The organism is Zobellia sp. B3R18 (assembly GCF_018860715.1).
GTDB lineage: Bacteria > Bacteroidota > Bacteroidia > Flavobacteriales > Flavobacteriaceae > Zobellia > Zobellia russellii.
In genome coordinates, this window is record NZ_JAHKQG010000002.1 from 115,343 (window position 1) to 173,013 (window position 57,671).

The 57,671-nt window shown below is 39.7% G+C and carries 49 protein-coding genes and 2 riboswitches (1 of these 51 cut by a window edge); of the genes, 19 read left to right on the forward strand and 30 right to left on the reverse strand.

From position 1 onward, the window contains the following. Nucleotides 1-36: 36 nt before the first annotated feature. The 15 genes from KO513_RS00525 to KO513_RS00595 form a co-directional block, all read right to left on the reverse strand. Nucleotides 37-1,308, reverse strand: coding sequence for a serine hydrolase domain-containing protein (locus KO513_RS00525; protein ID WP_215911827.1), 1,272 nt, complete (start codon nucleotides 1,306-1,308; stop codon nucleotides 37-39). 85 nt (nucleotides 1,309-1,393) lie between these two features. Next, nucleotides 1,394-2,212, reverse strand: coding sequence for a head GIN domain-containing protein (locus KO513_RS00530; RefSeq protein ID WP_215911828.1), 819 nt, complete (start codon nucleotides 2,210-2,212; stop codon nucleotides 1,394-1,396). A 13-nt stretch (nucleotides 2,213-2,225) separates the two neighbouring features. Next, complete coding sequence (locus KO513_RS00535; protein WP_252735628.1) at nucleotides 2,226-3,290, reverse strand: acyloxyacyl hydrolase; 1,065 nt, start codon at nucleotides 3,288-3,290, stop codon at nucleotides 2,226-2,228. Nucleotides 3,291-3,392: 102 nt separating this feature from the next. Beyond that, nucleotides 3,393-4,346, reverse strand: a complete 954-nt coding sequence (metF, locus tag KO513_RS00540; protein ID WP_215441186.1) for a methylenetetrahydrofolate reductase [NAD(P)H] — start codon at nucleotides 4,344-4,346, stop codon at nucleotides 3,393-3,395. Nucleotides 4,347-4,488: 142 nt separating this feature from the next. Next, nucleotides 4,489-4,740: a hypothetical protein gene (locus tag KO513_RS00545; RefSeq protein WP_252735629.1), complete on the reverse strand. Its 252-nt coding sequence runs from the start codon at nucleotides 4,738-4,740 to the stop codon at nucleotides 4,489-4,491. Further along, on the reverse strand, nucleotides 4,733-7,468 hold the full coding sequence (gene metH, locus KO513_RS00550) for a methionine synthase (RefSeq protein WP_215911830.1): 2,736 nt from the start codon (nucleotides 7,466-7,468) through the stop codon (nucleotides 4,733-4,735). Before metH ends, KO513_RS00545 begins: the two co-directional genes overlap by 8 nt. A gap of 44 nt (nucleotides 7,469-7,512) precedes the next feature. Further along, complete coding sequence (locus KO513_RS00555; protein WP_215441182.1) at nucleotides 7,513-8,511, reverse strand: homocysteine S-methyltransferase family protein; 999 nt, start codon at nucleotides 8,509-8,511, stop codon at nucleotides 7,513-7,515. Nucleotides 8,512-8,643: 132 nt separating this feature from the next. Further along, nucleotides 8,644-8,751, reverse strand: a riboswitch (SAM riboswitch). A gap of 155 nt (nucleotides 8,752-8,906) precedes the next feature. Then, nucleotides 8,907-9,968 carry an NAD(P)/FAD-dependent oxidoreductase gene (locus tag KO513_RS00560; RefSeq protein WP_215911831.1) on the reverse strand — a complete coding sequence of 354 codons (1,062 nt, stop codon included), beginning with the start codon at nucleotides 9,966-9,968 and terminating at the stop codon, nucleotides 8,907-8,909. 5 nt (nucleotides 9,969-9,973) lie between these two features. Beyond that, the gene (gene cobA / locus KO513_RS00565; RefSeq protein WP_215911832.1) at nucleotides 9,974-10,768 is read right to left on the reverse strand and encodes a uroporphyrinogen-III C-methyltransferase; all 795 of its coding nucleotides are present in this window, start codon (nucleotides 10,766-10,768) and stop codon (nucleotides 9,974-9,976) included. A gap of 2 nt (nucleotides 10,769-10,770) precedes the next feature. After that, on the reverse strand, nucleotides 10,771-12,861 hold the full coding sequence (locus tag KO513_RS00570) for a HEPN domain-containing protein (RefSeq protein ID WP_215911833.1): 2,091 nt from the start codon (nucleotides 12,859-12,861) through the stop codon (nucleotides 10,771-10,773). 120 nt (nucleotides 12,862-12,981) lie between these two features. Further along, nucleotides 12,982-14,229, reverse strand: a complete 1,248-nt coding sequence (locus KO513_RS00575) for a sulfate adenylyltransferase subunit 1 (RefSeq protein WP_155597687.1) — start codon at nucleotides 14,227-14,229, stop codon at nucleotides 12,982-12,984. 57 nt (nucleotides 14,230-14,286) lie between these two features. Next, the gene (gene cysD, locus KO513_RS00580) at nucleotides 14,287-15,189 is read right to left on the reverse strand and encodes a sulfate adenylyltransferase subunit CysD (RefSeq protein ID WP_155597688.1); all 903 of its coding nucleotides are present in this window, start codon (nucleotides 15,187-15,189) and stop codon (nucleotides 14,287-14,289) included. Nucleotides 15,190-15,261: 72 nt separating this feature from the next. Next, entirely contained in the window at nucleotides 15,262-15,885 is a 624-nt protein-coding gene (locus KO513_RS00585; RefSeq protein ID WP_215911834.1) for a phosphoadenosine phosphosulfate reductase domain-containing protein, read from the reverse strand. 7 nt (nucleotides 15,886-15,892) lie between these two features. After that, nucleotides 15,893-16,156, reverse strand: a complete 264-nt coding sequence (locus KO513_RS00590) for a DUF2061 domain-containing protein (RefSeq protein ID WP_215441174.1) — start codon at nucleotides 16,154-16,156, stop codon at nucleotides 15,893-15,895. 179 nt (nucleotides 16,157-16,335) lie between these two features. After that, nucleotides 16,336-16,746 carry an RrF2 family transcriptional regulator gene (locus KO513_RS00595; protein ID WP_215441173.1) on the reverse strand — a complete coding sequence of 137 codons (411 nt, stop codon included), beginning with the start codon at nucleotides 16,744-16,746 and terminating at the stop codon, nucleotides 16,336-16,338. A gap of 278 nt (nucleotides 16,747-17,024) precedes the next feature. On the opposite strand from KO513_RS00595, the gene KO513_RS00600 reads away from it, so the two are divergent. From KO513_RS00600 to KO513_RS00630, 7 genes are all read left to right on the forward strand, one after another. Next, nucleotides 17,025-17,441, forward strand: coding sequence for a hypothetical protein (locus tag KO513_RS00600; protein ID WP_215911835.1), 417 nt, complete (start codon nucleotides 17,025-17,027; stop codon nucleotides 17,439-17,441). A 190-nt stretch (nucleotides 17,442-17,631) separates the two neighbouring features. Next, nucleotides 17,632-18,288, forward strand: a complete 657-nt coding sequence (locus KO513_RS00605) for a hypothetical protein (protein ID WP_215911836.1) — start codon at nucleotides 17,632-17,634, stop codon at nucleotides 18,286-18,288. A gap of 135 nt (nucleotides 18,289-18,423) precedes the next feature. Beyond that, nucleotides 18,424-19,005, forward strand: a complete 582-nt coding sequence (locus KO513_RS00610) for a Crp/Fnr family transcriptional regulator (protein WP_215911837.1) — start codon at nucleotides 18,424-18,426, stop codon at nucleotides 19,003-19,005. A gap of 86 nt (nucleotides 19,006-19,091) precedes the next feature. Next, entirely contained in the window at nucleotides 19,092-19,982 is an 891-nt protein-coding gene (locus KO513_RS00615; RefSeq protein ID WP_215911838.1) for an MBL fold metallo-hydrolase, read from the forward strand. Between the two features lie 68 nt (nucleotides 19,983-20,050). Beyond that, the gene (locus tag KO513_RS00620) at nucleotides 20,051-20,443 is read left to right on the forward strand and encodes a nuclear transport factor 2 family protein (protein ID WP_215441166.1); all 393 of its coding nucleotides are present in this window, start codon (nucleotides 20,051-20,053) and stop codon (nucleotides 20,441-20,443) included. A 284-nt stretch (nucleotides 20,444-20,727) separates the two neighbouring features. Beyond that, nucleotides 20,728-23,469 carry a T9SS type A sorting domain-containing protein gene (locus KO513_RS00625; RefSeq protein ID WP_215911839.1) on the forward strand — a complete coding sequence of 914 codons (2,742 nt, stop codon included), beginning with the start codon at nucleotides 20,728-20,730 and terminating at the stop codon, nucleotides 23,467-23,469. Beyond that, the gene (locus KO513_RS00630) at nucleotides 23,466-24,179 is read left to right on the forward strand and encodes a fibronectin type III domain-containing protein (RefSeq protein WP_215911840.1); all 714 of its coding nucleotides are present in this window, start codon (nucleotides 23,466-23,468) and stop codon (nucleotides 24,177-24,179) included. The genes KO513_RS00625 and KO513_RS00630 overlap by 4 nt, the downstream gene beginning before the upstream one ends. A gap of 72 nt (nucleotides 24,180-24,251) precedes the next feature. Here the strand turns inward: KO513_RS00630 and KO513_RS00635 are convergent, their stop codons facing one another. The 6 genes from KO513_RS00635 to KO513_RS00660 form a co-directional block, all read right to left on the reverse strand. Further along, nucleotides 24,252-25,421 (reverse strand): trans-sulfuration enzyme family protein, encoded by a 1,170-nt coding sequence (locus KO513_RS00635; RefSeq protein ID WP_371735186.1) that lies wholly within the window; start codon nucleotides 25,419-25,421, stop codon nucleotides 24,252-24,254. Nucleotides 25,422-25,458: 37 nt separating this feature from the next. Continuing rightward, nucleotides 25,459-28,845 carry a bifunctional aspartate kinase/homoserine dehydrogenase I gene (thrA, locus tag KO513_RS00640; protein WP_215911842.1) on the reverse strand — a complete coding sequence of 1,129 codons (3,387 nt, stop codon included), beginning with the start codon at nucleotides 28,843-28,845 and terminating at the stop codon, nucleotides 25,459-25,461. A gap of 74 nt (nucleotides 28,846-28,919) precedes the next feature. Continuing rightward, complete coding sequence (locus KO513_RS00645; protein ID WP_215911843.1) at nucleotides 28,920-30,194, reverse strand: O-acetylhomoserine aminocarboxypropyltransferase/cysteine synthase family protein; 1,275 nt, start codon at nucleotides 30,192-30,194, stop codon at nucleotides 28,920-28,922. Nucleotides 30,195-30,319: 125 nt separating this feature from the next. Next, a riboswitch (SAM riboswitch) is annotated at nucleotides 30,320-30,431 on the reverse strand. Between the two features lie 76 nt (nucleotides 30,432-30,507). After that, on the reverse strand, nucleotides 30,508-31,764 hold the full coding sequence (gene metK, locus KO513_RS00650) for a methionine adenosyltransferase (RefSeq protein ID WP_215911844.1): 1,257 nt from the start codon (nucleotides 31,762-31,764) through the stop codon (nucleotides 30,508-30,510). Nucleotides 31,765-32,063: 299 nt separating this feature from the next. Beyond that, nucleotides 32,064-34,742: a carboxypeptidase-like regulatory domain-containing protein gene (locus KO513_RS00655; protein WP_215911845.1), complete on the reverse strand. Its 2,679-nt coding sequence runs from the start codon at nucleotides 34,740-34,742 to the stop codon at nucleotides 32,064-32,066. 51 nt (nucleotides 34,743-34,793) lie between these two features. Beyond that, nucleotides 34,794-35,651 carry a GLPGLI family protein gene (locus KO513_RS00660; protein WP_215911846.1) on the reverse strand — a complete coding sequence of 286 codons (858 nt, stop codon included), beginning with the start codon at nucleotides 35,649-35,651 and terminating at the stop codon, nucleotides 34,794-34,796. A 198-nt stretch (nucleotides 35,652-35,849) separates the two neighbouring features. On the opposite strand from KO513_RS00660, the gene KO513_RS00665 reads away from it, so the two are divergent. Then, entirely contained in the window at nucleotides 35,850-36,464 is a 615-nt protein-coding gene (locus tag KO513_RS00665; RefSeq protein ID WP_215441155.1) for a deoxynucleoside kinase, read from the forward strand. Here the strand turns inward: KO513_RS00665 and KO513_RS00670 are convergent. Next, nucleotides 36,461-37,477 carry an App1 family protein gene (locus KO513_RS00670; protein ID WP_215911847.1) on the reverse strand — a complete coding sequence of 339 codons (1,017 nt, stop codon included), beginning with the start codon at nucleotides 37,475-37,477 and terminating at the stop codon, nucleotides 36,461-36,463. The two genes, KO513_RS00665 and KO513_RS00670, sit on opposite strands and share 4 nt — an antisense overlap. A 189-nt stretch (nucleotides 37,478-37,666) precedes the next feature. On the opposite strand from KO513_RS00670, the gene KO513_RS00675 reads away from it, so the two are divergent. After that, a complete protein-coding gene (locus KO513_RS00675; RefSeq protein WP_215911848.1) occupies nucleotides 37,667-38,371 on the forward strand; it encodes an energy transducer TonB in 705 nt (234 codons plus the stop codon). A 58-nt stretch (nucleotides 38,372-38,429) separates the two neighbouring features. On the opposite strand, the gene KO513_RS00680 is transcribed toward KO513_RS00675, so the two are convergent. The 4 genes from KO513_RS00680 to KO513_RS00695 all read right to left on the reverse strand — a co-directional run bounded on the left by KO513_RS00680 (nucleotide 38,430) and on the right by KO513_RS00695 (nucleotide 45,348). Beyond that, on the reverse strand, nucleotides 38,430-40,805 hold the full coding sequence (locus KO513_RS00680) for a sodium-translocating pyrophosphatase (RefSeq protein WP_215911849.1): 2,376 nt from the start codon (nucleotides 40,803-40,805) through the stop codon (nucleotides 38,430-38,432). 108 nt (nucleotides 40,806-40,913) lie between these two features. Then, nucleotides 40,914-41,441: an inorganic diphosphatase gene (locus KO513_RS00685; RefSeq protein ID WP_215441147.1), complete on the reverse strand. Its 528-nt coding sequence runs from the start codon at nucleotides 41,439-41,441 to the stop codon at nucleotides 40,914-40,916. Between the two features lie 207 nt (nucleotides 41,442-41,648). Then, nucleotides 41,649-44,150, reverse strand: coding sequence for a DUF5686 family protein (locus tag KO513_RS00690; RefSeq protein ID WP_215911850.1), 2,502 nt, complete (start codon nucleotides 44,148-44,150; stop codon nucleotides 41,649-41,651). A 220-nt stretch (nucleotides 44,151-44,370) separates the two neighbouring features. After that, nucleotides 44,371-45,348 (reverse strand): pyruvate dehydrogenase complex E1 component subunit beta, encoded by a 978-nt coding sequence (locus KO513_RS00695; RefSeq protein WP_215441143.1) that lies wholly within the window; start codon nucleotides 45,346-45,348, stop codon nucleotides 44,371-44,373. Nucleotides 45,349-45,522: 174 nt separating this feature from the next. Between KO513_RS00695 and KO513_RS00700 the strand changes: the two genes are divergently transcribed. From KO513_RS00700 to KO513_RS00735, 8 genes are all read left to right on the forward strand, one after another. After that, the gene (locus KO513_RS00700; protein ID WP_215911851.1) at nucleotides 45,523-46,263 is read left to right on the forward strand and encodes an electron transfer flavoprotein subunit beta/FixA family protein; all 741 of its coding nucleotides are present in this window, start codon (nucleotides 45,523-45,525) and stop codon (nucleotides 46,261-46,263) included. Nucleotides 46,264-46,353: 90 nt separating this feature from the next. Then, the gene (locus KO513_RS00705; protein ID WP_215911852.1) at nucleotides 46,354-47,322 is read left to right on the forward strand and encodes an electron transfer flavoprotein subunit alpha/FixB family protein; all 969 of its coding nucleotides are present in this window, start codon (nucleotides 46,354-46,356) and stop codon (nucleotides 47,320-47,322) included. A gap of 85 nt (nucleotides 47,323-47,407) precedes the next feature. Further along, nucleotides 47,408-48,037 (forward strand): bifunctional nuclease family protein, encoded by a 630-nt coding sequence (locus tag KO513_RS00710; RefSeq protein ID WP_215911853.1) that lies wholly within the window; start codon nucleotides 47,408-47,410, stop codon nucleotides 48,035-48,037. Nucleotides 48,038-48,055: 18 nt separating this feature from the next. Next, nucleotides 48,056-49,504 (forward strand): NupC/NupG family nucleoside CNT transporter, encoded by a 1,449-nt coding sequence (locus KO513_RS00715; RefSeq protein ID WP_215911854.1) that lies wholly within the window; start codon nucleotides 48,056-48,058, stop codon nucleotides 49,502-49,504. A 106-nt stretch (nucleotides 49,505-49,610) separates the two neighbouring features. Further along, nucleotides 49,611-50,435, forward strand: a complete 825-nt coding sequence (locus tag KO513_RS00720; protein WP_215911855.1) for a thymidylate synthase — start codon at nucleotides 49,611-49,613, stop codon at nucleotides 50,433-50,435. Nucleotides 50,436-50,509: 74 nt separating this feature from the next. Beyond that, a complete protein-coding gene (egtB, locus tag KO513_RS00725) occupies nucleotides 50,510-51,670 on the forward strand; it encodes an ergothioneine biosynthesis protein EgtB (RefSeq protein WP_215911856.1) in 1,161 nt (386 codons plus the stop codon). Nucleotides 51,671-51,721: 51 nt separating this feature from the next. Beyond that, nucleotides 51,722-52,693, forward strand: a complete 972-nt coding sequence (egtD, locus tag KO513_RS00730; protein ID WP_215911857.1) for an L-histidine N(alpha)-methyltransferase — start codon at nucleotides 51,722-51,724, stop codon at nucleotides 52,691-52,693. Nucleotides 52,694-52,758: 65 nt separating this feature from the next. Then, a complete protein-coding gene (locus tag KO513_RS00735) occupies nucleotides 52,759-53,040 on the forward strand; it encodes a DUF427 domain-containing protein (protein WP_215441130.1) in 282 nt (93 codons plus the stop codon). A 115-nt stretch (nucleotides 53,041-53,155) separates the two neighbouring features. On the opposite strand, the gene KO513_RS00740 is transcribed toward KO513_RS00735, so the two are convergent. Next, nucleotides 53,156-53,455: an isoamylase early set domain-containing protein gene (locus tag KO513_RS00740; RefSeq protein ID WP_215441129.1), complete on the reverse strand. Its 300-nt coding sequence runs from the start codon at nucleotides 53,453-53,455 to the stop codon at nucleotides 53,156-53,158. Nucleotides 53,456-53,624: 169 nt separating this feature from the next. After that, nucleotides 53,625-54,713, reverse strand: a complete 1,089-nt coding sequence (locus KO513_RS00745; RefSeq protein ID WP_215911858.1) for an aminotransferase class V-fold PLP-dependent enzyme — start codon at nucleotides 54,711-54,713, stop codon at nucleotides 53,625-53,627. Nucleotides 54,714-54,771: 58 nt separating this feature from the next. Here KO513_RS00745 and KO513_RS00750 point away from each other — a divergent pair, with 58 nt between their 5' ends. Then, nucleotides 54,772-55,161: a 2TM domain-containing protein gene (locus KO513_RS00750; RefSeq protein ID WP_215911859.1), complete on the forward strand. Its 390-nt coding sequence runs from the start codon at nucleotides 54,772-54,774 to the stop codon at nucleotides 55,159-55,161. After that, entirely contained in the window at nucleotides 55,158-55,655 is a 498-nt protein-coding gene (locus KO513_RS00755) for a dihydrofolate reductase (RefSeq protein ID WP_215911860.1), read from the forward strand. Before KO513_RS00750 ends, KO513_RS00755 begins: the two co-directional genes overlap by 4 nt. Here the strand turns inward: KO513_RS00755 and murI are convergent. Together murI and pafA are read right to left on the reverse strand one after the other, a co-directional pair. Continuing rightward, the gene (gene murI, locus KO513_RS00760) at nucleotides 55,644-56,432 is read right to left on the reverse strand and encodes a glutamate racemase (RefSeq protein ID WP_215911861.1); all 789 of its coding nucleotides are present in this window, start codon (nucleotides 56,430-56,432) and stop codon (nucleotides 55,644-55,646) included. The genes KO513_RS00755 and murI overlap by 12 nt on opposite strands. 11 nt (nucleotides 56,433-56,443) lie before the next feature. After that, nucleotides 56,444-57,671, reverse strand: the 3' portion of a protein-coding gene (gene pafA, locus KO513_RS00765; protein WP_215911862.1) for an alkaline phosphatase PafA. 434 nt of this gene lie beyond the right edge of the window; 1,228 of the gene's 1,662 nt are visible here — the last part of the coding sequence; its start codon lies beyond the right edge, outside the window; its stop codon occupies nucleotides 56,444-56,446.

Below are 57,671 nucleotides of genomic sequence, written 5' to 3' on the forward strand. Positions count from 1 at the left end.
ATTTTTTATGCGTTTGAATTAAAATCGAAAAAAATACTATGAAACTACATTATTGGAAGTAATCAACTTATCTATAATTGCATCCAACTCAGGTTGGATTTTAGGGTCCGTACAATTGGTTAAGATGGAAAACACCATTTGCTCTTCCGGATACACAAAGAAGTTGGAATAACCGCCTACGCCATTGCCAACATGCCCATAGAAACGTCTACCTTTAACATCTTCGCTTACTTGCCAACCCAGACCGTAATAGGTGGAACCATTGTTGACCGTTTGGGCCGTAAGAAATTCGGCTTCAAGATTAGGAGTCAATACTTCTTCATCCAGATAGGCTTGACCAAACCTGGCAATATCCTCAGCAGTTGATAGAAAACCACCGCCGGCCAGTTTATAAAAGTTGTCTACCGGAATGGCCTCCCTAAATCCTAATCTGTTTTTGGAATAGAATTTTACCACATCGTTTGATTTTGACTGATTTCGTGAGGATATTTCTTTGTCCTCTTCCAAATCTGACTGAACAACAGGAATTGGTTCCTCGGGTTCTTCAAACCCAAACTGTATTTGACCTGACTCCTCTATAAGCTCCGGAGCAGGTTCATCTTTAGCCGGCAGAGCTGTACCCAATTCAGCGTTGGATTGGTCTTTATTTAGCTGAGTCAAATCTAAATCAGGCCAAAACGTATGGTTCATCTCTAAGGGCTGCAATACTTTCTGTGCTACATATTCCTCAAAAGGCAGCCCACTGGCTTCCTGCATTGCCAAAGAAATCAACACCCAATCAAAACTGTTATAGAGGTAATCCGTTCCCGGTTCAAAAAGGAGTTCATCATCTTTAAAGATTTCAATACTTTCCTTAATGGAATAAGGTTTATTCAATCCATATTCAATACCGCGATATCCTCTAATACCTGCCGTATGACCAGCCAATTGCCTAATGGTAAAGTCATATTTTTTCTTTGGAAAATAGGGCACATAAGTGTAAAAAGAAGTGTCTAAATCAATAGTTCCTTCTGCAACCAAATGAGCCAAAGCAGTTGCAGCAATAGGCTTGGAGACACTTGCTATCCGAAATACCGAAGACTGCGGATTTACCGGAATTTCCTTTTCCATATCGGCAAAACCATATCCTTTTTGAAAAAAACGCTCCCCATCTTTTAAGACGGTAATTGCCAGCCCAGGAACTTTATTGTTCTTGACCAAATTTTGGAGTAGCATATCGGCCGTAACCAGATTATTCAAAGATGGTGCATCTCCTAGAATACGCTTTTTGGCGAATACATTTTTAATATATTTTAGAATGGGATTCATATCAGATGTTGGTCAGTGCAAAGTTACAGATTGCATCTGTGCCCGTACCAATTTCACCAACAGAACTTTTAACTCAAATGCAGAATTACTGAAAAACCAATCGGCCTTTATACAACTCTTCCACATCAACCTCTGCGGGTTGATTAGCACTAAAGACATCGCCCACCCCACGGATTACTCCTTTGATGGACAATTGTGGGTTTACGAACATATCATTGGAGCCCCTGTGATTTATAGTTACGTTTTGCGTAACTAAGCCCGAAGCTTCAATACGGGAATCTCCGGCGGCAATGGTTAAGTTCAAATCGTTAGTAGAACCTTTCAATTTAAAGTAGGCAATACCGTTCACCACCACACTTAAGGTCTGCACATCCAATTCAAGGTCAAAATCTCCATCTGTGGTTTGAGCTTCCGGATCCGCAAAACTTTCGGACAAAAGCGTTAATCGCGGGTAGGCCAGAACACCATCACTAGATATAGTCCAGCCCGTACTGCTTCGTATTTCGGTAATATTGGGTGCGGTTACATAAATTTTGGTAACCCCGTAGTCCCTAAAATAATTACAATCATTGGTGTCTCGCAAAAGTAAACGCCCTTCTACGACTTCTGCGGTAACCTCATTTCTTAGCACACTACCGGTTTCAATTTCTACTTTATGGGTATTACCCTGCTTTAAAACCAAGGTTACATTTTCATATACCGTGATTTTAGTAAAATCGGACACCGTTACTTCTTCGCGAACGATATCACCTGTACTTTGAAAACAATCCGATGCATTTTCTCCATTGCACGACACCAATACTACCAGACAAAAAAGAATTCCAAAAAAATAAGACATCGGCAAAACCTCACTATTGTTTAAACATGTGATTTTGATTCCCTTATTTTTTAATTCTCTTACCATACTCCGTGTTTCTTTATAAACGAACGCCAATACCAAACTCTACTGCTTCCGCCGCTGCCCCGTGAGATTTAAGGCTTACGACCCCAAAAACCTTCTCGCCAAAATAGCGCTTTAAACTAAACCTATTATAGACCTTTCCCTCAAAATCAAAAGGATAATACACGTAGTACCCTAACTGGGTTCCTATAGATAGTTTATTGATAAAGAGTTCATGCCCCACAAAAACACCTACCCGTTTAAAATCAGTATCTGCAGCAATATTATTTTCAGGAAATGCTATGGATTGGTACCGTATCAGTTCTTTTAAAAAGTTGCTAAAAAACACATCCGTCCCCAATTGTAGAGCACTTTTACGACCTAAACGCTTATCTGCATAACCGGAAAAAATATAAAACGGAAATTGGCCGTGACCAATATTATCACTCTCGTTCACTCCCGTTCTGAATATTAAATTATACCGGATAGGCTCCGTAACTTTTTTCTTTTCACGCCGAATATATTCGGTTTCCTCACCTTCCAGCGTATACGTCAACCCCACATTAAAGGCAAAGGTATTAGTAGAGGTATTAGGAGCCTTAACGTTGGCATTGGAATAATGCATGATAGAAAACCCCGCCTTAAAACCTAAACCTTTGTACAAGTTTTCTTTGTGATAATTAAGCATAAGATAGTTAGAACTCAGTATTCTGGTTCCATAGGCATTGTTCCTAAAATTGGTTTCCCGGTCATAAGGGTTGGTCATATAGGCCAAACCTTGAGCCACACGAAATTGAAGGTTACGTTTTAAGAAGTAAAAATTAAAATGGGCATATAGCCCATAGGCCTCTCCTAGTGTAGAACTGTTCGTATTTTGGTAGATAAAAGAACCTCCCAAATCTGGATAATTGTAGCCCTGCTGCCAATCTTCCAGACCATAAGTTTTTCGGTTATAGGCCAAGATAACCCCTGCAGGATGGTTCGTAATCAAATGCGAAATATCCGGATTGTGCAAAATAATGGAACCATAAAATTGGTTCGCATCAAATGTGTAGCTGTGTACTCTGCGGGTCTCTTGAGAAAAACAAGTCCCTACACACATTAGAAAAAATAAAAACACCCTTGGGTTCATGGAGCGCAAAACTAATACTATTCGTTATTTTAAACCCAAGGTTGGACTTATTTTCTTACAAAAATCAGTTCTCTAAAAAAGCTGCTCGGCAATGGCCTTAATATTATCGGACTTACCCATTGAGTAATAATGCAATACGGGAACCCCCGCCGCCTTTAACTCCTTAGATTGCTGAATGGCCCATTCCACACCTACCTTACGCACCTCTTTGTTGGACTTGCAATCATCTACCGCATCAATCAAATCCTGTGGTAAATCTATCCTAAAAACCTGCGGTAACAATTGCAAATGTCTCTTTACGGCAATGGGCTTAATACCCGGAATAATAGGAATGTTTATACCCATTTTCTTGGCCTCATCAACAAACTCAAAATATTTCTGATTGTCAAAAAACATCTGGGTCACTACATAATCCGCCCCGGCATCAACTTTTTCCTTCAGTCTTTTTAAATCGGATTTTAAAGAAGGAGCTTCCAAGTGTTTTTCAGGATACCCCGCAACACCAATGCAGAAATCGGCACAGTTATCCGTATCCACCGTGTCATGCAAGTAGTTCCCACAATTTAACTCGTGCACTTGCTTTACCAAATCTACGGCATACGTATGTCCTCCCTTGGTTGGCTGAAAATACTTCTCATCCTTCATGGCATCGCCACGCAGCGCCATAATATTATCAATGCCCAAATAATGACAATCTACCAATAGGTACTCCGTCTCTTCACGGGTAAAACCTCCACAAAGCACATGCGGCACCGTATCTACATCATACTTATGTTTAATGGATGCACAAATACCCACCGTACCTGGGCGCATACGCGTCAACTTTTTATCCAACAGCCCGTCACGATCAATATACACGTACTCCTCACGCGAAGTGGTCACATCAATAAACGGAGGTTTAAACTCCATTAAAGGGTCTATATTATCATAAAGTTCTTGAATCTGATGCCCTTTTACCGGTGGTATAATTTCAAAGGAAAATAGAGTTTTACCCTTTGCATTTGTAATGTGGTCCGTTATTTTCATGTATGCTGCCCCTAAAAAGGGAATTTTAATGTTTATTCTATATTTTGGCGTTCGGGCGGGCTATTAGCTAAATTTTTTAAGACCTATCGGCCTTAAAAAGATACCGCTGCTATCCCTAACGCATTGGTTTTACTTTTAAAAATTACAACTCCGTAAGCATTTGCTTCACCTCCGCATAGCTTTCCAGATATTCCCAATAAATCCATCTGCCATCTAAGTAATCCGTAAGGATATACTTTTCACTAACGGATTTGATGCGGTCTACGGCTACAAGCTTTTTAGAAAAGCCATCTACCACAACCCTTTCCTCAATCTCCTTGTTATTTTGATCGTACCCATGGCTGATCATAAAACTGCCCAAACTTACCTCAACATATTTTTTCATATCAGTCATCCGAAATATTAGGCGCCAGCCACTTTGTTGCTTTCTCCAACGGAATTCCCTTTCGCTCCGCAAAGTCTTCCACCTGGTCCTCTTTTATTTTACCCAATCCAAAATACCGGGCTTCCTCGTTAGCAAAATAATACCCGGAAACCGATGATGCCGGCCACATGGCCAAACTATCCGTAAGCTTAACACCAATACGTTCTTCCACCTTTAACATATCCCAAAGGGTAAGTTTTTCCAAGTGATCGGGACAGGCAGGGTAACCCGGTGCCGGCCTTATTCCTTTGTATTTTTCGTCTATCAACTCGTCATTCCCCAAGTGTTCGTTAGCCGCATAGCCCCAATGATTTGTTCGTATCTCCAAATGCAGATACTCCGCAAAAGCTTCTGCAAGACGGTCGCTCAGGGCCTTTACCAAAATGGAATTATAATCATCTAAGTTCTCGCGGTACTTATCCGCCAGTTCATCGGTTCCAAAACCTGTGGTAACACAAAAGCAACCTACATAATCCTGCTTACCCGTTTCCTTTGGCGCAATAAAATCTGCCAATGCATAATCCGGGACACCTTCACGACGTTTTAGCTGTTGCCTCAGGGTCCTAAAAATATATTTTTCGCTGTTAGCACCATCCTCTACATCAACCTCAATATCATCATGGTTCCCTAGCGTATTGGCCGGAAAAAGTCCAAAAACACCTTTCCCTGTCAACTTTTTATTCTTTAGGATATCCTTCAACATTTTCTGGGCATCGGCAAAAAGTTCCGTAGCCTGCACACCTACCACCTCATCCGTTAAAATATCCGGATATTTTCCGTGTAACTCCCAACTTCTAAAGAATGGAGTCCAATCTATAAAAGGCACCAATTTCTCCAGGTCTACATCTTCAATCACCTGAATACCCAATTGATTTGGCTTAACAATAGTAGTAGCATCCCAATCAATCTTAAATCGGTTTTCCCTGGCGGCCCCTATTGTTTTATACTCTTTCTTCTTGGTACGGCTCAAGAATTTTTCCCTAAAGACGTCATAATCCTCTTTAATGGACTTCTTATAACTAGCCGATGTTTCCTTTTGCAACAGGTCGCCTACTACGGTAACCGCTCGCGAGGCATCGTTTACATGCACTACGGCCTCACTGTATTGTGGGTCTATTTTTACTGCAGTATGGGCTTTACTGGTGGTTGCACCTCCTATGAGCAAGGGCACTTTAAAATTCTTGCGCTCCATCTCCTTTGCCAAATGAACCATCTCGTCCAGAGACGGTGTAATAAGTCCGCTTAGACCAATGACATCTACGTTGTGCGCAATGGCCTCCGCTATAATTTTTTCTGGCGGAACCATAACCCCTAAGTCTACAATTTCATAATTGTTACAGGCCAGTACAACGCTTACGATATTTTTACCAATATCATGAACATCTCCTTTTACGGTAGCCATCAATATTTTACCGTTACCCTTATCGTCTCCAACTTGAGGGTTCTTTAATTTTTCCTCTTCAATATAAGGTAACAAATAGGCTACGGCCTTCTTCATTACACGGGCAGATTTCACCACCTGTGGCAAGAACATTTTACCGCTTCCAAAAAGGTCGCCCACCACGTTCATTCCGATCATAAGATTGCCTTCAATTACCTCTATAGGCTTATCGGCGGCAAGACGTGCTTCTTCTACATCCTCAACTATATATTGATCAACACCTTTTACCAAGGCTCTTGTAATTCTATTCTGCAAAGGTTCTTCACGCCAAGAAAGGTCTACCGTGCTCTCTTTGGCCTTACCTACTACAGATTCGGCAAAATCCAGAAGACGCTCTGTGGCATCGTCCCTACGGTTAAGTATAACATCCTCTACGTGCTCCAGTAAGTCCTTGGGAATATCATCGTAAATTTCCAACATTGTAGGGTTTACGATTCCCATATTCATACCCGCTTTTATGGCGTGGTACAAGAATACCGAGTGCATGGCCTCACGCACGGGATTATTGCCCCGAAACGAAAATGAAACATTACTTACCCCACCACTGACATTGGCGTACGGCAAGTTTTCACGAACCCATTTAGTAGCCCTAATAAAATCTATGGCATTTAGCTTATGCTCATCCATACCTGTGGCTACAGGAAATATATTTAAGTCAAAAATGATATCCTCTGGAGGAAAACCTACTTGGTCTACCAGAATATCATAGGACCGTTTGGAAATCTCAATACGACGATCGTAATTATCCGCCTGACCTACTTCATCAAAAGCCATAACGATTACGGCAGCCCCGTACCGTTTTACCAATTTGGCATGATTAATAAATTCTTCTTCGCCTTCTTTTAAGCTGATAGAATTCACCACACATTTACCCTGCACTACCTGAAGACCGGCCTCAATAATATCCCATTTAGAACTATCGATCATAATGGGTACTCTAGCAATATCCGGTTCGGCAATAACAAGGTTCAAGTACTTTACCATAGCTTCCTTACCATCAATTAAACCATCATCCATATTAATATCGATGATTTGCGCCCCACCTTCTACTTGATCCCGGGCCACATCCAGCGCCTCTTCAAACTTTCGCTCTTTAATTAGGCGCAAAAATCGTTTGGACCCCGCCACATTGGTACGCTCGCCCACATTTACGAAATTACTCTCGGGGGTGATGACCAGTGGCTCCAAACCAGATAGTTTAAGGAATCTGGCGGGCTTTTGGTTATTGGTTGTTGGTATATTTGAGTCGTTACTCATAGTACTTGATGAACTTCTTTAGTTTTTTCTTTGTCGTAGCCTATTTAAACTGCCGCTACTGCACGTGGATCATACTTCCTTACCAACTCTGCAATAGCGGCAATATGTTCCGGGGTAGTACCACAGCATCCACCAACGATGTTTACCAGCCCTTTCTCTACATATTCCTTGATTTGTGCTGCCATCTGTTCCGGTGTTTCATCATACTCTCCAAAGGCATTGGGCAAACCTGCATTGGGATGTGCCGAAACGGCATGCTCCGTTTTATTGGACAATACTTCTAAGTGCGGCACCAATTGATCGGCTCCTAAAGCACAATTAAAACCAACCGACAAGATAGGAATGTGTGAAACGGAAATTAAAAAAGCCTCTGCGGTCTGGCCCGAAAGCGTTCTGCCCGAAGCATCCGTAATTGTGCCACTTACCATTATGGGCACTTCTATATTTCGTTCTTCCTTTACTTCTTCTATAGCGAACAAGGCCGCTTTTGCGTTCAACGTATCAAAAATGGTCTCTACCATTAGCATATCTACACCCCCATCTAACAACGCCTCTACTTGCTGTTTGTAAGCTATACGTAATTCATCAAACGAAACCGCTCTATAACCCGGGTCATTAACATCCGGGGACATACTGGCCGTTTTGTTCGTTGGCCCCAAACTGCCTACTACAAACCTAGGCTTATTGGGTTCTTTGGCGGTAAACTCATCCGCCACTTGTTTGGCAATACGTGCAGATTCAAAATTAAGATCGTACACCAATTCTTCCATGTCATAATCAGCCATGGCAATTGTTGTACTGGAAAACGTGTTGGTTTCTACAATGTCCGCACCGGCAGCAAAGTATTTTCTATGCACCTCCGCTATAGCTTCGGGCTGTGTTAGTGACAATAAATCATTATTGCCTTGAACAGGGGTTTTCCAATCCTTAAAACGCTCACCTCTAAAATCCTCTTCGGTGAATTTATAGCGTTGAAGCATAGTACCCATGGCACCGTCCAACACTAAAATGCGTTCTTTTAATATCTCTTGAATGTTTTTCATTTCTTTTCCTCCTCTAATTGAGTGTTCAAACGCAACCAAATTCAATTTATATTATATTGAAAATGTTACTCTAAAATCTTCCTACCAACAATTATCAAGCAAAAGAATAAGGACAATTGTAATTGCCTCTCTTTGTTATCTGTCCCAAAACATACCAGGATAGAATGTAGCACCTTCTTTATAAGAAAAGGGTTGCCAAGGTTTCACAGGGTCTATTCCCTCCACCTTTCTTGATAACAGTCCTATATTTTTAATGAACGATTTGCAAAGTAACACCACATCTCCTTCAAAACCAAAGAAACATGCCTGTTTTTGGCACTTTACATTAGATAAAAACCTTCCGTAAATTGAGATAACAGAAGGTTTTTATGAATTATATGCACACTACTAGCTAATTAAGAAATACTTTGAACAACCTCTTTTTTGGCCTCTTTCTTACTACCGTCAAAACCTTCTACCCCACCTACAGTGGTATACTTCATAACATATCTCTTACCGGGGTTGATCAATTGGTAAGCATATTGACACATTACGGCGGCCTCATGGAAACCGGATAGAATCAGTTTTAGTTTTCCTTCGTAGGTATTTACATCCCCAATGGCAAAAACACCAGGTATATTGGTTTGGTAATCTTTGGCGTTGTTCACCTTAATGGCATTACGCTCAATTTCCAAGCCCCAATCACCAATTGGACCTAATTTTGGAGAAAGACCGAACAATGGAATAAAGTTATCTACCTCAACATAGGTTTCTCCCTTTTCGGCATCGTTATGCTTAATAACAACCGCTTCCAAATGGTCATCTCCGTACAACTTTTTCACTTCGGCTTCCGTGAATAATTTTATTTTTCCTGCTTTTGCCAATTCTGCCGCTTTCTCAACAGAATCCAAAGCTCCTCTAAATTCGTTTCTACGGTGCACTAAAGAAACTTCAGAAGCTACATCGGCCAAGAAAATAGCCCAATCCAAAGCAGAATCACCACCTCCGGCAATAACAACTTTTTTACCCCTATATACTTCAGGGTCTTTAATGATATAGGCTACGCCTTTGTCCTCAAAATCGGCTATGTTCTCAATAGGCGGCTTTCTAGGCTCAAAAGAACCTAAACCACCTGCAATAACAACTACCGGGGCATGGTGCTTTGTACCTTTATTAGTGGTTACGATAAAAGAACCGTCTTCTTGCTTATCCAATGTTTCCGCTCTCTCACCTAAGGTATAACCCGCTTCAAAAGGTTTGATTTGCTCCATAAGATTGGTTACCAAATCTCCTGCGAGAATTTCCGGGAAGGCCGGAATATCATAAATTGGTTTCTTTGGATAAATTTCCGAACATTGGCCACCTGTCTGAGGTAAAGCGTCTATTAAGTGACATTTTAGCTTTAACAAGCCTGCTTCAAATACTGTAAAAAGACCTGTTGGGCCTGCGCCAATGATGAGAATATCTGTTTTTATCATAACTATTAACTTAACTGTAATTCTTGATTTTGGGCAATTGATAAAATGGTTGCCCTATGTTTTACTACTTCACCTATTATAATTATTGCCGGATTGGTCAACTGTTGCCGCTCCACTTCACCTATAATAGATGCAATGGTACCAATTGCAATTTTTTCATCTTTTCGGGTCCCATTCTGCACAATAGCAATTGGGGTTTCCGATTTGCCCTCGGCTTTGAACAATTCCGCTATTTGTGGCAGTTTGCTCATCCCCATAAGAATAACCACCGTGGCGTTACTTTTTGCGGCCAAAGCAACATCACCCGAAAGTTTGTGTTCCTTGGTCGTTCCTGTAATTACCCAAAAACTTTCTGCGGCACCTCTTTTAGTAACCGGAATGTTCTGTGATGCAGGAACCGATAAACATGAGGATATACCCGGCACCATAGCAACGTCTAGCCCATGGCTCGCGGCATATTCCATTTCTTCGGCGCCACGGCCAAATACAAATGGATCTCCACCTTTTAGACGCACCACATGAGCATTGGTCTTAGCCCTACTAACAATGAGCTCGTTTATTTGCTCTTGTTGGTATGCATAACACCCTTTTCTTTTGCCCACGAAAATGTGTTCGGCTTTGGGTGCATACTCCAGCAACTCAACGGACACCAACGCATCGTACAACACCACATTGGCACTTGCCAATGCCTTGATGGCTTTGAGCGTAATAAGCTCAACATCACCAGGGCCTGCACCAATTACCGTAAAACGACCGCCTAAATTGGATGAAGTGTTATTATTTTCGTTGGAATATTTCATGTTTAGGCTTCTGCCAATTCTTGTTGTCTAAATTTCTCAACTGCTTTTAAAAATGCCTTAGCATCTTCCAAATAGCTTTTTGCGAAAGCTTCAGTCGGTTCATTTTTATTCAATTGCAAAGCAAGTTCTTCAAAACCTTGTCCTAAATCTATTCTACCAGAGGCAACAAATTTGGCATCAAAATCCTTAATGATGCTTGCATGCGTATTTACTTTAGCCTTTTCTGAAGTTAACAGTGCTTTTGCAGAGTTCACCATAGAAGAATACGAGTGGTAAATACTAGCCGCCCATTTCTTTTCTTCAAATGCTTCTTGGGCATTCTGTATTTTTTCTTCACTTTCAAAAAGCAAAGTAGCGATAAGGTCAATTACTACACCGGCACACTCACCGATACCGATTGCTTTTTCATAACGCTCCGTATTACCCCAGTCAATAAAGTCTTCCGCAGTAAGATTTTCAACGTCCGATAATGGCGTTAGGAAATCATAAAAATACATCTGACCTTTTTCTTCGTAGTAATCCGCATACGACTTTCCGTTTCCGTTTTGGTCGTAGTCATCCAAAATTAATCGCAAAGCTTCAGGACCTCTTTTAGAAGGAATTTTCACCACCTTATCAGCAAATCTTCCGTTACCGTTTCCATCGTTACCACCACCTAACAAGACTTGAAGTGCAGGTGCAACCAACTTATCCTTGGTTCTTACACTCATACCCTGAAAACCAATATTGGCCATGTTGTGCTGTCCACAGGCGTTCATACACCCACTGATTTTGATAACAACATCTGGGTTGCTTGTATACTGTGGATATTCCACCTTCATGATTCTTTCCAATTCCTCAGCAATACCCGTACTACTGGCAATACCCAAGTTACAGGTATCCGTACCCGGACAGGCCGTAATATCTATAGCCTTGTTATAGCCCGCTTCTACAAAACCAAGTTTCTTTAGTTCATTGTAGAAAAACGGCACCAAATCATTGGCAACGTAAGGAATCAATATATTTTGACGCAAGCTTAATCTTAATTCACCGGCAGCATATTGCTCCACCAAATCTGCCAACAACCTTGCTTTATCCGTATAAAAATCACCTAAAAGCACTTTAATACCTATAGCCGAATACCCTTCCTGTTTCTGAGGAATAAGGTTTGTAGATTTCCAGATTTCAAAAGCTTCCGTATCCTCAATTTCCACTTGTGGCGCATCAACTTTAGCAACCTCAACTTTTGGATAAGCTTCGGCATCAATAGGATAGCTTTGTACCGGAATCGCTTTTTGCTCTTCGGCCAATAACTGCTTAAAACCATCAAGTCCTATGTCCTTCAACAAGAACTTCATTCTTGCCTTGGCCCTACTCTTTCTCTCACCGTAACGGTCAAAAACACGAACCACACCTTCCATTAAAGGAATGATCTGATCTGCCACAAGGAATTCAAAAAGTAGCTCGGCATGACGTGGTTGTGACCCCAGACCACCGGCTAACATTACTTTAAAACCTCTTACCCCATCCTGAATTTTAGCAATAAAACCAAGATCGTGCATGTACGAAAGACCAGTATCCGCATCACTAGCAGAAAAGGAAACCTTGAACTTACGGCCCATTTCCTGACTGATCGGATTACGCAAGAAATACTCAAAAAGTGCATGAGCATATGGCGAAACATCAAACGGCTCATCTACATCTATGCCGGCAGTTTCACTAGCCGTTACGTTACGTACCGTATTACCACAAGCTTCACGAATGGTAACATCATCTTTCTCCAACTCTGCCCAAAGTTCCGGCGTACGGTCAAGATCTACATAATGTATTTGAATATCCTGACGCGTAGTAATATGTAATCTACCTCTAGAATATTCATCAGAAACATCGCTTATACGCTTTAACTGCTTAGAAGTAACCTTACCGTATGGCAACTTGATACGAATCATCTGCACACCTGGCTGACGTTGACCGTAAACACCTCTGGCCAAACGCAAACTGCGGAACTTTTCCTCATCTAAATTACCTTCTTTGAACTGGCGTATTTTAGCCTCCAACGCCAAAATATCCTTCTCAACAACCGGGTTTTCTATCTCTGTTCTGAAACTTTGCATACTATATTTCTTCTAGCTTCTTACCGTTTATAGGTAGATTAATAATTGTATATTTTTCCTATAGGGTTTATAGGGATAATTAAACCAGCATCCTTGCCCTTTGGGTTAGAAACGGACTTCTTAGCTTATGAAGCCTGCCCCTACCGTACTATTGGTCTGCGTATCTATTAAGATAAACGAACCATTGGTACGGTGATCTTTAAATTTGTCGTAAAAAATTGGTTTATTTAACTTGAAAGTTACCTGAGCGATATCATTCATGCCCAAACCATCTACATTGGTATCAATACCTGAATAATCAGGGTTGATTTTATGATGGATATTATCCACCTTGGCCAACACTTTATTTACACCGTGTTGTACCACATATTTTTTACCTGTAGTCAATTTATTGGAATCCATCCAAGAAATAGTAGCGGTAAACTGCTTATCTATTGTAGGTAGGTCTTCTGCCCTTACCAACATATCTCCTCTACTGATATTGATTTCATCTTCTAAAGTTATCGTTACCGATGACCTTCTTGAAGCCGTCTGGAATTTTTTATCGTAGAAGTAAATATCCTTAATCTTAGATCTGGTCTGTGATGGAAGTGCTACAACCTCATCACCCACACTTAATTCACCACCGTAAACTTTACCGGCAAAACCTCTAAAATCATGGTGCTCATCTGTCTTAGGACGAATTACATACTGAACCGGGAAACGAGGTGTACCCACGTTAAAAATATCCTTACGATCTAAAGCCTCAAAATGCTCCAATAAAGTAGGACCCGTATACCAAGGCGTCTTATCTGTTTTGTTCACGACGTTATCACCTTTAAGGGCACTAACGGGAATGAAAGTAATCTTTTGATCTTGGTAATCTCTCTTCGCCATCAATTCCTCAAAATCGGCTTTAATAGCATTATAAGTTTCCTCAGAATAATCTACCAAATCCATTTTATTAATAGCTACCACCACATCTTTGATGCGCAATAGGTTATTGATAAAAAAGTGACGGTTGGTCTGCTCAATAACCCCTTTTCTAGCATCGATCAAAATAATCGCTGCTTGAGATGTAGAAGCTCCGGTAACCATGTTACGTGTGTATTCTACGTGACCGGGAGTATCAGCAATAATGTAACTTTTCTTTGCAGTTGAAAAATAGATATGCGCCACATCTATAGTAATACCTTGCTCACGCTCGGCCACTAGACCATCTGTAGCCAATGAGAAATCCAGGTAATCATACCCTTTGCTCTTACTGGTCTTTTCTATGGCTTCCAACTTATCGCTGGTCAATGATTTTGTATCGTACAGAATTCTACCGATCAAGGTACTTTTTCCGTCATCTACACTACCTGCTGTTGCTATCTTTAATACGTCCATCTTCTTTGGCTGTAATTTTTAATCAAATTTTTTAAACTAATTCCCTGATTGAGAATCCTAAAAGTACCCCTGTTGTTTTCTTTTCTCCATTGCCGCTTCAGACCTTTTATCGTCTATACGGGCTCCTCTTTCAGAAATACTGGAATCACGAATCTCTTCAACAACAGATTCAATATCGGTAGCATCGGAAAAAACGGCTGCGGTACAGCTCATATCCCCTACGGTACGGAAACGCACCATACGCTCTAAAACTTCCTCATCTTCTTCTTGGTACACATAATCCGAGTGTGACCAGATCAAACCGTCACGCAAGAACACCTTACGTTTGTGCGCGAAATAGATAGAAGGAATTTCAATTTCCTCATCTTTTATATACGACCAAACATCTAACTCCGTCCAGTTTGAAATAGGGAACACACGTACGTTCTGCCCTAATTCTATCTGACCGTTCAACATATCAAAAAGCTCTGGGCGCTGGTTACGCTCATCCCACTGGCCAAAATCATCACGTACCGAAAAAATACGCTCCTTTGCCCTAGCCTTTTCCTCATCTCTACGAGCCCCACCTATACAGGCATCAAACTTGAATTCCTCAATGGCATCCAACAATGTAGTGGTCTGCAACGAGTTTCTACTTGAGTATCTACCGGACTCTTCTTTAACCTTACCTTGATCAATAGAATCCTGAACATTACGCACTATAAGCTCCAAACCTAACTCCTCTACCAATCTATCTCTAAACTCAATAGTCTCAGGAAAGTTATGACCTGTATCAATATGCATTAAAGGGAAAGGAATTTTTGCCGGCCAAAATGCTTTTTGTGCCAAACGCACCAAAGTGATGGAATCTTTTCCACCGGAAAATAAAAGTACCGGTCTCTCAAATTGAGCAGCTACCTCTCTAAAGATGTAGATGGCCTCGTTTTCTAAGGCGTTGATGTGTGATGTATCTTGGCTCATAATTTTTGAATATATATTTTTCGCTACTGCTATGCTTCTATTATATTTTTTCCGCTAAATGCGGAATGTATTTTAAGTATGTAACCCACACTCACGGTTCTCAAGAACCTTTGTTGGATCAAAATATTTATGCTCGTTAGGCAATTCTCTTTTTTCCAAATAAGCATCCAACTGCGCGTCGCTCCAATGGTAAAACGGACTCACTTTAAGAACACCGTCTTTGCTTACACTTAGAATATCCAATGAATCTCTTAACGCAGTCTGTCCTTTTCTAAGGTTTGTAAACCAAACATCCGGTTTATGCGCCTCCATTGCCCTTTTGAAAGGCTCTAATTTAACCTGTTCCGTAAAAACGGCGTGCTTTGGATCATCTATTTGAGGTATACCCATTACACTATCACGGTGCGCACTAGTTTGCTTGGGCACGTACAAATCTATCTGCAGCCCCAATCTTTCTATTAACTCCTCGGCATGTTTATAGGTATTTGGCGTGTTGTAACCTGTATCGCACCAAATAACAGGAATATCATTTTTCACATTGGTAACCGCATGCAAAATAGCAACCTCATAAGGTCTAAAATTGGTAGTCACCACGGCATTCTTTGCATTTTCTATAGCCCAATCAATAATAACTGATGGGTCTGCCTCTTTAAAACGCTCGTTAAGCTTTTGGATTTCTTTTTCTGAAAAACTCATATCCTATTTATTTACCCCAATTAATTTTATTCCATAAACGCTCGTGAAAGAAGTATAAGAACATCTTGGTCACAAAATCTATGGATGCTATAGAAGCAGCAATGGCCACTTCACTAGTTAACAAATAAGAAACCAGCAAGGTATCTAAAGTACCGATCACCCTCCAGCTAACCGCTTTTGCAATACTACGGATCGGCTTCTCGGATTTTTTATCTTCTGAATACTTCTTCTTGGAAGCTGCTTTATCTAAAATCAATTGATCTACAATCATTTTCGTGTTAATCTAATTACCCTATCAATCTAATAGAGTAAACAAATGTAGTATATTTTTATTGTGTTAGACGGCTAAAATCAGAAGAATTTACTTTTACCCTATAGATTTAGTAGATTTTCAATAAATCCCTGTAAATATTGAAGATTTTACACCGTATTTAGCTGAAGATCGGAAAATCAGGCTATTAAATCGGCTAAGGTATGGTTGCGGTACACCTCAAGATTGGCATCGCGTACCATAAGCATAAGTTTGTTTACCGAGCAAGTGGCCTCATCTGGGCAGTCCGCACATTTTTCATAAAAGTTAAGACTCACACAGGGCACCATGGCTATTGGGCCTTCAAGAATGCGCATGACATCTGTCATTAAAACCTCTTTTGGGTCTTTAATTAAGTAATAGCCACCGCCCTTACCTTTCTTGGAGCCCAAAAATCCGCTCTTACGAAGAGAAAGCAAGATACTCTCTAAAAACTTCTGAGAGATATTCTCCGCTTTGGCAATTTCAGAAATCTGAACTGGCTGCATATCTTCTTGCGAAGCCAAGTACGCCAGTGCTTTTAAACCGTATTTTGTCTTTTTTGAGAGCATGGGGTAAATATAGCAAAATTTGGGACGGGAATGTAGTCCCAAAAGGTGTACCATTAAAATCTAAATTACGCTCCACAACTCCAACTTTCTTACTCATCCCGCCTACTAAACCAATAAAAAAGAGCCCCAAGTCGCAACAGAACATGAGTATGGCATCTGTACCTTGGTATATAGAAAAAAGTATTAGACTCTGAGTTATTTGGCCAATTTGAACATTGTAAGATTTTACTTATTTTAGCTTCTAGTCTCATAAAAATTAACTAGAACCAAACTAGAAAATGAAAATACGGTACAAAAAGAAACGGTTAAGAATAAACTTTTTGATTGTTATTGCTTGGGGAATTCTATTTGTTTTGACCGCCTTTTTTATTAGCCAAAGACGATGGACGGATTATGTCAACATTGTATTGTTCTTTTTTTACACCATCAATTTTATTTATGAATACAAAAACCAATACCTGACTATCGCCGATGATACTATTACCAAAAATCTTCTATTTCAGACTAAAAAGATGAATTTGAATGAAATTATCCAAGTGAAAAACTTTGCTGGAGATTATATTCTAAAAACAAGTCAGAAAGAACTGATCATAAACACGCAGATAATAAATCCAGATTCGTTGATAGATTTAAATGCTGTTTTGGAGCAATTAGAATTACCGCCAGACAGAACACCGTTTGCAAGAGCAGTTTAAAGTTTATAGTCTTTCAAAACACCTTAGACAGATCATAAACTGAAAATTGATTAATTATTTCATTTTATATCCAAAAATGACATTACTAAACATTTTTCAATTCAACCCCTAATAACTACAGTTCAGAAACATCCTCTTTTAAAAACCATGGTTTTGTCCGATGTTTACTCTAGCAACCAACACAAACACCATGGAACAAACTATCGCTTTCTTTATTTACCTGCACGCTTTCTTAGGCGGAGTGGGATTGATTACCGGTATAGGCAGCATCATTGTTAAAAAAGGGAGCTCCTTACATAAAAAATTTGGTAAGTTGTTTTCTATAGGTATGATTGGTAGCTCAGTAATTTCCATGCCAATAGCCATGATGCCAAATCATGAAAATCTATTCTTACTGCTAATAGGTTTGTTCACCGTATATCTTGTTTTAATCGGTAATCGTGCGTTGGCTTTCAAAATAAAAACTGAAGCTGATGCAGTAGATAAAGTAATTTCAGGGAGTATGCTTTTCTTTTCGATTCTAATGCTGGGCATTGGTTTGTATACCCTTTTGAATACGAATACTATGGGTATATTATATGTATTCTTTGGAGGGTTTGGGCTTCTCCTAACTTTTAAAGATTTTCAGTTTTACAAAAACCCTCAGAAGACCAAAAATGGATGGTTAATCTCGCACATCGGTAAGATGATTGGTGCTTTGATCGCTTCCATTACCGCATTTATAATCGCTGGTCTCAGCATAGGAAATCTCATTGCATGGACACTTCCTACCGTTCTTGGAACTATCTACATTATTTATTGGAAGAGAAAGGTCAATCCCAAAACCGTGGCTACAAAAAGACTATAACCCCCAATATAAAGAAGACGCTACTCTCTCTTTGTAAGTTTCATTTCTAAAAATGCAGTTTTATCGTTATGTTTATCTTTGATAGGACTTTCCTCCTTAAAAAGTATAGGAATCCACATTCAGTTAGCGCTAAAAATGTCTATAAAACTCCTAAAAGATAATATTCTAAAAAATGTCAAATTGGACAACGAAGAGCTTCGAACCTTTTGTGATGCTTTTCACCCTAAAATTATTGCCAAAAAACAATACCTATTAAACCAAGGTGACGTCTGCAAATTTGAAGGTTTTGTAACTAAAGGCTGTTTTAGGGTATTTACTTTAGATGAGGATGGTAAAGAACATGTGCTTTATTTTGCTACCAAGGACTGGTGGATAACTGATATAGATAGTTTTACAAACCAAAACCCTTCGTTCTTGACCATACAGGCTTTAGAAGATAGTGAGGTATTACTCATAAATCACACTGATAAGGAACATCTATATGAACAAATACCACAGGTAGAGAAACTATTCCGGGTTATGACCCAGAAAACATTAGTATCGCTACAAAGAAGAATGATTGCCAATCTTAGCCAGACTGCGGACAACCGTTATCTAGGTTTTATTGAAAAATACCCGGAAATTGCCCAAAAGCTCACCAATCTGCAATTAGCTTCCTACTTAGGTATATCCCATGAATTTTTAAGCAAGATTAGAAGCAAGACCGCTTCAAAATAATCCTAGTGTTTCATTTATTGAACTAGTTCAATGTTTTGGATGGCATTGGCACGCACCTTTGTACCATCAAATTAAAACAAGTAAAAATGAAATCAATTTTTTCAACACTAGTATTAACAACTATAATCTTATTTAATATGGAAGTACAAGCCCAGAACACAAGAACAATTAAAACCAACGATTTTGACCTACAGGTTTATAATGCATCAGAAAATAGCTTTGGTGTAGCATCGGTTTTGGTGTCAGGAAAACAGGATGCCATTTTAATTGATGCCCAGTTTACTTTGGCAGATGCCGAAACTGTAGCGCAAGAGATAAAAGAATCAGGCAAAAACTTGAAAACTATTTATGTATCTCATGGTGATCCTGACTTCTATTTTGGATTACAAGTATTTAAAAAATATTTCCCAGAGGTTACCGTATTTGCAACTCCCGCAACCGTAGAGCACATTAAAGCTACCGCCCAAAAGAAACTAGATGTTTGGGGTGCTAAATTAGGAAACGCTATTACCACAAATGCTGTCCTTCCTCAGGTTCTTAAAGAAGATGCATTAGAACTAGAAGGTGAAAAATTAGAAATTATTGGTTTAGACGAATTCCCAAAACGAACTTTTGTTTACATCCCTTCTAGTGAAGCGGTTATTGGTGGCATCAATATTTTCTCCAATACTTTTCATGTATGGATGGCAGACGCCCAAACTGAAGAAGCGAGAAAAGATTGGATTTCCATACTAAACAAAATTGAAAGTCTAAACCCTAAAGTAGTTATACCTGCCCACGGAAATAAGGATACGCAACTTAACTTAACCTCTGTGGCTCACACTAAAAACTACATTACGTTCTATGAAGAAGCTTTAAAAACCAATACCACTTCAGAGGACTTAATCAGCACGATGAAAAAGGAATACCCAAATGCTACTTTTGAAACCGCACTTCAAATTGGAGCAAAAGTGAATACAGGCGAAATGAAATGGTAAAATCAATAGGAATAGGCTACTTGGCAATACTTATGGTATTGTCAAGTAGCTCTTTTAATAAAAATGAAATGACAAATTTAGAAATCATAAAAAGCACCTACGAAGGCAAATCTTCCGAAGAAAACGGAAAGAATTTAGCCAAGCATGTTGCGGAAGATATTCAATGGACAGAAGCCAAGGGCTTTCCATATGCAGGTACCTATACAGGACTAGAAGAGATTACTAAGAATGTATTTTCCAGATTAGGGTCTGAATGGATACACTACCAGTTTACCCCAAAACAATATGTAGCTGATGGGGATACCGTCATTGCTATTGGTAATTACACCGGAGTTTATAAAAAAACAGGCAAAGGATTTGAAGCACGAGTAGCACACTTATGGACTTTAAAGGATAGCAAAATAATCCGGTTTGAACAGATTGTGGACAGTAAAACGGTTACCGATGCCATGACTAAATAAAAATCGCGGTTGAGTTAAAGCAAAAAAGCCTCCCAATTGGGAGGCTTTTTTGCTTTAAATAATTAAGACTTAATCCAGACTTCAACGCCTCTATAAACAATGATTTTCAGATTTTTAGATAAAAGCACCAGTAACGGCAACTGATCAAAAACTTGACAAATAGTTTACAATCTCCAAAAAAACTCATTTGTTATACCCATTTAATCATTTGCTATTTGAAGCAGACCACTATTCTATTAGATTTGGTAAGACACCCATTGTTTAACCTGCTCAAATCCAAACAAATGTCAACTAAACAAAGTTCCCTTTTTTTAATTGTATTCCTTGTAAGTATAACCACTTTTTCAAGAGACATCTATGTTTCCAAAAATGGAGACGACTCAAATCCTGGCACTCAGGAAAACCCGTACTTGACCATTTCTAAAGCGGCAAGTGAGGCCATGGCGGGAGATATTGTATACATTAGGGAGGGCACCTACCAAGAGACCTTGACTCCGGCTAATTCCGGGAGTCCCGGCCAACCTATTGTTTTTCAATCCTTCCCCGGAGAAAAAGTAATCATTACGGCCATGGATGCATTATCTGGCTGGAGTCAAGATAGTGGCTCCATTTACAAGACTACCATCTCATTCACTTCTTTAGGACAAGAGAACTTTGTAATGAACGATGCCACCGCACTGGACTTGGCCCGATGGCCCAACAAAACAGACTCCGACCCTTTTGCCTTGGGGAGCATCCGGAATACGGGCGGAAGCAGCGGCGATGTAATTAACGGAGCTTATTTAGCGGAAGCTTCCATTCCAGGAATTGACTGGACCGGAGGTGCACTTTGGTTCTATGGCGATAAGCCCGGTAGCGGATGGTTGGCATGGAAAAGAATGATTACAGGCAGTTCTTCCGGCCGGATAAATTTTGACCATACCACCACTACCAATGAAACTTGGGTCAGAACTTTTCATGCCCCAGCAGATTTAGGCGATTTTTATCTAGAGGGCGTAAAAGGTGCCTTAGACCATGAAAACGAGTGGTATTTTGATGAAAGCACAAGCACCCTGTACGTTCAGCTTCCCAAAGGTCAAGCTCCTATTGATGGCAAGGTGAAGATGAGACGCCGTTTAGAAACCATTAACCTTAAGGACAAAAAATACATAGAAATAAAGAATTTGGCCGTTTTTGGGGGGAGTATTAATATGGAAGACAGCTCTACTTGGTGGGCATCCAATGCCAATAGCAAAACTACCAATAACCTACTCTACGGGATAACCTCCTTTTTTGGCAATCATACTCAAGGAATCACTAACAGCTCACGCACCAACAATGCCAATATTCATGTACAGGGCTCAAACAATAGGGGTGAAAAATGCGAGATTGCATTTAATGCCGGAGCCGGATTGGTCGTTAGGGGCAACAACCAACAAATTTTAGACAATTATATTCACGACTGCAATTTTCTTGGTTCGTACGATGGTCCTTTGGTCATTAGGGGCATCCAAAATAGTTTGGTAAAAAACAATTCCGTTTTTAGAGGAGGAAGAGACGCTGTACAGTACAATGGTTCCAACAATGAATTTGCCTATAACGATATCTCCCGAAGCAACCTGATTGCGGATGATTGCGCCCTTTTTTATACTGTTGGAGCACAATACACCACGGAAATACACCACAACTGGTTTCACGATACCGCTTCCAGCGGAAAGAAATACAAAGCTGCCGGGATTTATTTGGATAATGATGCCGCAGGGTTTGTGGTGCATCACAATGTGGTCTGGAATACTGAATGGACCAACGTACAGATCAATTGGAATGGAACGGACATTGATATTTTCAACAATACGCTTTGGAACGGTTCAGAAGTAATGGGTGCGTGGCACAAAGATGGAACTGCCTTTTCTAACGTTCGGGTGTGGAACAACCTCGGAAGCGATTCTAATTGGGAGCCGCAATCGGACAAACAAAATAATCTGGTCGTTCCGGCCAGTACATTCATGAGCGTCGCCAATGGGGATTTCACTTTAAACGACGGTGCTTCTGCCATTGACCAAGGAAAGGATATCCCAGGAATAACCGATGGATTTTCGGGTGATCAGCCTGATGTTGGCGCGTATGAAAAAGGAGGTGAACAATGGGTAGCGGGCATTACTTGGCAACCTTTGTATGGAGCCGCAGGCTTAGGTTGTTACGGATTACCCGGTGAAGACTGCATTGCAGTTGACCCTAATGACAAAGACAATGACGGTGTAAACAATGCCGATGACGAATGCCCTGAAACTCCATTAGGCACCACGGTAGATATCAAAGGATGCGCTATTTTTAGTTTAGCTGCCGATAATTTCAAGATAAAGGGAACTGGTGAATCGTGCAGCAATAGTGACGATGGAACTATTTCTATAAGCTCCACAGCTACCTCATATCAATTTAAAGGAAAAATAAAGGAGACCGGAACAGAAAAGAATTTTACTTCTGATGCCTTGTTCAGCAACTTAAGCGCGGGAACTTACACGCTATGTATTACCACTACCGCCGATGCCAATTATGAACAATGTTTTGCTATAGCCATAGACGAACCGGAAGATTTGTCCGTATCCTCAAAGATAGACAACAGTACAAACCAGCTTACCCTAAGCTTGAAAGGCAGTGACAATTATAACATTGAACTAAACGGGGTCGTCACCCATACTACTCAAGATAAAATTACGCTAGACCTTTCCAAGGGTCAAAATCAACTTTCGGTTCAGGCGGATAAGTTTTGTCAAGGTGAATATACTGAGGTCATTAGTGTTTTTGATGGAGTAACCGTATTTCCCAATCAAGTAAAAGATGAGCTAACGGTTGCTTTTTCCCATGCGCTGGATTCTTTAGTTACCCTTGAATTGATTTCGGCTACGGGGAAAGTTGTACTGACCAAGACCGAATCTGCAGGTAACCGAACTACCACTGTGGATACGTCCAATCTAAGTTCGGGTATTTATTTCCTTAACATCACTGCACAAAACATCAATTCCCAAGCTAAAATCGTTAAACAATGATATCCAATACACATCTCCGATTCACCCTTTTTCTTGTTCTTAGCGTCTTTTGTAGTTGTAGCAGTAGTGATGACGAGAACAAAAACAACATGACCCCCACAGAGAGCCTACCGCCAGAAGCCACAGTTCTGGTTTTTCCTGAGAAAGACGAGGAGTGCAACCAAGGTGATATCATCTCTACCACCCAAAGCAAAGTAACCTTTAAATGGAATACTTCTTCACATACGGACAGTTACACCTTGACATTAAAAAATCTGGAGACCAATGAAACGACCGAAAATGATGCAACCACCAATTCACTTGCTTTGACTATTTCGAGAAACACCCCCTACTCTTGGAACATTATCTCAAAATCAAACGAAACAACTGATACGGCAACTAGCGAAACTTGGAAGTTTTACAATGCCGGAGAAGGTAATGAAAACTATGCCCCTTTTCCGGCTGAAGTTCTTACACCTACCATGGGCGCCAATGTAGACCAACCTCTTACCCTAAGCTGGAAGGGAAGTGATGTTGACAATGATATTGCTTCCTATGAAGTGTATTTAGACACTACCAATCCACCGGTTACCTTGCACGCCAATACAACAGATTCAAAAATAGACGATGTTGCTCTTAGCCCTGCTACTGCTTACTATTGGAGAGTGGTCACTACCGACGAAAATGGTTCCAGTTCACAATCGCCCGTCTTTGAGTTCAAGACCAAATAGAACTAATCTAATGCATAAAAAAAACCAAAGTAGAACACTTCGGTTTTTTTGTGCATTCTTATATTATCCGTTTTACCCTAACGCCTGAGAAATATCGGCAATAATATCATCTATGTGTTCCAGCCCTACGGAAACGCGTACCATTCCGTCCGTAACACCAGTTTCCGCACGCTCTTCTACGGAGAGCTTACTATGAGTGGTTGATGCCGGATGCGTAACAATACTACGTGCATCGCCCAAATTAGCCGAAAGGGATAACATCTGAATAGAATCGAAAAACTTCTGCCCAGCTTCTACGCCGCCTTTTACCTCAAAGGCAACCACACAGCCACCGGCTTTCATTTGTTTTTTAGCAATTTCATGCTTGGGATGCGATTTTAAAAACGGGTACCTTACCCAGTTCACTTTTTCATGTCCTTCTAAGAACTCCGCCAATTTTAACGCATTCTCGCAATGACGATCTACACGAACGGCCAAAGTTTCCAAACTTTTGGAGAGTACCCACGCATTAAATGGCGATAATGCAGGACCGGTTATTCTGGAGAAACGGTACACCTTATCTATCAATTCATTTGAACCTACCGTAATACCCGCAAGGACACGCCCTTGCCCGTCCATTAATTTGGTTCCCGAGTGGATGACCAAATCGGCGCCAAACTTAATGGGTTGTTGCAGATAAGGCGATGCAAAGCAATTATCGATTACAAGAATCAACTTATGTTTTTTGGCGATCTTTCCCAATGCTTCCAAGTCCAAAACATCCACACCCGGATTCGTAGGTGTTTCCGCATAAATAATTTTAGTTTTTGGAGTGATTAAAGCCTCAACAGAATCTAAATCATCTATCTTAAAATACGTATGATCAATATTCCATTTTGGAAAAAAATTGGTAAACAGCGAATGGGTCGAACCAAAAATGCTACGAGCAGAAAGCACATGGTCTCCACTATCCAAAAGTGCGGCCAAGGTAGAAAATACAGCCGCCATACCCGATGCAAAGGCAAAACCGTTTTCGGCACCTTCCATTTGGCACACCTTATCTATGAATTCAGATGAATTGGGATTGGAATAGCGCGAGTAAATGTTCCGCTCTTTCTCCTCCGCAAACGACGCACGCATATCTTCTGCATCTTCAAACACAAAACTAGAGGTCATGTACATAGGTACGGAGTGCTCTAAGTTTTTAGTACGTTCCAACTGCGTTCGGATGGCGTTTGTCTCAAATTTCTTTTCCATGTTCATATAAATTGATGAAAACTAACTTTCCCTTTTACTTTATTTATCCTTTTTCGGCTATACGGAGAATATCCCCGAAAACCCCTCTTGCCGTAACCGCTGCTCCGGCACCGGCTCCTTGAATGACCAATGGATTCTCCCCATAGGACTCCGTATATATTTCTATTATTGAATCGGAACCTTTTACCTGCCCCAAGGCACTTTCCTTAGGTACGGATACTAGTTTTACATCTAGAATTCCCTTTTCTTCCTGAAGGTTTCCGTGTAAATCGCCCACATACCGTAAAACATGACCCGCCTTTTGGTTCTTTTTGATTTCGTTGAATTTGGCATCTACCACATCTAGGTTATCCAGAAAATGGTTTACGTCTCCGTCCCTTAACTCTTCCGGAATTAAATTTTCAATATTGATATCCGAAAACTCATTGCTCAGATCCAATTCCCTAGCTAGAATCAATAATTTTCTACCAACGTCATTCCCTGAAAGGTCTTCACGCGGGTCCGGCTCCGTAAAACCACTTTTCATTGCCGCCTTTAATATGTTGGAAAACGGCTCTTCGCTCTCAGAAAAAGTGTTGAATATATAGCTTAACGAACCTGAGAACACCCCTTTTATACCCGTAATGTTTTCACCGGACAAGTGTAACAAACGAATGGTATCTATTAGAGGAAGACCAGCGCCCACATTGGTTTCGTACAAATATTGCTTCTGATGTTTATCCAATTCTTCACGCAGCAACTGGTAATAATCAAAACCAAGTGTATTCGCTATTTTATTGGAGGAAACAATATCAAATCCGTTTTCTACAAACTCAAAGTAATGGGCCACAAACTCACTATTTGCTGTGTTATCCACCACAATAAGGTTTTCCAAATGATTTTCCTTGGCGTAGGTGATAACATCCTCCACCTTGTAAGCAACACCCTTGTCTTCTATGGCAGCCTTCCAATTTTTTGGAATTCCTTTTTTATTTAAAAGTATCTTTCTTGAGTTGGCTACGGCAAAAACCTTTAGATCAATTCCTTTTCGTTTTTGAATGGTCTTTGTAGATTTTAGAATCTGGTCGATTAGCGTTCCACCAACATTTCCATGACCGAAAACTGCAAGATTTACTTTTCGGCTAATGCCAAAAATCTGTCCGTGCATTACGTTCAATGCCTTGTTCAAATCAGATTTTCTGAGTACCAGACTCACATTCTTACCAGATACGGTATTGTTGAAAAGCAAAGGCGCAATCTGATTTTTTATCAAAGCATTATAAGGTCTATGGAAGGTACTTAAATCCTGACCCACAATAGAGATCACGGAAACCTCGTCCAAGACCGTAATCATATTAATATCCTTGGACTCATAATCACTCTCAAACTCTCTATCCAGCGCTCTTTTAGCATCTAAAGCACGGTCAGCATTTACTACCAAACCTATACCTCGTTCAGATGAACCTTGAGAAATAATACTTACACTAATATTGCTTTTCCGAAGTGCACTAAAAATACGGGCATCCACCCCTACCTTTCCTAAAAGTCCTCTTCCCTCTACATTGATCATGGATACATTCTCAATAACGGATAGGGATTTTATACCTCCTTCTTTGGTTTTGGCACTAATCAACGTACCTTCATTATCATTATTGAACGTATTTAAAATACGAAGCGGAATGTTCTTTTCTATTAAAGGAATGATGGTCTTGGCATGTAAAATAGTAGCCCCAAAGTTGGCCAATTCATTAGCCTCGCCATAAGAAAGATGGGAAATACGCTTGGCATCCGAAACCAAATCAGGATTTGCGGTATAAATACCATCTACATGCGTAAAATTCTGAAGCTCCTCCGCATTTAAGAAATTGGCAAACAAGGCCGCGGAATAGTTACTACCGTTCCTTCCCAAAGTAGTGGTTTCCCCATTTTCATTGGACGCGATAAACCCTGTAATAATGGGCACGGCATCTGCATCTAGTTTTGCAAAACTGCGAATAACATTTTCCTTAGACAACGCCTCATTTACTGAAGCATCACCAAAATTAGAATCGGTTTTAATCAATTCCCTAGAGTCCAACATTACAGCATTCAACCCTTTTCCTATGAGCAATTTAGTTACCAATTTGGCAGAGATTAATTCTCCAAAAGCCAGTAATTGGTCTTTAATTTTCAAGCTATAATCACCCAAAAGTGAAACGCCCTCCAGCAATTTTGCCAAATCCTTGAACTCTGCCGAAAGGTTCACATTCTTGAAGGTATGCTTTTGGTATTTTTCAAAAGCCTCAAAATCTTTATAGTAATTTTCTCCCTTTGCCGCCTTTTCTAAAATGGCTTCCAATTGATCGGTTGCCTTTGCACGGGCAGAAAGAACTACGGCAATATTTTCGCCTTCATTTACTTTGTTGCAAACAATATCCAAAACACGCTCCAACCCTTCTCCGTTGGAAAGAGATTTTCCTCCAAACTTTAAAACCTTTGCGTTCTTTGACTTTCCGTTTCTACTGAAAACGGGTTCCAATAACCGCTCCATCTGATCAAACTCTATCAAAAAAGCATCATGACCGTGAAGCGAATGCACTTCGCCATAGGTTACATTTCCATTGGCCTGTGCCAAACGTTTAAAAGTTTCCTTGTTCTCTTTTGCGGTAAAGAACAGATCAGAATCTACCCCAATAATATGAATATTGGCATCACTATTTTGCAGGTCTATAAAATTCTGTTCGCCATTTCTCATGACGTCAATAGTCTTGAGCAATTGGTTCATTAATTTATAGGCCGAAAGCTGAAAACGTTCCTGTAATTTTTCACCATGGTGCATTAACCAACTCTCTACGTTAAAAACCTGAAGTTCCTCATTGGTACTTCTTTTAAAACGGTCCTTGAAAGATTCCGGCGTACGGTAACACAACATGGCATGCATGCGTGCATCGTGAACCGGTTGCTTACTATTCACCAAAAATTGCTCCTGAATCTGGCAATTACCTATCAACCAATCGGTAGACTTCCAGTCTGATGCCACAGGAATAAGATGATCCATAATCTTTGGGTTTATGGCTGCCATTTCCCAAGCAATACCACCCCCTAAAGACCCGCCCAAAAGAGCGAACAATTTCTTGATTTCAAGCTTTTGAAGGCCTAACAGGAAAATCCTTGCGATGTCTCCTGCCACGAAATCCTTATAATTATCAATCACAAATTTATCATATCCGTTACCGGGAATATTAAACGATAGGATTGTATATTTTTTGGTATCGATACACTTGCCCTCTCCAATAAGTGCGGACCACCAGCCCTCATCTCCCGTAACATTACTGTTACCGGTTAAGGCATGGTTTACCTGAACTATGGGCGCCGTGTGCAATTCTTGACCGAACAATTGATAAGACAGCTCAATATCTTGAGTTACCCCACTGATCGTGGTATAGTTTGCTAATTTCAAATGATGAAGCATACGATATATGTTAGACCTGACCTCTAATTAAACAGGTCAGGCCTTATTAATTTCTAACAGAAAATTTATATTGATTAAAGTGCTGCGAATGCGTTTTCCAAATCGGCCTTTAAGTCCTCAATATCTTCCAAACCAACGGACAAACGAATTAAATCCTGACCTACACCTGCGCCTACCAATTGCTCCTCATTTAACTGTTGGTGCGTGGTACTGGCCGGGTGAATGATCAATGATTTAGTATCGCCAATATTGGCCAACAATGAGAAAACTTTTGTAGCATCCGTAACTTTTTTAGCAGCCTCAAAACCACCTTTAATTCCAAATGTTACCAATCCGCTTTGACCTTTTGGCAAATATTCTTGAGCAAGATCGTAGTATTTGCTACTCTTAAGACCTGGATAGTTTACCCATGCCACTTCTTCTCTTCCTTCTAACCAAGTAGCCAATTCAAGTGCATTTACACTGTGTTGTTTTATACGTACATTCAAAGTTTCCAAACCTTGTATAATCTGGAAAGCATTAAACGGACTCAAAGCTCCACCAAAATCACGCAATCCTTCTAAAATCAATTTAAAAGTAAAGGCTGCGGCACCTAAAGCTTCGCTATACACTAAACCGTGATATCCAGCAGAAGGTTCTGTAAATTCCGGGAATTTCCCGTTGGTCCAATCAAAAGTTCCGGCATCAATAATAGCACCGCCCAAAGAAGTACCTTGACCGCCAATATATTTAGTAAGTGAGTGAATTACCAAGTTAGCACCGTGCTCAATAGGGTTTAAAAGTGCAGGTGAAGCCACCGTATTATCAACAATAAAAGGAACCTGAGCAGCTTTGGCCTGTTTTGAAATAGCTTTCAAATCAAGCACATCTAATTTAGGGTTACCCAGAGATTCTACAAAAATAGCCCTGGTGTTATCCTGAACTGCTTTACCAAAATTTTCCGGATCGGAAGCATCAACAAAAGTAGTGGTGATTCCCAACCTTGGCAAGGTAACATTCAACAAGTTAAAGGTACCGCCATACAAACTACTGGAAGCTACAATATGGTCTCCCGCTTTCAATAGCGTTAATAAACCCGTTGAAATAGCTGAAGTTCCCGAAGCGAAAACTACTGCTCCGACTCCGCCTTCAACAGCTGCTAAACGCTCTTGAAGAATTTGATTGGTAGGGTTGTTCAATCGTGTATAGATAAAACCAAGTTCTGCCAATGAAAATAAATTGGCGGCATGGTCCGTATCATTAAAAACATACGAGGATGTTTGATAAATAGGCACGGCACGTGTACCACCTGTTTGCGCGGGATCGTGTCCGGCATGTAATGCGTTGGTTGAGAATTTTTGATCACTCATAATCTTTGATTTTTAATTGTTATTTAAAATAATTAAAAGCCCGATACCTTGAACCGAAAATCCGATGCTAGGTAGAATATCAAAAAAGTTATAAGAAAGTAAAAGATTAGTATGAGTAATCTGATTTGTTATCTGTCTCATTTTTATAGAGATAGAATGTAGCACCTTCTCTGCACAGGTGGCAAAGGGTTGCTAAGGTTTCAAAGGGTCTATTCCCTCCACCTTTCTTGATAACTATTCAATACGTGTTTGAACTTTTGGAACTACAAATATATAGTTGGTGAATTTAAATTCACCAACATTTTTGAAAAATTTACAAATTAAACGCTTTTTTCACCTCACCTACCATATCCAACTTCTCCCAAGTGAACAATTCCACTTCTTTTTCGATACGACCGTTATACGGCGATTCAAAAACTTTCTTGATCATTCTTGGTTCTTTACCCATATGGCCATATGCCGCAGATTCCAAATAAATAGGATTTCGCAACTTTAGTCGCTCTTCAATAGCAAACGGACGCATATCAAAAAGGGCTTTGGTCTTTTGGGCAATTTCACCATCCGTAAGGTCTACATTAGACGTTCCGTAGGTATCTACATAAATAGAGGTAGGCTCAACCACGCCAATGGCGTAACTTACCTGTACCAACATCTCGTCCGCAACACCTGCCGCTACTAAATTCTTAGCAATGTGGCGCGCTGCATAGGCCGCACTTCTATCTACTTTACTCGGGTCTTTTCCACTAAAAGCCCCACCACCGTGAGCACCTTTACCTCCGTAAGTATCTACTATAATTTTTCTTCCGGTAAGTCCGGTATCCCCATGAGGACCACCGATTACAAATTTCCCGGTTGGATTGATGTGGTATTTTATTTTATCATCAAATAAATCCTGAATGGCTTTTGGCAATTGCTCTACCACTCTTGGGATTAAAATCTCTACAAGGTCTTCTTTGATTTTTGCCAACATTACCTCATCATCATTATGAAAAGCATCGTGTTGTGTAGATATAACAATAGTATCTATACGTTGCGGCACATTATCATCTGAATACTCAATAGTAACTTGCGATTTGGCATCGGGACGCAAATAATCTATGATTCTACCTTCCCTACGCAACTCCGCCAAATTCTGAAGAATTTTATGCGAAATATCCAAAGCCAACGGCATGTAGTTTTCTGTTTCCTTGGTAGCATAACCGAACATCATACCTTGATCACCAGCTCCTTGTTGCTCTTTCTCGCCACGATCCACACCTTGACTAATATCTTGCGATTGCTCATGAATTAACGAAATAACTCCACAAGAATCTCCACTAAACTGATATTCGCCCTTAGTATAACCAATAGCATTAATTACATCTCTAGCAATGGTCTGAACATCTAGATAAGTATCACTCTTAACCTCACCGGCCAAAACAACCTGGCCCGTAGTTACCAAGGTTTCACAAGCAACTTTACTTTCTGGGTCAAAAGCCAAAAAGTGGTCCAACAAGGCATCGCTTATTTGATCGGCAACTTTATCAGGGTGTCCTTCACTAACAGATTCGGAGGTAAACAAATATGGCATAACAAACTTTTATTTTTTCTAAAAAGGATTTGAAAGAATGCCGGAAGAAGTATGATGTGAAAATTTTCAACATCAACTGCTTTAGCATTTTTTTGTTCTACAATCCCGCTTGGCAAAAACCAATCTTAAATTGGCAATTCAAACAGGTTTAAAACAGAGGTTGCAATCAGTCAAATCCCTCCTCTTTAATTTAATTAGGACGCAAAAGTATAAAAAATGTTCAGATCAAAATATTAATATCGTGTTATTTATTATTTCCTTTTGTAAATACCATGCTCTTTGCACAGGTTTATCAACTATTACAAATCATATTTTAACGATAATAGCAGATAGCGTGGCTGCACATAGTAAACCTGCGTAGTAAAGAATAAATCATTGGTACTGTCACGGTTAAGCGTAGTGGTATTCAATAAATTGGTGCCTTTAATTCCATATTCCCATCGGCTGCCTTGCTTCTGATACGTTAGGGTAGATTCCAAGAAACTATATGTATTGTCAATTGTATTGTCCTTATCCGTGTAATTATAAAAATCATAATCCACATTAAAAATAAAGCTTTTAAGAAAAGAGGCATCAAAACGGGCATACGGTCTACTGGTATAAAATGTAGTTTCTAAATTTCCGTTTTCGTAATTGTTTATCGTATACCTGTATCCCAACTCTAAATTGGGTGCATTCTTAAAATTAGTACTAAGCGCACCCGTATAGTTCTGTGTGAACGAATTGGACATGCGTTGCTGACCGTCTATTAAATTATTGGTAGTAGACCAACCCACATTACCCCTTACGGAAGCTTTTACCTTTCCAAAAGTACGCTCATAATTTCCGCTAGCGGATAAAGATTCATCTTCAAAATTAGAGTTGATGGTACTACTTACCCTATTTATTCCAATGATATCCGCACTACTTTTTAATGCATCTATTCTTTTGGTATAGGCAACATTCGCAAAAATATTGGTAAGATTGAACATATTGAAACTAAAGAAGTTCAGTGAAAGATTGTGGTTGAGGGCACTTTCCAAATCCCTATTTCCATTATAGAGCGAATTGTAGTTATTGAGCACGTAACCTTGGGCAAAGTTACTCACATCCGTAAAGGAACGGGTTACCCTATAGTTGAACCGCAAATTCTCCGATTTCTTCAATTGAGCGTTGATATACACATCTGGCAATAAAGCCGTAAGGTTATCCTCTACTACCGTGCCCAATTGTTCATTGGTAACATTAAACTGATGTAGAGTAAGCCCCGGATTAAAAGTGAAAATTCCAGAAATAACTTTATAATGTAGCCCTAAGTACAAGTCCGAAACATTAAAGCTAACCTCATTGCCAAAGTCGCTCCCATCCATATACAACGTTTCCTCATTATCCAAAATCTGAAAAATTCCCGAATTAAAATTCTGATGGCTTTGGGTGGTTCCCAAAGTTAAATTAAGGTTGCTCTTTGTTCCCAGCACTCGGTAATAGTCTACCTTGGCATCCACTTTATTGGTTACCACATTTTTGGTCTGGTTTATATTGTATACATCCTGAGTTTCATCAACGGGAAAAATATCAACGAAAGCAAATTCATTACGGATCGCCTCATAGAACGGGTCTTCATCTTGATACATATGCTGCGCCTCTACAGCAAAGATGTTCTTCTCGTTAAGTGTATAGTAGAGGTTGAGGTTTTGATTGACCGCCAAAGGCTTTTGTTTTTTCACCTCGGATATTTCATCCGTTATATTGGATATAGAAAGTACGTCTACCTGTTCATTATCATCGGACTGTTTTAATAGCGCATCATAGTCTAACTGAAAGTTGGCATTGGGCTTATACCGTGCACTAAATTTTGCCAATCCAAGGTGCACGGTCTGATCTGTATTGGTGGTTGCATTTTCCACATCGTTACTAGCAATATACGAGGTATTTCGCTCAGACTTCATTAAGGTTCCCGTATAGGAGTAAATTCCAAAACCACTTAAATCTAAACTTTCGGTTGGCGAATAACTGAAGTTTGCCGCAGCAAATTTTGTATCTATGTCATTGGCCCTATTGTTTTGAGCGGTAGAAAGACCAAGGCCATCTACCCCTGTTGCAATTGAACTTCCGCCCCTAGAGTTTATATTTCTGAAGCCACCGGTAAAATTTCTATAATCATTCCGGGTAAAGGGAACCTCTCCCAAATTGTTGAGGTCCGTAATTATATTAATGCTGTATTTTGGACTATAATAAAACAATTTAGGATGTGCCAAATACCTGTCATCAGGACCGTAGCCCGCTGTCAATTCCCCAAACCAAAAGTTCTTTTTCCCTTCTTTTAATTTTATGTTTAAAGCCACATTATCATCATCATTGGTAAGGCCTTTCATTTGGGAAACCTCATTAAAGTTCCGTAGTACTTCAACTTTACTTAATGCGTTGGCCGGAATATTTTCAACGGCAAGCTTAGAATCGCCATCAAAAAAATCCTTACCCTCTACCATAACCTTGCTTACGGTCTTTCCTTCTACTTCTATCTGCCCATCATCATTGATTTCAATGCCCGGAAGGTTTTCAAGAACATCCTTTAGTTTTTTTTCAGTACCCGAAACAAAAGCATCCGTATCATAAACAATGGTGTCCCCTTTTACGGATACCGGCATTTCATACGTAACCTCCACCTCATCTAACTGGGCCGCCTGCTCCTGCATAACAATATCCTTAACGGCATCATTGGTGGTAGCGGTAAAGGTGAACGATTCCGTTTTAAATCCCAGGTAACTGACTTTTACGGTATATTCATGGCCCGTTTTCAGCTTTAGTTTATATAGCCCTGCATGATTGGTAATACCATAAGATTCCAAGCCCTTGGTTTCGGAATTTATGGCGATAACATTGGCCATATCAACACCAGTTCCCAAGCTGTCCTTAACCGTACCCGTCAATGAAATTTCTTGGGAAAAGCCAATAGCGACCACCATAAGAAACATAATAAACAACCATGCATTTCTCATTATTCTAGTATTAGAAGTGAAAACGTATTTAATTTAAAATAGATAGGAATGTTATTGCGGACGACCATTTCCACGCCCGCGTCCACCACGGTTTCTGAAGTTTTCTCGCATCTCTTTCATTTTCTCCTGCGAGATTTCATCATACTCTGCCTGCGTTACTTTTTTTCCTTTACTTGGCGCCTTTATTTCTACCTTTTCTTTTGGATTCAAGGTAATCTCGGAACAGATTATAGTTGTTATATCATCGCTTACAGCAAGGATAAGCCCCGGCAGCCCCCAGTATTCAGAAGGGCCTTGGTTTACGGGTATTTCTGGAGTATACCACGCTACTATCTCCACTTCTTTTATTTCAAATTCTTCTTCTCTTTTTGCCTCTTCTTTTTTATCATCATCATTTCGTCTACGAAAAATAGCCCGCATATTAGGGCGTTTTATAGTCTTTGTAGCCGTTGCCTTAAAAGCAGTGTAATTCCCTATTTGCCTAGTTTCACTACCAAGCTCCCAATCCAGTTTTTCCAATTCATCATCTATCAAGAATATCTTACCCAAAAGCTCATTCTTGATCAAGTATTTTCCTTCTTTAATATTCTTGTACAAATCACCTCCTGATGTGGAAAAAGCCCCAAATCGCGGTCCTCTGCCCCCATCCCTACCTCCGGGTTGCTCTAACTGCTCTTCCTCTTTATAGATAGATTCCGTTTGGCTAAAATTAAGAACGAATGTTTTTTCATTGGCCCTTTTTATACGCTCCATCATCTCCTTTTTCCGGTCCTCAGGTATTTGCCTGTTACCAAAATCCATATTCACCTGCGTTTTACTGAAATAAGTTGCCTTTCCTTGAAAATCTTGGGCATACAAGCTGCCACACAACAAAACAAAAACCAACCCTATAAACCGTCTACTTTTCATACTACCAGATAATTAATATGGCTTTAAGACTGTTATAATGCCAATTGGTTTAATTGAACATCCAAAAGAAAATCAAGAAACTTGACACTTTTTTCGTATTGTGAATAAATTATGTTTTTACTTCCTATAGTTATCTCGTATCTTGTACCTTCTAATTACCTTGCATAAAAACACACAACCATTAATCTATAAAGCTCTATGCACATAGCAGTTGCCGGAAACATCGGTGCAGGAAAAACAACCTTAACCAGGTTATTAGCAAAACATTACAACTGGGAAGCCAACTTTGAAGATGTAGTAGACAACCCTTATTTAGATGATTTCTACAATCAGATGGAGCGTTGGAGCTTCAACCTTCAGATTTACTTTTTAAACCATAGGTTCCGTCAAATCCTACAAATTAGGGAGAGCGGCAAGGAAATTATACAGGATAGGACCATTTATGAGGATGCATATATTTTTGCCCCCAACCTTCATGCCATGGGCCTGTTGACCAATAGGGATTTTGAAAACTACAAGAGCCTTTTTGAACTGATGGAGAGTTTGGTTCAACCGCCGGATTTACTTATCTATTTGAGAAGTTCCATTCCCAACTTGGTAAAACAAATCCATAAACGTGGGCGCGAATACGAGAACAGTATTTCCATAGATTACTTAAGCCGACTTAACGAACGCTACGAAGCTTGGATTCATGGATACACCAAGGGCAATCTCCTTATTATTGATGTAGACGATTTGGATTTTGTAGATCAACCTGAAGATTTGGGAACTATCATCAATAAAATAGACGCAGAAATCAACGGATTATTTTAGGGAGTATTAGCAATAAAACCATTTGCTTTTGCATGTTCTATAGCTTGTTCACTGGTTTCCACTAATAGTACAGGAGTTGTTTTATATGCATTGAAGAGACTTCTAACCCGTTCCATTCTTCGTTTATGGGCTACACTTCTTATGTAAATGGCACTTATCTGTTTTGGATATAGCTCCGCTATCTCCTTATAAATATCTGCATCATGCTCCCCACTATCGCCGATTAAAATAAATTTTAAATTGGGATATGTTTTTAAAATATTGAGTATCTCCTTTTGCTTTTGAGGTTTTTCGTCCGGTCTTTTGCGCAGCCCCAAGCTTGGGAAATTTCGCAACAATATGGGGCCTTTAGGAAAGTCGTTTTCTTGTAGAAAAAGTTCTAAATACCTGTACATGTTCCATGGGCTATGGCTTACATAAAAAATAGGGTTTGCCTCCTTTCCAGATTCCCCCCTGTGCAGTAAATTATAGAATTCTGCCGTACCTTTTAAAGGTTTCCGGTTACTGACCCTTTTAAAAATGGTGTTTACGATTACCTTCCATTTTAACGAAGAAACCACGCCCGTGTGCAAGATTGTATCATCTATATCGCTTATGACCCCAAACTGTGCAGTAGCCGACGGTATTAACAATTCTCCGGGAAACTTATTCTGATGAAGAACTTCCCTACGGAGCGCAGAGTCCGAGTATGAAATCTCATAATTTAACCAACCTTCCCCATTGGCAAGCTCCTCTAGATTATTTTGCGGCTCATCAAAAGTATAATACCCCCTACCATCTGTTTTTCCGGTAAGGGTTCTCCCATCAGGAAGTTTTACCCTAACACAGGTATTGCGTATTTCATCGGTTTCAAAACGCTTGTAGCTGTTCCAGATTAAATTGAAAAAACCCTTTTTTGACAAATCTATTTCCTCGTCCTCTAAAGCCCTGCCACGCGCGTAAAAGTGCGAATTGGTCCCATAGCCCTGAAAAGCCATAATCTGCAACTTGTCTTTCTTTCCGAATAAACCCATGACATCAAATATACTTAAATATAGTGCTCAGACCGACTACAATAAAAATCTATGACTAATCAAAAGTAGCGTTCACGCACCCAAAGGTACGTTTCCCTCAGTACCAGTTTCAAACTAAAAGAGTTGGCTTTAAGTTTAATCATGTTTAACCCTGTTGATTTTTGAAAATCGACTCTAAACCCAGAAAAGATGAAACCAAAAAAAAACCCACAAAAAGACCTAAACAGAAACCGTCCTATCTATTTTCTATTTGGGCTATTGTTTGTTCTTATGCTAACCCTTGCGGCCTTTGAATGGAAGACCTATGACAAAACTTATGATTATGACGTCTCCATGAACATAGAGGACCAACTAACCGAAGAGCTCCCCATTTTAGTAGAGTTCAAAACTCCTCCTCCCCCAAAACAAATTACGGCACCTCCTATAATTGAAGTAATTGACGATGAGGAAGAAGCCGTTGAAGATGTATTTGAATCTACCGAGACCAATCAAGACGAAGAGATTTTAGAAGTGTCCGATATTGAAGTTTTAGAGACCGATGAACCAGAAGAAATGTCTTTTATGATCATTGAAGATGTTCCTGTTTTTCCCGGTTGTGAAACCCAAAAAGACAAACGTGATTGTTTCCAGAAAATGATAAACAGACATATTGCCAAAAATTTCAGATACCCTGAATCTGCCCAAGAAATGGGAATTCAAGGCCGAGTGAACATTATGTTCGTGATTCAAAAAGACGGAAGCATAGGCAACGTACAATTACGGGGTCCGGACAAAAGCTTAGAAAAAGAAGCAAAAAGAATTATTGATAAGCTACCCCAAATGAAACCTGGCAAACAAAGAGGAACCCCGGTACGGGTGCCTTTTAGTATTCCCATTACATTCAAACTTCACTAATAAACAAATAAAAAAAGGGGGCTTAATTGCCCCCTTTTTATTTCAATCTATATTTAAATTATTTTCGAATATCTACCTTTTCAATGGTGATTTCAGCATCCGTTCCTTTATTGGATTCAACGTCTTTTTCAAAAGCCATTAATTGGTTTTTTACAGTTGATTCCGTACCCCTAAAAACTTTTTCTTGGATAAGCTTTTCCCCGTTTACAACTGTAGTGTATGCAATTGTTGCCTCAGCCATATTCGTATCAATAGCATTCATCTCAATTTTGATTTCCTTCGTGTTTTCAACATCGGCCATACCCGTTGCGTTCATGGCAATACTTGGCGCAATCACCAACGCCACAACGGACATTAATTTCAAAAGAATATTTAAAGAAGGCCCAGATGTATCTTTAAACGGATCACCAACAGTATCTCCTACAACTGCAGCCTTATGTGCATCCGTACCTTTGCGGCCATCGGATTCAATCATCTTCTTAGCGTTATCCCATGCACCACCGGCATTGGACTGGAAAATTGCCATTAGCACCCCGCAGGTTGTTACACCCGCCAAAAGACCGCCCAACATTTCCGCTCCACCAATGAAGCCAACTGCCACAGGAACAGCAATAGCCAACAATCCGGGCAGTACCATTTCTTTAATAGATGCCTTTGTGGAAATATCAACACATTTATCATACTCTGCATATCCATCTGCTGCATCAAAAATGGCCCTTTGTTCCGAAGTAGCTTTTGACATATCAGAATCTACTTCACGCATGACCTGCAAGGCCGCTTTTAACTGGGGAATATCCCTGAATTGACGTCTTACCTCCTCTATCATTGCCATGGCCGCACGACCAACAGCATTCATAGACAAGGCCGAAAATACAAACGGAAGCATTCCGCCCACCAAAAGACCTGCCATAATTTTAGGTTGGGACACATCAATTGAAGTTACGTTCGCCACTTTCATAAAAGCCGAAAACAAAGCCAAAGCCGTTAAAGCAGCAGAAGCGATAGCAAAACCTTTTCCTATGGCCGCAGTAGTGTTACCTACGGCATCTAATTTATCGGTACGCTCCCTAACTTCAGAAGGCAGTTCTGCCATCTCCGCAATACCACCTGCGTTATCGGAAATAGGTCCGTATGCATCAACAGCCAACTGAATTCCAGTGTTTGCCAACATACCAACAGCGGCAATAGCTATACCATATAGACCGGCAAAATGATGGGAAACTAAAATAGCGGCCGCAATTAATAAAATAGGAATCATTGTAGACATCATTCCCACTCCCAAACCAGCAATAATGTTCGTTGCAGCACCAGTTTCGGATTGCTTAACAATAGAAGAAACCGGCTTAGTACCGGTTCCCGTATAATATTCCGTAATCTTTCCTACACCTAGACCGGCAACTAAACCAGCAATGGTAGCAATGAAAATTCCCATTGACCCCATTGGCAGACCTTCAATAGTCTCAGGAATTAAAGCGTTTATAATAAAATAAGAGGCAACCACCATTAAACCGGCAGAACCAAATTCTCCAATATTTAAAGCAGTCTGTGGATTTCCACCATCCTTTACCTTAACAAAAAAGGTTCCTATAATAGACATGACAATACCAACAGCTGCAAGCACTAACGGTAAGTAGACCGCTCCCATACCTCCAAATTCCGGAGTTATGATAAAAGCACCCAAAACCATGGTTCCAATAATAGACCCTACATAAGACTCGAATAAATCCGCTCCCATACCTGCAACATCCCCAACGTTATCCCCAACATTATCTGCAATCGTAGCCGGATTTAACGGATGATCTTCTGGAATACCTGCTTCTACCTTACCTACCAAATCTGCGCCAACATCTGCGGCTTTAGTATATATACCACCGCCCACCCGAGCAAAAAGTGCAATAGAAGACGCTCCTAAAGAAAATCCTGAAAGTACATTTAGGACCAAACCTAAATTATCCGCACCCGGCCAAACACCTTGGTACACCATAAAAAGACCACTAAGCCCCAAAACACCAAGTCCAACAACACCAAGCCCCATAACGGCACCACCCGCAAAAGCAACTTCCAAGGCCTTACCTAAAGAGGTACGCGCAGCCTGTGTAGTTCGTACATTAGCTTTAGTAGCTACTTTCATGCCAATAAAACCGGCCAGTGCAGAACATATAGCACCTACAATAAAAGATAAGGCAACCATTCCGTGCGAGCCTACCTCGTTACTGCCTTTAAAATAAAGCAGCACCGCCACAGCTAACACAAAGATTGCGAGAATCTTATACTCGGCTTTTAAAAAGGACATTGCACCATCTGCAATATTCTTAGCAATACGAGCCATTTTGGCATCACCCTCGTCTTGTTTACCCACCCATACGTTTTTGGCAAAGACGAATACTAAAGCCAATATTCCAAATACTGGCAGAAATTTCACTACTAATTCCATTCGAGTTGTTGTTTAAGATTTCTAATGCCAACTAAAGTAATGAAATTGATCATATAAAAAAAAGCCTTTTTTATTGCTAAAAAAGGCTTTTTAAGGAGTGAATTTTATTTATATCGTAAAAGTGCGCTTCTTTTTTAAATCGCTCTCATCATATCGTTGTACACATTCTTTGTAAATTTTAACGGCCTCTTCGGCATCTCCCCATCCACCAGTGTCAACTTTTTTCTTTTCCAAATCCTTGTACACTTTAAAGAAATGCTCAATTTCTTTTAAACGGTGTGGATTTAGGTCACTTATATCATGGTTATTGCTCCAAATAGGATCTGAAACAGGTACACAGATAATTTTTTCATCCGGCCCTTTTTCATCGGTCATATGAAACACACCAATTGGCCTTACTTCCATAACGACCATAGGATATGTTGGTTCTGCACCCATTACCAAAACATCTAGCGGATCTTTGTCCAATGCTAAAGTCTCTGGAATGAAACCATAATCTCCAGGGTACATCATTGATGAAAAAAGCATACGGTCAAAACGTATCTTATGTAGTGCAAAATCGTATTCATATTTATTCCTACTTCCTTTTGGAATCTCAATTAAAACGTCAAAAGTTATGTCAGCTTTTTTTCCCATTTTTTAGGTTTATTTTACAGCTGCGAAGGTACAAAAATGCATACGTGTCTACCCGCAAATATTGAAAAAACATCGGCTTTTTTGACAATTATTAGAATTTGGAAATTCTTACAAGCTCCATGGCCCGAATAAGAAACAACAAATGCATAATTATAAATAATTCGTAATGAACGAACTACATAAATACGACTAGACTAGAAACTTCAATTAAAAATCAAAACCAAATGTTCCCGTAACACTAAAAGGACGTGCATCAGGTGCATCCAAATAGTTACCTCTAAAGTTAAAATCTATTCTAAGAATTTTAAATATGTTACCAATACCAAAAGAATATTCGTAATAAATTTTATCGGATGGTGCCTGCAATGGGGTATTTATGGTTGCCGGCGTACTTAGAGCTATATTTTCATCTGACAAATCTCCCCAAACTCCTCTAAGGCCAATAATCTCCCTTAAATTCAGCTTTCGCAACAACGGAATACGGGAAAAAATTCGCCCGTTAAAATTATGTTGCAGGTGCAATGCCACATAGGTGTCCGTAACAAATTCATAGAAATCCAAATTTGGAAAGGTACCGTAGTTTGAAAAGAATGTCTGATTTCCAGGAACCACATTCAACAACCCAAGTGGTACCGTATTAAAGGTCTTACCCATCTCCAAGGTAGAAAAAAGTCTACCAAAACCACCTATTTGCCATGGCTGGCTGTATGAAAATTGAAGTTTGCTATAACTAAAATCGCTATCAAAAACCACATCTACACCTTTGGTATAACTCAATAACAGCGTACTGTAATCATCATTCATACCCTTACGCTCCACACCATAGCCAATAGTTCTCTTGCCAGGCGTATAAATCATGATTGCATTAAAATCAAACTGGTTTATCTCAGATGAAATTCCCGTTGGGGAATTGGGGTCCACATAATCCAAACTAAAATCATCCGGTAAAGCAGAGCTTAATTTTCTAAACGTTCCGCCAACCCCAAACCTTACATTGGTAATAGGCTCAATCTCTACACTGAATTTACTGAGATTAATGTTCGTTAACCTGTTATTGGCACCAACGGTAACCAACGAAGACGAGGCAATGCTACGGCCAAGAACATCATTTGTAGCCGTTAGGCTTACCCCCAGCTGCTCAATATCGCGCCGGTTGCCCCCAGAAACAATAAGCCTGCTCTTTTGGTCAAGCAATATTTTTCCTGACACTCCATGTTTAAACTTTCTATCTGTAAAACCATACGCGGTATATCCTTCAACACGCCAAAGGTCATTTTCACCAAAATAGGAACGTGCCCCAATACGTACACGTGGGCCTTCTGCTTGATTGTAACCAAAAACATCATATACCGAACCGATGTCCATATTCCACTTATCAATCTCTACATACCCACTACCTAAAATACTTACTAGATTGTAGTACGACTTAAATTTAGGAACCGTCTTTAAGGTATCCAATAGCTGGTAAATTCCTTTTTCGTCCTTGTTTAAACTCTCCAACCTATTATTCTGCCAAAACGTACTGTCCCGGTTTAAGACCACAGGGTCATACGGGTTACTCTCTGTCTTATAAAATTCTTTGGGTTTCTTTTGATCAAAGGCATAATTATCAAATACGGTAGTACGCTTTCCGTACATACCTCTGGACTCTTCCTTTTTCTGAAAACTAAAATCGCTCATCATATAATCGCGCTTCAGCAGAAATACGGAGTCATTGACCACCTCAAAATCCTGTTCAATATAAATTTCTTTTACCCAGTTGATATTGGCACTTTTGGTAACTTCTAAATTGATATTCTTTACGGCATAGGTAGTATCGTTTACCCAAAAGTCTCCCTTAAACGTAAGTTCGTTCTTTCGTCTTGGATAATAGACAATATTATAACACCATTTATTTTCTATGAAAGCACTATCCCTAAGTGCATAATTATAAACATCCACACCCGTTCTTGACAGTGGGCTGGTAAAACTTTTATCAAAGAACTTTAAATAATTATCATAAATATCATATTCCTGATAGAGGTCTGCCACAAAGGCGATTATAGCTTGATTGTTGTCAAAACCCGAGTTTTTATTACCCAATATATCTTCCTTTTCCTCATCAAAGCGATTGTCTCCATAAACTTTGGAGAAGGTTTCGTTCAAAAAGATAGGCAGGTAAGTCTTACCGGTAATACGCGAAGTGTCCAAATCCTTAAAAACAAATTCCAGCCCCTTGAATATTTTTTTCTTCATCAAGGCGCTGTCTATCGTATTCAGGTCAAATTCTACCTTTTCATATTTCTCAAAGGCATATTGATCAAACTTACGCAGGCCGTTCTCTCTTTTTTTAGCCCATATTTTTTTCAGTATTTCTACCGCAGGATTGTTTTTCTTAGGTTGTTTTCCTCCAACAAGCACAACTTCATCTAATTGTTGGGAGGCCTCTTTCATGACAACCTTCATTTTATAGGTTACTTTAGACTCTAGCGGAATCTCTACATTCTCATAACCAATAAAGGAGACTACAAGCGTGGTATGGTCCCCATCCGACTCCATATAGAAATTACCATTATCATCCGTAATGGTACCCTCGTACGAACCCTTAAAAAGAATATTAGCGAAAGCTACCGGCTGGTTATCTTCGTCTACAACTGTACCGCCTACTTTTGTTTGTGCACCGACAACCAAAGAAAAAAGCAGTAAAACAAATAAAAGGAGGTTCTTCATCTAAGAAATTTTCTCTGTACTCTATAAACAAATAATGTACCAGAACAGATTATAGTACAATTGTTGATTAGTTTTTTTTGCATTCAAAATAAAGTCCGCTACTGTTTTCAAGCTAAAAATCTAAATCCAAGCCAAAAAACACTAAACTGAAATCCTAAAAAAAAATGCTTCACCGACACTAAGTCGGTGAAGCAAAAGTACCTTTACAAATTAGTTATATCTATTTGTATAACACTTTCTTAACAGCCTTAACCACATCTTCATGGTTTGGCAACCATTCTTCCAACAATACTGGAGAATATGGCGCCGGTGTATCGGCAGTGTTTATTTTCTCTATAGGTGCATCCAAATAATCAAAAGCATTGGACTGCACATGAAAGGTCAATTCCGTTGCCACATTGCCAAACGGCCATGCCTCCTCAAGAATAACCAAACGATTTGTTTTCTTTACAGACTTTAATACAGCTTCGTAATCCAATGGTTTAACGGTACGTAAATCAATGATTTCACAGCTAATACCTTCTTTTTGAAGTTCGTCCGCAGCTTTATCGGCTTCTTTAATTATTTTACCAAAAGATACAATAGTAACATCGCTACCCTCTCTTCGGATATCGGCAACACCTAAAGGAATTGTGTATTCCCCTTCTGGAACCTCACCCTTATCTCCGTACATCTGCTCAGACTCCATAAAAATAACAGGATCATTATCGCGAATAGCCGATTTCAATAACCCTTTTGCATCTGCAGGATTGGAAGGCACTACAACCTTTAACCCAGGACAGTTAGCATACCAGCTTTCAAAAGCCTGGGAATGTGTTGCGGCCAATTGACCTGCAGAACCCGTAGGACCTCTAAAAACTATTGGACAAGGAAATTGCCCACCAGACATCTGACGGATTTTAGCCGCATTATTGATGATCTGATCGATACCTACCAAAGCAAAGTTAAACGTCATGAACTCTATTATAGGACGGCAACCGGTCATTGTAGACCCTACACCTATACCAGCAAAACCTAGTTCGGCAATTGGCGTATCTATAACTCGTTTGGCACCAAACTCATCTAGCATTCCTTTAGAAGCTTTGTAAGCACCGTTATATTCGGCAACCTCTTCTCCCATCAGATAAACTGACTCGTCTTTTCTCATTTCTTCCGACATCGCCTCGACAATGGCTTCCCTAAATTGTAATGTCTTCATATTATATGGAGTATCTTTTTATTATGATCGTTAAAAACGCAAGCAAAAATAGGAAAATATATATCAATTAAAGGGCTCTCAGAATCAAAAAAAGTTATAAAAAATACTATGCATGCATAGTATTTTCAAAAAAGTTTCCATATCTTCGTCTAGATTATAAATAGCTTTATAGACATGAAAATATTAGTTTGCATAAGTAATGTTCCTGACACGACCTCAAAAATAAACTTTACGGACGGTGATACAAAATTTGACACCAATGGCGTACAGTTTGTCATAAACCCTAATGATGAGTTTGGTTTAACCCGTGCCATGTGGTTCAAGGAAAAGCAAGGAGCTACCGTACACATTGCTACAGTAGGCGAAGCCAGCGTGGAACCAACTATGCGTAAGGCACTTGCCATTGGCGCTGATGAAGCCATTAGGGTTAACGCCGCTCCGGTAGACGGATTTTTCGTTGCCGAACAACTGGCCAGCATTGTTAAGGACGGAGCCTACGACCTTGTTATAGCAGGCAGGGAAAGTATTGATTACAACGGAGGAATGGTTCCCGGAATTCTGGCCACTCTTTTGGGAATGAATTTTATAAACACCTGTATAAGTCTTGAAATAGAAGGCGATACGGCAACGGCTATACGAGAAATAGACGGCGGAAAAGAAACCGTACAGGCTTCCCTACCTCTAGTTATTGGTGGGCAAAAAGGCCTTGTACAGGAAAGTGACCTAAAAATACCTAACATGAGAGGTATTATGATGGCTCGAAAAAAGACACTTACCGTAGTGGAGCCTATTGGCGCTACCGTTGCGACCAAAGATGCGAAATTTGACAAGCCTACCGCAAAAGGAAGTGTAAAATTGGTGAATTCCGCAGATGAGTTGGTAGATTTATTGCACAACGAAGCCAAGGTAATTTAATTACGCTAGATAGGTTCTCAACCAAGGGCCACAAGCCCACAAAACCCTATTCAGCTTAACTTTATCTCTAAAAATTAAACAATACACCACATGTCAGTATTAGTATATACAGAATCCGAAAACGGAAAATTCAAAAAAAGTGCCTTTGAAGTGGCATCATATGCCAAAGCTGTGGCAGACCAGTTAGGCTCATCAGTTACTGCAATTGCATTTAACGCTAGTGATAACGAAGCCTTGGGAACTTATGGTGTTTCCAAAGTATTGAACATAGCCGATGACAAACTTTCGACTTTCAGTGCCGCCGCATACGCTAATAGTATTATGCAGGCCGCCAATAGTGAAGGTGCACAGGTAGTTATCGTAAGCTCCAGCACCAACAGCAAATTCTTGGCGCCAATCCTAGCTGCGAAATTAAAAGCAGGATACGTACCCAATGTTGTTGCCGCGCCGGAAAGCACATCTCCATTAAGCGTAAAGCGTACCGCATTTAGTAATAAAGGCTTTGCTCATACAGAAATTACTACGGATACCAAGATTATTGGTGTTTCTAATAACGCATTTGGCATAAAAGAGAATCCCACAACTGCAGCGGTTGAAACTTTTACTGCAGATTTAAGCGATGCTGATTTCTCCGTTAAGTCCGTTGAAATAGACAAGGTTGCCGGTCAGGTAACCATTGCGGACGCAGAGATTGTGGTTTCCGGTGGACGAGGTCTTAAAGGTCCTGAAAATTGGGGAATGATCGAAGATCTTGCCCAAGTTCTTGGTGCCGCTACAGCTTGCTCAAAACCTGTTTCCGATATGGGATGGAGACCCCACGGAGAGCACGTTGGGCAAACCGGAAAGCCGGTTGCATCCAACTTATACATAGCTATTGGTATTTCAGGAGCTATACAACATTTGGCAGGAGTAAGTGCCTCAAAAACCAAAGTGGTCATTAACTCGGACCCTGAAGCACCATTTTTTAAAGCTGCCGACTACGGAATTGTGGGTGACGCCTTTGAAGTGGTACCAAAGCTCATCGAAAAATTAAAGGAATTTAAAGCGCAAAACGCTTAATTTTTGTTAATTTGCGCTCATTAAAGGGCTGTTTAAATGCATGGTACGCCCGTATTTAAACAGTCTTTTGTATTTTAAAGATTCTATGAGCTTAGTAAGGTTAAAAATAAAAGGTATTTCCTATAGCCAAACACAAAACGGGGCATATGCCCTTATTTTGAACGAAGTGGAAGGCGATCGTAAATTACCCATCGTTATCGGTGCTTTTGAAGCACAGTCCATTGCCATTGCACTTGAAAAGGAAATAAAACCACCTAGACCTTTAACCCACGATTTGTTCAAAAACTTTTCAGATCGTTTTGACATTGTTATCAAACAGGTTATTATCCACAAATTGGTAGACGGTGTTTTTTACTCCAGTATTATATGCGAGCGCGATAAAATTGAGGAGATTATAGATGCTAGAACCAGTGATGCCATTGCATTGGCTCTCCGGTTTAACGCCCCTATTTTTACCTACAAGACTATTTTGGACAAAGCAGGAATCTTTTTAAAGTTCTCGTCAAAAGACAAGGAAAAAGAAGAAACCGATGACAGCATTGTAGTTGACGAAATCTTACAAGAGGGCGAAACTGTAGAAATCGAATCCGGTGCAACAGATGGTTATACGGAACTTTCTGTTGATGAGCTCCACAAAGAGCTTGATAAAGCCGTAGCCAACGAAGATTACGAAAAAGCGGCCAAGTTACGGGACGAGATTTCAAAAAGAAACTGATAAACAAGCAAGTACCCTATGAAAATCAACCCTTGGATTGTTCTGCTTGCCCTTTTCATTTTTTTCCCATCCATAGCACAAGATAGTATTACCGTACCCAATGTTGAAACAACGGTAATCAATGATGTAATTTCAGAAACCACCAACAAAATAAAACCTAACGAAGGCTTTACTCTAAGCAGTTTAGGCCGTGGTATATTGGGTATGGTGGTGCTTTTACTTATTTCATTTTTATTCAGTTCTAACCGAAAGGCCATCAATTGGAAAACGGTTGGCATAGGTCTTACCCTACAACTTTTCATTGCTGTTGGTGTACTAAAGGTACCTTTAATCCAAAAGGGATTTGAATCCGTTGGTGAAGTTTTTATCAGTATTTTAGGGTTCACCCGTGCGGGAAGTAAATTTCTTTTTGAAGGTTTAGTAGTTGACACCAATACATTTGGCTACATTTTTGCATTTCAAGTATTGCCTACCATTATCTTCTTTTCTGCACTTACCTCTTTATTATTCTATTTAGGAGTAATCCAGAAAGTGGTTAGGGCATTGGCCTGGATGCTTTCTAAAACATTGGGTATATCCGGAGCCGAAAGTCTTTCTGTTGCAGGAAATATCTTTTTAGGTCAGACCGAAGCACCTTTATTGATCAAGGCGTATTTGGAAAAAATGAACCGTTCGGAAATACTATTGGTAATGATTGGCGGAATGGCTACCGTTGCCGGAGCTGTTTTAGCTGCCTATATAGGTTTTTTAGGCGGTGAGGATAAATTGCTGCAGTTGATTTTTGCGAAACACTTATTGGCAGCATCAGTCATGGCCGCACCAGGAGCAATCGTAATCTCAAAAATATTATATCCGCAAACGGAAGTCGTTAATACGGATATTGAAGTTTCTACGGAAAAAATCGGTTCAAATATGTTAGACGCCATAGCTAACGGAACAACTGAAGGGCTAAAATTAGCGGTTAACGTTGGTGCCATGCTTTTGGTTTTTGTTGCTATGATCGCCATGATCAATGGTATTTTAGGATATGCGGGAGACCTGACCCATTTAAATGATTGGATCGTAGAGAACACGGCTTATAAAAAATTCTCTTTAGAAGCTATTCTCGGAACCATCTTTGCGCCTCTTATGTGGTTAATAGGCGTTGCAAAAGAAGATGTTATGTTCATGGGGCAATTATTGGGTATAAAGCTAGCCGCAAGCGAGTTTATTGGCTACAAACAATTGGCCGAACTAAAAGATTTAAGCAGAGGAGCCAACCTAACTTATAACAAATCTGTTATTATGGCCACTTATATGCTCTGCGGATTTGCAAACTTTGCATCTATTGGCATACAGATTGGCGGTATCGGCTCTTTAGCTCCCGGTCAGCGCAAGACACTTTCCGAATTTGGTCTTAAGGCCGTACTTGGTGGTTCAATTGCATCTTTACTCTCCGCTACTATTGCGGGTATGATTTTGGGGTAACCGAGAGTTAGAATATTCAGCAAAAATATCTCGGTTAATAAATTACTGATAACTCAAAATAGCAATTCCTTTTCCTTTTCCTTTTACCCATTATCTTTACGCTACTATGAAACAATACCACGATTTACTAAAGCACGTACTCGAAAACGGCAACCAAAAAGGAGACCGTACAGGAACTGGAACATTGAGCGTTTTTGGATATCAAATGCGTTTTGACCTTAGCAAAGGTTTTCCCATGGTAACGACCAAAAAGTTACACCTGAAGTCTATTGTTTATGAGTTGCTTTGGTTCTTGAAAGGAGATACCAATATTAAATACCTTCAAGAAAACGGCGTGCGTATCTGGAATGAGTGGGCAGACGAGAATGGTGATTTAGGCCCTGTTTATGGTCATCAATGGCGTAATTGGAACAATGATGAGATTGATCAAATTAAAGATGTTATTCAATCTTTAAAAAACAATCCTAACAGCAGACGTATGTTGGTTTCGGCATGGAACCCAAGTGTACTTCCGGACACTTCAAAATCGTTTTCTGAAAATGTGGCCAACGGCAAAGCGGCACTCCCTCCCTGCCATGCCTTTTTTCAGTTTTATGTTGCTGATGGCAAGCTTTCATGTCAACTTTACCAACGTAGTGCAGACATCTTTCTAGGCGTACCGTTTAACATTGCATCTTACGCACTATTTACAATGATGATGGCACAAGTGTGTGGCTATGAGGCAGGTGAATTTATTCACACTTTTGGTGACGCCCACATCTACAACAACCATATGGAACAGGTAGAATTGCAATTGAGTCGCGAACCTAGGCCACTATCAAAAATGGTTATCAACCCGGAAATAAAAGACATTTTCGACTTTAAGTTTGAAGATTTCAGCCTGGAGGATTACAACCCTCACCCACATATTAAGGGTGCTGTTGCCGTTTAGCGTTCACCAAAAATACTATTGAGCTCATGGCGTACATTCTATAATCCTTATATTTATAGAATATAAAAATTGCTATGACCTCAACCGATTCCCTCGTTGATTTTTTTTTAGAGACGCGCCTGCACACAGAAAACATTTGCAAGCCTCTAGAAATTGAAGACTACGTGGTTCAACCCATTGTAGATGTTTCCCCTCCTAAATGGCACCTAGGACACACGACTTGGTTTTTTGAAGAATTTATTTTAAAACCTCATTTTAAGGGCTATACCGTTTTTGATGAGGATTTTTCCTTTGTATTCAATAGTTACTATGAAACCGTAGGCAAACGTGTAGTGCGTTCCGATCGGGGTAATCTATCGCGCCCCTCTGTAGACAGTGTCTATGCTTATCGCACGTACGTAACAGAAGGAATAAAAACCCTATTTAGCGCATCACAAAATCAAGAATTAGATGACCTGTTGGAAATAGGTATACATCATGAAAAGCAGCATCAAGAGTTGTTATTAACGGATATTAAGTTTATTCTGGGCAACAACCCGTTGTTACCCGTTTATTCAAATAACTTTAAAGAGCATCCACATGAAAATGAACCACAAGAGTGGATTTCTATGGATGAAGGTATTTACGAAATAGGCCATAACTCTAACACTTTTTGCTATGATAATGAACTGGGAAGGCATAAAGTATACCTACACCCGTTTCAGGTATCAAAAAATCTTATTACCAATCAAGAATATATGGCATTCATTGAAGCCGGAGGTTATAAGAAATTTGACCTTTGGCATGCAGAAGGTTGGGATTGGATAAACCAAAACAACATTTCCGCACCTTTATACTGGCACAATATTGACGGACTTTGGCATAATTATACGCTAAACGGGCTTCAGGAAATTACACCCAATGCCCCCGTTACCCACATTTCATATTTTGAGGCATTCGCTTTTGCACAATGGAAAGGCTGCCGTCTTGCTACAGAATTTGAATGGGAAGCGGCCCAATCACTCTTTAATTGGGGAAAGCGATGGGAATGGACGGAAAGCGCTTATCTCCCCTACCCCAATTATAAAAAAGCTGATGGCGCCCTAGGTGAATACAACGGTAAATTTATGGTGAATCAGAAAGTACTGCGTGGTGGTTCCGTTGCCACACCCGTACATCATACCAGACCCACATACCGTAACTTCTTTCAGACTCAACTAAGATGGCAATATACCGGTTTAAGGCTGGCCAAATAATTTTTTAGACGACACACGTATAGTATTTAGAACTTTTCCGACCTAAGAGGCATGCATAAACCAACCCAAATACTTTTTGAGACCCAATTTGAAGAAGATGTCCATACCGGGCTAACGGATTTCCCCAAACATTTATCGTCCAAATATTTCTATGACGAGAAGGGAGACAAACTTTTTCAGGATATCATGAATATGCCAGAGTATTACCTTACTCAGAAAGAGTTTGATATTCTTATGAATCACACCCACGAAATAGCCGAGCTTTTTGCTTCGGGAATCCCTAAATTCAAACTTATAGAGTTGGGTGCCGGAGATGGTAAAAAGACTAAAATCCTATTAAAACACCTTTCAGAAAATAACTACGATTTCAAATACCAACCTATTGACATTAGTCAAAACGTGCTTAATGGCTTGGAACAATCCCTTAAAAAAGAGCTGCCCAATGTGGTTGTAGAACCCCAACAAGGCACCTATTTTGAGGCATTGAAAAAAATAAACTCCAAAAACGGTACTAAGAAAATAATTCTCTTCTTAGGTTCTAACATTGGAAACCTCTTGCACGAGCAAGCTATAGACTTTCTCAAAAGTGTTCAAGAGCTTATGCAAAAGGATGATTTGTTCTTTATTGGGTTTGACATGAAAAAAAACCCACAGACCATTCTAGACGCTTACAATGATCAAGCCGGAATAACTGCAGCATTCAATAAAAACGTATTGGCCAGGATCAATACAGAACTTGGCGGCAATTTTGATTTGGACAACTTTCTACACTGGGAAGTATATGACCCGGAAACCGGAACGGCAAAGAGTTACTTGGTAGCCAAAGAAGCCCAATCTGTAAGTATTGAAAAGTTAGACGTACTAATTGATTTTGAACAGTGGGAAACAATACATACCGAGATTTCCCAAAAGTATGACGACAAGGTGGTTGCTTGGCTAGCCAAAGAAGCGGGTCTAAAAATAGAAACAGAGTTTTGTGATGCCGAAAACCATTACAAAAATTTTGTACTAAGAAAAAAGTAACTTCAACACCTTCTAACTTTAATTATTTACCTGCCGTTTAAAGGAATGGCATAAATGCGTTTGATATGAAAGCAATTTGGAACAATACCGTAATAGCGGAAAGTGATGAAACAGTTGTTGTAGAAAACAACCATTATTTTCCTGCGGAAAGTATTAAAAAAGAATACTTCAAAACAAGTGAAACACATACTACTTGCCCATGGAAAGGTCAGGCACATTACTATACCCTAATGGTTGATGGCAAGGAAAATCCTGATGCAGCATGGTACTACCCAGAAGTTAGCCCATTGGCCAAAGGTATCAAAGGCCGAGTTGCTTTCTGGAAGGGAGTTACCGTTGAAGCATAGAAACAAATAGATAATTAGCACAACCGCTTCTACACAAGCTTGTGCAATTACTTCAAAGTAAAAAAAGCCGGGACATAAACATGTTCCGGCTTTCTATATATTTCTAACGAATGAATTATAAATCCAGAACGGCGTTTTCACCACCTGCATAATCATTCCACTGGTAACGATCAGCTTCCGCTTCATTTACATAGTTACCGTCTATGATATATTTAAACTCAAAAGAAGTCTCTTTAGGAAGTTCTAAAGTACCTTTGAAATTTCCGTTTTTCAACTTCTTCAATGAACTTGCTTTGTTTGCTTTCCAGTTATTGAAATCACCAACAACAGCCACTTTTGATGCTTCCTCTGCAGGAACCGTAAAAGTAACTTTACAAACGGGTTTTGTTTTTAGATACTGTTTTGAAATTGCCATTATGTATTATTTTAAATTGATTTTTTAGTTTCTAAATCAAGGGCAAAACTAACATATTAAAATGCTCATATACAATGATTAACGCATTTTTATCATTTTCGCAATATTTACATAACAAATAGTAATTGGATGCAAAATATTGTCATCCTTTTCTCTACATTGTAATCGTCTATATAGCTGTTTTTAAGATTTTTACAACTTCATTGATATCTTCTTCACTATTGTAAAAATGAAAACTAAGCCTAATACCGTCTCCGCGTTGCGAACAGATGACACCTTTGGCCGTTAATATTTGAAAAAGAGCATCATTTCCTTCTATATTAAATATAGTACTATGATTGTCTCTACCTAGTATTGACTTAGGCAACAATCCTAGTTCGCCAAATTCATTTTTTGCTTTTTTAGAAAGCAATTTTAACTGATTTTCTATAGCATCCTTACCCAAGGCACTCAAATACTCTAAGGAAAACTTTAAACTCCCAAAGTTTAACGTATCTAAATGTCCCGGCTCAAACCTATTGGCAAATGGTATGCTATCCCTTGCACCTAGATTATGCCCCGAAGCATTGTAACCTATTGTTCGTACAGCAAACGTTTCTTCCATTCCATCCTTGAACAACATAAAACCGTTTCCATAACCGGACAACAACCATTTATACGCACTTGCTCCTAGAACATCCAATGGCGAACTATCAAAATCAAAGTTTGACGTGCCACAAAACTGCGTGCCATCGGCAATTATTTTCAATTTAGGAAATTTCTGCTTAATTTTTGTAAGAAAATCTAAATTTATATGAATTCCGTTGGTCCATTGCACTAAGCTTAAAGCCAATACGGTAATTTTATCCTTCTCGATCTGATTCAAAATAGTGGCTTCCAAATCTTCGTTCAAAGGAACATAGGATACATCAAAACCACGGTATTCAAAAGGCCAATTTACCGATGGATAATCATCTTCAACCAATAATACCTTATGGCTCCTGTCCAGTCCCTCTAGAAGTATATTCAACCCTAGCGTAAAATTTTGGACCAATGCTGTATTCTCCTTTTTAGCTCCAAAAAAATTGGCTACCGTTTCGCGCGTTTCAGAAATTAACTTAGCGGCTACCTCATTTCTAAAATTACTTCCGCCTATTAAATAATCCAGATCATGTTCCTGGCGCCACTCCATTAAATCGTCATTAAGTAATCCTGAAGAAGCGGTGTTAGCATAGATATACTGACTTAAAACGGGAAAGTGTTTTCTGGTATTTTTCATCTTGTATTCGCTGTGTCGGCAATTGCCTTATCTTTGTAATCTAAAGATAACTATTCGTATGTTCTCTAAAAATAAAAACCGCTCCGAAGTAGATCTTGAGCAACACGAAATGCTTGAGAACGCTCAAACCCGCATAAAACAAAAGAAACGGCTCTACGTTCATTTTGTCATTTTTCTAATTGGCAGTGTCTTTTTAATTCTAATAAATAAGATTTTAAAATACGGCGAGACCTATGACTGGTTTATTTGGGGCATTACCTTTTGGGCCTTTTTATTTGTCATACATGCTTTTAATGTTTTTATTACCCAAAAATTTATGGGCAAGGATTGGGAACGCACCCAACGTGAAAAACTGGTAACCAAACAAAAAAAGCGTATTGCCGAAATACAAAAGGAAATAGAGACCGATTTTCCGCTATCCAAAATCAACAAAAAAATTGAACCATGAAAACTGTAGCAATGATAGCGGCGGCGGCCGAGGACAATGCTCTAGGAAAAGACAATGACCTCCTATGGCATTTACCGGACGACTTTAAGAGGTTTAAAAAACTAACTTCCGGGCACAGCATTATTATGGGAAGAAAAACGTACGAAAGCTTTCCCAAGCCCCTTCCCAACCGTAAACATATCATCATAACCAGGGATAAAAACTATACCGTAGACTATGATACTTGTGTTGTTGTGTATTCTTTAACCGAAGCATTGCAGCTTGTAAAGGACGAGCCCTTATCATTTATAATTGGAGGAGGGGAAATCTACAAGCTTGGAATGGAACAAGCTAACAAAATTGAACTTACCCGCGTACATGGCACTTTTGAAGATGCCGACACTTTTTTCCCGGAAATTGATGAGTCCGTTTGGGAACTTGCAACCGAGCAATACCATCCGGCAGATGAGAAACACAAATACGCATTTACGTATCTTACCTACTTAAAAATCTAATTTTTCAACTAAAAAATCTGCCGAAACATCCTCCACAAAACGCTTTAGAACGTCAGGAGCTACGTTAGTATAAAGTCTATGTCCTGCCGGCTCATTTGATGCATTGAGCGCATCGTTCTTTTGGAGCACGGCCCGTACCTGTCTTGCTACTGCTTCTCCGGAATCAATAATCCTTACATGAGCGGGCAATAGACTTTTTAGAACAGGTATTAGGTATGGATAATGGGTACAGCCCAAAACCAGATGGTCCATGCCTTGTTCAAGCATAGGGCTCACATATTTATTTAAAAGTTCCTTGGTTTCCTTAGCTTCTACTTTGCCGCTTTCTATTAACGGCACCAAACCGGTTCCTTCTTGTTCAATAATCTTAATTCCGGCAGCATGGTTAATAGATGTGCTATGAAAAAGACTACTGGATAGCGTTCCTTTTGTAGCCAACACACCCACAGTCTTAGATTCTGATTGTAAGGCCGCAGGCTTTATTGCCGGCTCTATGCCTATAAAAGGAACTTTGTAATGCGCCCTTAAATACGATATGGCATTGGTAGTGGCCGTATTACAGGCAACCACAATAATCTTACAGCCTTTATCCAGAAGAAACTCTGTATTCTTTATACTTAGCTGTAGAATCTCTTCCTGTGATTTCTCACCGTAAGGTGCATTTTTACTATCTGCCAAATACAGGGTATTCTCATTAGGTAGGAGTTTCTGAATTTCTTTCCAAATGGAAGTTCCTCCAACCCCTGAATCAAAAACACCAATTGGCCTATTGTTCATATGCTTTCTAATTATTCCAACACTTCTACTATTGGGCTTCCTGTAGCTCCGTTAGGAAACGCTATCCCTAATAAGCTAGCTACTGTTGGAGCAATATCATCTATTTCGGTTCGCTCTACCGTACTCCCTTGTTTAATACCCGCACCATAAAAAAGTAAGGGCACATGCGTATCATAAATTTGTGGCGAACCATGGGTAGAACCTGTTTTTGGGTAAGAAATTGTACCCGGAGACAATACGACCAAGACATCACCAGAACGTTTTTGGTTATACCCATTTTGAAGAATATAAGGTATACCATGAGTGTAATCATTCTGCCACATTTGGTAGGCCGTATAGGTACGATCAATTCCTTTATAATTCAACAATTCTTTTGCTATATTTTCCTGAACTTCCTGTACGCTCAAATCCAGATTCTTAATAATACTATGGTCTAAAAAGTATTGGTCGTTAGAAAAGTCCTTTACAATATCAGTTGTTCCATAATTGAACTCCAAAAATTGATTGAAATTTGTTTTTATCTCGTCCCAAACAACATAATCTGCCGGTATTCTCTGATCCTTTAAATATGCCGGAACTTCAATTGCAGCATGATCTGCGGTTAGAAATACGGTATATTCTCCTTTACCCACTTTGCGATCTAATTCCTTAAAAAAACGCTCTAAATCTTGATCAAGTCTAACATACGTATCCTGTATTTCTTTTGAGTTGACACCAAACTTATGACCTACGTAATCCGTACTTGAAAAACTAACAGCCAAGAAATCTGTAATATCATCTTTCCCCAGCTGCTCTTCCTCAAGGGCGGCTACAGCAAAATCAGTAGTTATACTATTACCAAAAGGTGTTGCTTTAAGCAGCTCATACTTACCATTCTCATCCCATAGCGCAGGTAGATCATGAGGGAAAACCGAGGTCTTCTCCCCTTTAAACAATCCTTCATAAGCATTATAGTCCGTACCGCTTTCAACATACTCCGAAATTTTCTTTAACGTTTTCCATGGCTTCTTGTATGTATCTACGGATTTATCAGCATTAAACTTCTCCACCCAAACAGGTAGTTTATCCATATAAAAAGAACTTGTAATCCAAGCGCCATCGCTAAACCAATATGCCGCATTAGCCGTATGCCCACCTGGAAGAACAGCACCTCTATCTTTTAAAGCAATGGCAATAGTCTTACCTCGCATTTGCGTATGCAAGCGAAGTTCATCTGTAATTGTGGTAACGGTCATTCTA

Excerpts from the sequence above, each read along its gene's own strand:
- KO513_RS00525 (WP_215911827.1), bottom strand. The coding sequence starts at position 1,308 with ATGAATCCCATTCTAAAATATATTAAAAATGTATTCGCCAAAAAGCGT.
- KO513_RS00530 (WP_215911828.1), bottom strand. The coding sequence starts at position 2,212 with ATGGTAAGAGAATTAAAAAATAAGGGAATCAAAATCACATGTTTAAAC.
- KO513_RS00535 (WP_252735628.1), bottom strand. The coding sequence starts at position 3,290 with ATGTGTGTAGGGACTTGTTTTTCTCAAGAGACCCGCAGAGTACACAGC.
- metF (WP_215441186.1), bottom strand. The coding sequence starts at position 4,346 with ATGAAAATAACGGACCACATTACAAATGCAAAGGGTAAAACTCTATTT.
- KO513_RS00545 (WP_252735629.1), bottom strand. The coding sequence starts at position 4,740 with ATGACTGATATGAAAAAATATGTTGAGGTAAGTTTGGGCAGTTTTATG.
- metH (WP_215911830.1), bottom strand. The coding sequence starts at position 7,468 with ATGAGTAACGACTCAAATATACCAACAACCAATAACCAAAAGCCCGCC.
- KO513_RS00555 (WP_215441182.1), bottom strand. The coding sequence starts at position 8,511 with ATGAAAAACATTCAAGAGATATTAAAAGAACGCATTTTAGTGTTGGAC.
- KO513_RS00560 (WP_215911831.1), bottom strand. The coding sequence starts at position 9,968 with ATGATAAAAACAGATATTCTCATCATTGGCGCAGGCCCAACAGGTCTT.
- cobA (WP_215911832.1), bottom strand. The coding sequence starts at position 10,768 with ATGAAATATTCCAACGAAAATAATAACACTTCATCCAATTTAGGCGGT.
- KO513_RS00570 (WP_215911833.1), bottom strand. The coding sequence starts at position 12,861 with ATGCAAAGTTTCAGAACAGAGATAGAAAACCCGGTTGTTGAGAAGGAT.
- KO513_RS00575 (WP_155597687.1), bottom strand. The coding sequence starts at position 14,229 with ATGGACGTATTAAAGATAGCAACAGCAGGTAGTGTAGATGACGGAAAA.
- cysD (WP_155597688.1), bottom strand. The coding sequence starts at position 15,189 with ATGAGCCAAGATACATCACACATCAACGCCTTAGAAAACGAGGCCATC.
- KO513_RS00585 (WP_215911834.1), bottom strand. The coding sequence starts at position 15,885 with ATGAGTTTTTCAGAAAAAGAAATCCAAAAGCTTAACGAGCGTTTTAAA.
- KO513_RS00590 (WP_215441174.1), bottom strand. The coding sequence starts at position 16,156 with ATGATTGTAGATCAATTGATTTTAGATAAAGCAGCTTCCAAGAAGAAG.
- KO513_RS00595 (WP_215441173.1), bottom strand. The coding sequence starts at position 16,746 with ATGCTCTCAAAAAAGACAAAATACGGTTTAAAAGCACTGGCGTACTTG.
- KO513_RS00600 (WP_215911835.1), top strand. The coding sequence starts at position 17,025 with ATGAAAATACGGTACAAAAAGAAACGGTTAAGAATAAACTTTTTGATT.
- KO513_RS00605 (WP_215911836.1), top strand. The coding sequence starts at position 17,632 with ATGGAACAAACTATCGCTTTCTTTATTTACCTGCACGCTTTCTTAGGC.
- KO513_RS00610 (WP_215911837.1), top strand. The coding sequence starts at position 18,424 with ATGTCTATAAAACTCCTAAAAGATAATATTCTAAAAAATGTCAAATTG.
- KO513_RS00615 (WP_215911838.1), top strand. The coding sequence starts at position 19,092 with ATGAAATCAATTTTTTCAACACTAGTATTAACAACTATAATCTTATTT.
- KO513_RS00620 (WP_215441166.1), top strand. The coding sequence starts at position 20,051 with ATGACAAATTTAGAAATCATAAAAAGCACCTACGAAGGCAAATCTTCC.
- KO513_RS00625 (WP_215911839.1), top strand. The coding sequence starts at position 20,728 with ATGTCAACTAAACAAAGTTCCCTTTTTTTAATTGTATTCCTTGTAAGT.
- KO513_RS00630 (WP_215911840.1), top strand. The coding sequence starts at position 23,466 with ATGATATCCAATACACATCTCCGATTCACCCTTTTTCTTGTTCTTAGC.
- KO513_RS00635 (WP_371735186.1), bottom strand. The coding sequence starts at position 25,421 with ATGAACATGGAAAAGAAATTTGAGACAAACGCCATCCGAACGCAGTTG.
- thrA (WP_215911842.1), bottom strand. The coding sequence starts at position 28,845 with ATGCTTCATCATTTGAAATTAGCAAACTATACCACGATCAGTGGGGTA.
- KO513_RS00645 (WP_215911843.1), bottom strand. The coding sequence starts at position 30,194 with ATGAGTGATCAAAAATTCTCAACCAACGCATTACATGCCGGACACGAT.
- metK (WP_215911844.1), bottom strand. The coding sequence starts at position 31,764 with ATGCCATATTTGTTTACCTCCGAATCTGTTAGTGAAGGACACCCTGAT.
- KO513_RS00655 (WP_215911845.1), bottom strand. The coding sequence starts at position 34,742 with ATGAGAAATGCATGGTTGTTTATTATGTTTCTTATGGTGGTCGCTATT.
- KO513_RS00660 (WP_215911846.1), bottom strand. The coding sequence starts at position 35,651 with ATGAAAAGTAGACGGTTTATAGGGTTGGTTTTTGTTTTGTTGTGTGGC.
- KO513_RS00665 (WP_215441155.1), top strand. The coding sequence starts at position 35,850 with ATGCACATAGCAGTTGCCGGAAACATCGGTGCAGGAAAAACAACCTTA.
- KO513_RS00670 (WP_215911847.1), bottom strand. The coding sequence starts at position 37,477 with ATGGGTTTATTCGGAAAGAAAGACAAGTTGCAGATTATGGCTTTTCAG.
- KO513_RS00675 (WP_215911848.1), top strand. The coding sequence starts at position 37,667 with ATGAAACCAAAAAAAAACCCACAAAAAGACCTAAACAGAAACCGTCCT.
- KO513_RS00680 (WP_215911849.1), bottom strand. The coding sequence starts at position 40,805 with ATGGAATTAGTAGTGAAATTTCTGCCAGTATTTGGAATATTGGCTTTA.
- KO513_RS00685 (WP_215441147.1), bottom strand. The coding sequence starts at position 41,441 with ATGGGAAAAAAAGCTGACATAACTTTTGACGTTTTAATTGAGATTCCA.
- KO513_RS00690 (WP_215911850.1), bottom strand. The coding sequence starts at position 44,150 with ATGAAGAACCTCCTTTTATTTGTTTTACTGCTTTTTTCTTTGGTTGTC.
- KO513_RS00695 (WP_215441143.1), bottom strand. The coding sequence starts at position 45,348 with ATGAAGACATTACAATTTAGGGAAGCCATTGTCGAGGCGATGTCGGAA.
- KO513_RS00700 (WP_215911851.1), top strand. The coding sequence starts at position 45,523 with ATGAAAATATTAGTTTGCATAAGTAATGTTCCTGACACGACCTCAAAA.
- KO513_RS00705 (WP_215911852.1), top strand. The coding sequence starts at position 46,354 with ATGTCAGTATTAGTATATACAGAATCCGAAAACGGAAAATTCAAAAAA.
- KO513_RS00710 (WP_215911853.1), top strand. The coding sequence starts at position 47,408 with ATGAGCTTAGTAAGGTTAAAAATAAAAGGTATTTCCTATAGCCAAACA.
- KO513_RS00715 (WP_215911854.1), top strand. The coding sequence starts at position 48,056 with ATGAAAATCAACCCTTGGATTGTTCTGCTTGCCCTTTTCATTTTTTTC.
- KO513_RS00720 (WP_215911855.1), top strand. The coding sequence starts at position 49,611 with ATGAAACAATACCACGATTTACTAAAGCACGTACTCGAAAACGGCAAC.
- egtB (WP_215911856.1), top strand. The coding sequence starts at position 50,510 with ATGACCTCAACCGATTCCCTCGTTGATTTTTTTTTAGAGACGCGCCTG.
- egtD (WP_215911857.1), top strand. The coding sequence starts at position 51,722 with ATGCATAAACCAACCCAAATACTTTTTGAGACCCAATTTGAAGAAGAT.
- KO513_RS00735 (WP_215441130.1), top strand. The coding sequence starts at position 52,759 with ATGAAAGCAATTTGGAACAATACCGTAATAGCGGAAAGTGATGAAACA.
- KO513_RS00740 (WP_215441129.1), bottom strand. The coding sequence starts at position 53,455 with ATGGCAATTTCAAAACAGTATCTAAAAACAAAACCCGTTTGTAAAGTT.
- KO513_RS00745 (WP_215911858.1), bottom strand. The coding sequence starts at position 54,713 with ATGAAAAATACCAGAAAACACTTTCCCGTTTTAAGTCAGTATATCTAT.
- KO513_RS00750 (WP_215911859.1), top strand. The coding sequence starts at position 54,772 with ATGTTCTCTAAAAATAAAAACCGCTCCGAAGTAGATCTTGAGCAACAC.
- KO513_RS00755 (WP_215911860.1), top strand. The coding sequence starts at position 55,158 with ATGAAAACTGTAGCAATGATAGCGGCGGCGGCCGAGGACAATGCTCTA.
- murI (WP_215911861.1), bottom strand. The coding sequence starts at position 56,432 with ATGAACAATAGGCCAATTGGTGTTTTTGATTCAGGGGTTGGAGGAACT.